The 57671-nt window shown below is 71.8% G+C and carries 34 protein-coding genes (1 of these 34 cut by a window edge); 14 read left to right on the top strand and 20 right to left on the bottom strand.

Going from position 1 to position 57671, the window contains the following annotated elements; all coding sequences use genetic code 11:
* The 5 genes from BM424_RS00445 (at window position 1) to BM424_RS00425 (ending at window position 24863) form a co-directional block, all read left to right on the top strand.
* Window positions 1-15933 (top strand): WXG100-like domain-containing protein, encoded by a 15933-nt coding sequence (locus BM424_RS00445; protein WP_139273974.1) that lies wholly within the window; start codon window positions 1-3, stop codon window positions 15931-15933.
* Window positions 15934-16014: 81 nt separating this feature from the next.
* Entirely contained in the window at window positions 16015-19581 is a 3567-nt protein-coding gene (locus BM424_RS00440) for a hypothetical protein (protein WP_093412832.1), read from the top strand.
* Window positions 19578-20537 (top strand): hypothetical protein, encoded by a 960-nt coding sequence (locus BM424_RS00435; RefSeq protein WP_093412830.1) that lies wholly within the window; start codon window positions 19578-19580, stop codon window positions 20535-20537. The genes BM424_RS00440 and BM424_RS00435 overlap by 4 nt, the downstream gene beginning before the upstream one ends.
* Window positions 20534-23953 carry a right-handed parallel beta-helix repeat-containing protein gene (locus tag BM424_RS00430; RefSeq protein WP_093412828.1) on the top strand — a complete coding sequence of 1140 codons (3420 nt, stop codon included), beginning with the start codon at window positions 20534-20536 and terminating at the stop codon, window positions 23951-23953. Before BM424_RS00435 ends, BM424_RS00430 begins: the two co-directional genes overlap by 4 nt.
* A gap of 37 nt (window positions 23954-23990) precedes the next feature.
* The gene (locus tag BM424_RS00425; RefSeq protein WP_093412826.1) at window positions 23991-24863 is read left to right on the top strand and encodes a macrolide 2'-phosphotransferase; all 873 of its coding nucleotides are present in this window, start codon (window positions 23991-23993) and stop codon (window positions 24861-24863) included.
* A gap of 205 nt (window positions 24864-25068) precedes the next feature.
* Here the strand turns inward: BM424_RS00425 and BM424_RS00420 are convergent, their stop codons facing one another.
* The 12 genes from BM424_RS00420 to BM424_RS00365 all read right to left on the bottom strand — a co-directional run bounded on the left by BM424_RS00420 (window position 25069) and on the right by BM424_RS00365 (window position 37504).
* The gene (locus BM424_RS00420) at window positions 25069-26016 is read right to left on the bottom strand and encodes an alpha/beta fold hydrolase (RefSeq protein ID WP_093412823.1); all 948 of its coding nucleotides are present in this window, start codon (window positions 26014-26016) and stop codon (window positions 25069-25071) included.
* Between the two features lie 61 nt (window positions 26017-26077).
* Window positions 26078-26632 carry a GNAT family N-acetyltransferase gene (locus BM424_RS00415; protein WP_245775515.1) on the bottom strand — a complete coding sequence of 185 codons (555 nt, stop codon included), beginning with the start codon at window positions 26630-26632 and terminating at the stop codon, window positions 26078-26080.
* A gap of 56 nt (window positions 26633-26688) precedes the next feature.
* Window positions 26689-28134: an ABC transporter ATP-binding protein gene (locus tag BM424_RS00410; protein ID WP_093412821.1), complete on the bottom strand. Its 1446-nt coding sequence runs from the start codon at window positions 28132-28134 to the stop codon at window positions 26689-26691.
* Complete coding sequence (locus BM424_RS00405) at window positions 28131-28928, bottom strand: ABC transporter permease (protein WP_093412818.1); 798 nt, start codon at window positions 28926-28928, stop codon at window positions 28131-28133. Before BM424_RS00405 ends, BM424_RS00410 begins: the two co-directional genes overlap by 4 nt.
* Window positions 28925-29860: an ABC transporter permease gene (locus BM424_RS00400; RefSeq protein ID WP_245775514.1), complete on the bottom strand. Its 936-nt coding sequence runs from the start codon at window positions 29858-29860 to the stop codon at window positions 28925-28927. Before BM424_RS00400 ends, BM424_RS00405 begins: the two co-directional genes overlap by 4 nt.
* A complete protein-coding gene (locus BM424_RS00395) occupies window positions 29857-31383 on the bottom strand; it encodes an ABC transporter substrate-binding protein (RefSeq protein WP_093412816.1) in 1527 nt (508 codons plus the stop codon). Before BM424_RS00395 ends, BM424_RS00400 begins: the two co-directional genes overlap by 4 nt.
* 12 nt (window positions 31384-31395) lie before the next feature.
* Window positions 31396-32172, bottom strand: coding sequence for a class I SAM-dependent methyltransferase (locus BM424_RS00390; RefSeq protein ID WP_093412813.1), 777 nt, complete (start codon window positions 32170-32172; stop codon window positions 31396-31398).
* On the bottom strand, window positions 32157-33422 hold the full coding sequence (locus BM424_RS00385) for an MFS transporter (protein ID WP_093412811.1): 1266 nt from the start codon (window positions 33420-33422) through the stop codon (window positions 32157-32159). Before BM424_RS00385 ends, BM424_RS00390 begins: the two co-directional genes overlap by 16 nt.
* Window positions 33419-34426, bottom strand: a complete 1008-nt coding sequence (locus tag BM424_RS00380; RefSeq protein ID WP_093412808.1) for a dipeptide epimerase — start codon at window positions 34424-34426, stop codon at window positions 33419-33421. Before BM424_RS00380 ends, BM424_RS00385 begins: the two co-directional genes overlap by 4 nt.
* Window positions 34423-35472: a PLP-dependent cysteine synthase family protein gene (locus BM424_RS00375; RefSeq protein ID WP_217649596.1), complete on the bottom strand. Its 1050-nt coding sequence runs from the start codon at window positions 35470-35472 to the stop codon at window positions 34423-34425. Before BM424_RS00375 ends, BM424_RS00380 begins: the two co-directional genes overlap by 4 nt.
* The gene (locus BM424_RS00370) at window positions 35469-36248 is read right to left on the bottom strand and encodes a Rossmann-like domain-containing protein (RefSeq protein WP_245775513.1); all 780 of its coding nucleotides are present in this window, start codon (window positions 36246-36248) and stop codon (window positions 35469-35471) included. Before BM424_RS00370 ends, BM424_RS00375 begins: the two co-directional genes overlap by 4 nt.
* Window positions 36245-37504 (bottom strand): ATP-grasp domain-containing protein, encoded by a 1260-nt coding sequence (locus BM424_RS00365; protein WP_093412806.1) that lies wholly within the window; start codon window positions 37502-37504, stop codon window positions 36245-36247. The genes BM424_RS00370 and BM424_RS00365 overlap by 4 nt, the downstream gene beginning before the upstream one ends.
* A gap of 94 nt (window positions 37505-37598) precedes the next feature.
* Here BM424_RS00365 and BM424_RS00360 point away from each other — a divergent pair, with 94 nt between their 5' ends.
* On the top strand, window positions 37599-38996 hold the full coding sequence (locus BM424_RS00360; protein WP_093412803.1) for an alpha/beta hydrolase: 1398 nt from the start codon (window positions 37599-37601) through the stop codon (window positions 38994-38996).
* 71 nt (window positions 38997-39067) lie between these two features.
* Window positions 39068-39694: a maleylpyruvate isomerase family mycothiol-dependent enzyme gene (locus BM424_RS00355; protein ID WP_217649595.1), complete on the top strand. Its 627-nt coding sequence runs from the start codon at window positions 39068-39070 to the stop codon at window positions 39692-39694.
* On the opposite strand, the gene BM424_RS00350 is transcribed toward BM424_RS00355, so the two are convergent.
* Genes BM424_RS00350 through BM424_RS00340 form a run of 3 tightly spaced genes read right to left on the bottom strand, consistent with a single transcriptional unit; the run spans window position 39691 to window position 41981 of the window.
* Window positions 39691-39921 carry a non-oxidative hydroxyarylic acid decarboxylases subunit D gene (locus tag BM424_RS00350; protein WP_093412801.1) on the bottom strand — a complete coding sequence of 77 codons (231 nt, stop codon included), beginning with the start codon at window positions 39919-39921 and terminating at the stop codon, window positions 39691-39693. The two genes, BM424_RS00355 and BM424_RS00350, sit on opposite strands and share 4 nt — an antisense overlap.
* 26 nt (window positions 39922-39947) lie before the next feature.
* Entirely contained in the window at window positions 39948-41372 is a 1425-nt protein-coding gene (locus BM424_RS00345; RefSeq protein ID WP_093412798.1) for a non-oxidative hydroxyarylic acid decarboxylases subunit C, read from the bottom strand.
* A 24-nt stretch (window positions 41373-41396) separates the two neighbouring features.
* Complete coding sequence (locus BM424_RS00340; RefSeq protein WP_093412796.1) at window positions 41397-41981, bottom strand: non-oxidative hydroxyarylic acid decarboxylases subunit B; 585 nt, start codon at window positions 41979-41981, stop codon at window positions 41397-41399.
* 109 nt (window positions 41982-42090) lie between these two features.
* On the opposite strand from BM424_RS00340, the gene BM424_RS00335 reads away from it, so the two are divergent.
* Entirely contained in the window at window positions 42091-42948 is an 858-nt protein-coding gene (locus BM424_RS00335) for a helix-turn-helix domain-containing protein (RefSeq protein ID WP_217649594.1), read from the top strand.
* Here BM424_RS00335 and BM424_RS00330 read toward each other — a convergent pair.
* The gene (locus BM424_RS00330; protein WP_175547881.1) at window positions 42941-44251 is read right to left on the bottom strand and encodes an FAD-binding protein; all 1311 of its coding nucleotides are present in this window, start codon (window positions 44249-44251) and stop codon (window positions 42941-42943) included. The two genes, BM424_RS00335 and BM424_RS00330, sit on opposite strands and share 8 nt — an antisense overlap.
* Window positions 44252-44439: 188 nt before the next feature.
* Here BM424_RS00330 and BM424_RS00325 point away from each other — a divergent pair, with 188 nt between their 5' ends.
* Complete coding sequence (locus BM424_RS00325; protein ID WP_093412790.1) at window positions 44440-46215, top strand: bifunctional metallophosphatase/5'-nucleotidase; 1776 nt, start codon at window positions 44440-44442, stop codon at window positions 46213-46215.
* Between the two features lie 88 nt (window positions 46216-46303).
* On the opposite strand, the gene BM424_RS00320 is transcribed toward BM424_RS00325, so the two are convergent.
* Together BM424_RS00320 and pruA are read right to left on the bottom strand one after the other, a co-directional pair.
* Complete coding sequence (locus BM424_RS00320; RefSeq protein WP_093412788.1) at window positions 46304-47233, bottom strand: proline dehydrogenase family protein; 930 nt, start codon at window positions 47231-47233, stop codon at window positions 46304-46306.
* A gap of 70 nt (window positions 47234-47303) precedes the next feature.
* Window positions 47304-48932: an L-glutamate gamma-semialdehyde dehydrogenase gene (pruA, locus tag BM424_RS00315; RefSeq protein WP_093412785.1), complete on the bottom strand. Its 1629-nt coding sequence runs from the start codon at window positions 48930-48932 to the stop codon at window positions 47304-47306.
* Window positions 48933-49051: 119 nt separating this feature from the next.
* On the opposite strand from pruA, the gene BM424_RS00310 reads away from it, so the two are divergent.
* Window positions 49052-50701 carry a PucR family transcriptional regulator gene (locus tag BM424_RS00310; protein ID WP_093412782.1) on the top strand — a complete coding sequence of 550 codons (1650 nt, stop codon included), beginning with the start codon at window positions 49052-49054 and terminating at the stop codon, window positions 50699-50701.
* 173 nt (window positions 50702-50874) lie between these two features.
* Here BM424_RS00310 and coaA read toward each other — a convergent pair whose 3' ends face one another.
* Window positions 50875-51807 carry a type I pantothenate kinase gene (gene coaA, locus BM424_RS00305; protein ID WP_093412778.1) on the bottom strand — a complete coding sequence of 311 codons (933 nt, stop codon included), beginning with the start codon at window positions 51805-51807 and terminating at the stop codon, window positions 50875-50877.
* Between the two features lie 186 nt (window positions 51808-51993).
* Window positions 51994-53424, bottom strand: coding sequence for an amino acid permease (locus tag BM424_RS00300; protein WP_245775512.1), 1431 nt, complete (start codon window positions 53422-53424; stop codon window positions 51994-51996).
* A 357-nt stretch (window positions 53425-53781) separates the two neighbouring features.
* On the opposite strand from BM424_RS00300, the gene BM424_RS00295 reads away from it, so the two are divergent.
* The 4 genes from BM424_RS00295 to BM424_RS00280 form a co-directional block, all read left to right on the top strand.
* Entirely contained in the window at window positions 53782-54234 is a 453-nt protein-coding gene (locus tag BM424_RS00295) for a universal stress protein (RefSeq protein ID WP_093412773.1), read from the top strand.
* Complete coding sequence (locus BM424_RS00290) at window positions 54215-55180, top strand: adenylate/guanylate cyclase domain-containing protein (RefSeq protein WP_245775511.1); 966 nt, start codon at window positions 54215-54217, stop codon at window positions 55178-55180. The genes BM424_RS00295 and BM424_RS00290 overlap by 20 nt, the downstream gene beginning before the upstream one ends.
* A 236-nt stretch (window positions 55181-55416) precedes the next feature.
* Entirely contained in the window at window positions 55417-56796 is a 1380-nt protein-coding gene (locus tag BM424_RS00285; protein ID WP_093412771.1) for an FAD-binding oxidoreductase, read from the top strand.
* A gap of 43 nt (window positions 56797-56839) precedes the next feature.
* Window positions 56840-57671, top strand: the 5' portion of a protein-coding gene (locus BM424_RS00280; RefSeq protein WP_093412768.1) for an SAM-dependent methyltransferase. The gene runs 401 nt beyond the window's last position; only the first 832 of its 1233 coding nucleotides appear in the window; the start codon lies at window positions 56840-56842; the stop codon falls past the right edge of the window.

Raw genomic sequence — 57671 nt, 5'->3', positions numbered from 1 at the left:
ATGGTTCCGGAAGAGGTCGGCAACCTCTTCATGGTCTTGACCGGCGAGAAGTGGCCGCAGATCAATGAAGATCAACTTCGCAGGCTGTCGGAGTCGTGGCGCAACACCGCCAACCGGCTGCGCAACGACCTGACCCCGGAGCTCGCCGAGGCGATCAAGCTCATCCGCTCCGAGTTCTACGGCAAGGCCGCGATGCGCTTCGCCGACCGGATGGCTCCCTACGTGGAGAGCAACGGCTACATCGAGACGGCCGCCGCCGGGTACGAGCAGATCTCCGCGTTCCTCAAGCAGCTCTCGGTGCAGACCGAGTACGTCAAGCTCGTCAGCCTGCTCTCGCTGGTGGAACTGCTCGCCGAGATCGCTTGGGCCATCGCGATGGCCGGGCCCACCTTCGGCGCCAGCATGACCTGGCTCGCCGGCCGCTACGCCATCGTCCGGTTCCTGCTCAAGAACATCTGGGGCCGGCTGCTCATGCGCGTCATCCAGGCGCAGGTGTTCGGCATCGCCTTCCAGGTCGCCATCGACGCCGCCGCCCAGGGCATCCAGATGGCCAAGGGCAGCCGCGACGACTGGGACGAGGACGCCACCAAGCAGGCCGCCGCCGTCGGCGCCCTGGGCGGGGCGCTGGCCCTGCCGTTCTCTGCGCTCGGCGGCGCGATGGGCAACATGCTCGCCAAGGGCCTGGTCAAGGGCATCGGCGACAAGATCGACAACGACATCCTCAAGGCCGCCGCCGAAGCCGCGTCGAAGAACTTCGCCGAGGACTTCCCGAAGGCGCCGTCGCTGGCGAAGTTCGCCACCCAGGTCTCCGACCACATGAACACCCACATCGCCCGCGACCTCGGTGCCGAGGCGCCCGGCAACTACGCGGGCATGAGCCTCAAGGGCATGTGGGCCGAGAAGTTCGGTCGCGGCCTCGCCGACGCCATCGAGGAGGGACTGCACGAGTTCTTCACCGAGGGCCTCTACGGCGCCATGACCGGGCAGGGCTTCCAGGCCAACCCGTACTCGTTCACCGCGGGCATGTCCGCCGGGCTGTCGGAGAACCTGGGCAGCGTCATCGGCGCCGGCTTCCACGGCAACCTCACGCCCGGCAGCGGGGAGAACCCGTTCCTCGCCGCGCAGCGCGAGAACGAGGGCGGCGACTCCGACACCTCGCCGTTGCTGGACGGCGACGGCGACCTGGACACCTCCAGCATCGACAGCGACGCGCAGAGCGTTTCCGGCGACAGCGTTTCCGGCGACAGCGTGGTCGGTGGTGGAGTGCCGGGCGGCGGCCCGTCGTCGCTGGGGCAGTCGCAGACGCAGGTCCCGGGTCAGGGCGGGGGCCGGGGTGGCGACGCGGCTTCGGTCGGGTCCGATGCCGCGAGCAACCCGTTCGAGTCCGATGCCGATGCGCAGTCCACCGCGGGGTCGCTCGCCGAGTCGCAGACCCAGGTCCCCTCGCAGCCCGGATCCGAGACGGGTTCGGTCGTCGAGTCGCCGGAGACCGTCAGCATCGGCGACCAGGGCCCGGCTGCCGGTTCGCAGGTCCCGTCCGGGCAGGAATCTGGGGCGAACAGCGCTGTTTCGCCGGGTTCCGCCCCCTCGAACCCGGACGTCTCGCCCGGGCTTCCTCCGTCCGGCGAGTCGTCGAACGTTCAGGGGAACGTTCCGTCCACATCGGACTTGACTGTGGTGCCGCCGACGCAGGTCGGTGGTCAGCAGGCCGCGCCCGAGGTGGTCGGCACCGACGGGGGGACGACCGAGGCCGGGACGCAGCCGTCCTTGTCGCCGGTCGGGTCGGTTCAGGCCGATCCGGTGCAGTCCAACGGTTCCCAGGTCGCCGATCCCGCGCAGGGCGGCACCGATTCCGCCGTGCAGGTCGATCCGAGTTCCCAAACAGACGGCACCCGAACGGATATCACGCAGTCGCAGACTGATTTCGGCCAGAATCAGCAGAACTCGTCGAGTGCCACCACGACGGCCACCTCGCAGACTTCGACCGATGTGCAGGCGCAGGGCGACCAGGGGCGCGCTGCGAGCGAGACGACCAGCACCGATGGTGTGACTCGCACCGACGGCGTGACCGGCACCGATGGCGTGACCGGCAGCGATGGTGTGACCGGCGGTGACGGGACGTCCGGGCAGCAGCCGGTGACCGGTCTCGGCCAGACCGGTCAGACGCAGGTTTCGGGTTCCGGATCGACGTCGTCGAACCCCGCGACGACGAACTCGACCGCGCCGCAAGCGCAGTCGTCGTCCCAGACCCAGACGCAATCCCAGTCCCAGTCCTCCCCGAACACGCGCGGCGGCACCAGCAACTCGACCGGTACGTCCTCGCCGTCGGTGACCGAGGTGGCGGCGACCTCGCAGACCTCCGTGCCCCAGGTTCCGGGCACGCCCGCGCCCGAGACGTCGACCGCGACGGTCACCGTCGACGCCGGCGGCAACGTCGTCGACACCGCCCCGGCCCAGGAAACGGGTCAAACCCAGGAGATCGGGCAAACCCAGGAGACCGGGCAGACCCAGGACAGCGGGCAGCAGTCCACGCAGACTCAGCAGTCCACGCAGACTCAGCAGGACTCGACTCAGCAGGACACCGCTGAGACCGGTCGGGACACCGCGGACACGGCGACCGACGCCACCACGACCGACGCTGCCTCCACCGACGGCACGACGACCGACGACCTGTTCGCGCCGCTGGACCAGGACACGCCGCTGGACCTGACGCTCACCGACCCGTCGCAGGTCACCCCGGCTCCGGTGCTGCCGGAGACCGCGCGTGCCGCGGACTCCTTCGCCGCCGACATGACCGCGCGCGTCGACGAGACGCCGCGACCGGCCGAGCTCACCCGCGACGGCGTCATCACCCACAACTCGCGGCTGCTGCCCAGCGACGGGGTGTGGTCGCCGGAGAGCGCCGCGCCGCTGGCCGCCAACGTCGCCGCCAAGATCGACGTGGATCCGGCGGTGCGCGCCGGGCTGCAGGGGCAGTTCCAGCAGCTGGTGAACACCCGGGGCGAGCTCGGGCTGCTGCAGATCCTCTCCAGCGGCCGCAGCTTCCACGTTCCCACCACGTCCGGCACGCACAGCGTGTTCGTGCGGATGGACCCCGACACCGTGGCACCCGCCGCCACGCCCGACTCGGCCGTGCGCGACAGCCCGTCGCAGAGCAGCAAGCACGAGGGCGCGAGCCGCTCCATCTCCAGCCACGCCGTGTCCCGCAAGCTCCGGCAGAACGTCGTGGTCGGCTGGGTGGACTCGGCGATCGAGGTGGCCGCGACCTCGCTGAACCTGCGGGTCATGCCGTTCCTCGGCTGGGGCGAGAGCCGCACCGGCTCGGTCTCGGACAAGACCGGCAACACGCGCGAGCGCACCGCCAAGCTCGGCGGCCACCACAAGGCCTTCGACGTCAACTTCGAGGTCCAGTGGGAGTCCGACGGCCGGAGCGGCAGCTCCCGCTTCGACCCGACGGTCCGGCTGGCCTACCCGGAAACGGTGCTGGAAGCACCCCGCCCGGCCCCCACCCCCGACACGGCACCGGCCACCACGACCCCCGCGGTGCAGGGAACTCAGAACCCGGGAACCCAGAACCAGGCCGCGCCGACGCCGCGCCCCGCCGTGCCGGTGCCCGCCGGGATCCAGCAGCTCATCGCCAACCTCGACGGCTACGCGGGAATCGGGCAGCTCAACCGCTCCGTCATGGACAACCTGCCGGACTGGGCCAAGAACGACGCCACCCTCAGCGGCGGGATCGCCGACAAGGTCGACTCCGCGCAGTTCGTCGAGGAGACCTCCGAAGGCCTGGTCAACGGCATCGACATCAGCCAGCGCACCACCTACCCCAAGTGGTCGCGGATGCCCGGCAAGAACTGGTCGAAGCACCCGCAGGTGTCGGTGAAGGTCGAACCGCAGGTGCGCGGGTTCGAGCGGATCGGCGATCCGCAGCCCATCCGCACCGGCGAGATCCTGCGCAACACCAAGGACACCGGCCGGACCACCGGCATCGGTTCGCGCGCCGTCGGCGGCCTCCGCATCCGCGGCCTGTTCACCTCCGGCGAGGCGAAGATCGACGGGCACGGCAGCCCGCTGCAGATCGGCCCGATCGGCGTGCTGTCGCTGAACTCCAGCCGCCAGGAATCCCAGACCGGCCGCGATTCCGGCACCAACAAGGACAAGTCGCTGGAAGGCGACGGCGCCCAGCGCTACCGGATCGACCTGTCGCTGGCCGCCCAGATCACCGCGCGGCCCGGCGGCAAGGCCGAGGCCGCGCCGGTCACCGTCGACCCCACCGACGGCGCCACCTACGTGTGGGTCCGCAACGAGGACGTGCCCGAGTTCGAGCAGGCGCTCACCGACGCGCTCAACCCCGGCGGCACGGCCACCCCCGCGAACCCGGTGGCCGTGCCCGACGCCGAGCAGCGCGAACGCATCCGCACCGTCATCGACGGCGACGGCATGTTCAGCAACGTGGTGCGGGTGCGCGGCACCGAGGCCGTGCGCGACCAGGCCCGGCAGCACATCCGGCAGCGGCTCACCGAGCTCGGCGCCGACCCGGGCCAGGTCGACTGGAACCAGGTCAACCGCGACCTCAGCGGGCTCGGCCCGTACAAGGTGATGACGAAGTTCGACGACCTGACCGGCGACGGGAAGCCGTTGACCGTCGAGGTCACCGCGGGCGGCCGCAAGTTCTCCTTCGAGCTCACCGGCGACCTCGGCGACGTGACCGGGCGCCGCACCCTCGACAACGACGTGAAGTTCAGCGCCACCCGCAGGCGCGGCAGCGGCTGGAAGACCGGGTTCAAGACCGGCTTCGGCGTCGGCGCGCTGGTGGCCGCGTTGGCCCGCACCACGATCCGCCCCTCCGGTTACGGCGCCAACAACTACGTCGGCGGCATCGCCGGCATCGGCGGCAGCTGGACCCGCGGCAAGTCCAGCGGCTACGGCGACAGCCTCGAATCCGAGCAGCGCATCAAGTACGAGGGCAAGGCCGACCGGGTCACCCGCGACGTCGCCTTCGAGCTCAAGGCCACCGACACCTCGGCGCGCAACCCGTTTGGCCGCACCACCCCGGCCACCTCGATGCAGGTCCCCGGGCAGGCCGACTACCGGGTCGCGAGCTTCCTGCTCGACGCCGACGCCGGGTGGCGCCCGGGCGACCCGGTCCCGGCCGCGGGCCGCGGCCTCGACGACGGCAACCGCGTCGACATGCGCAACACCGCCGTGGTCTCGGTCGCCGACCTCTACGGCAAGGCCAACGAGGCCTTCCACGAGATGCAGCGCGACGCCGCGCGCAGCGCCAAGGAAGGCCGGTTCGAGCGGTTCCGCCGCTGGATCGCGCACGGCGGCAGCACCGACCCCCGGCACAGCGACCCCCAGTACCTCGTCGACGTCGACCCGCAGTGGTGGCGGACCCGGGTGCCCGGCATGTTCCACACCCCGCAGGTCCGCGACGACGGCTCGCACGCCGGGTGGTTCTTCGACCGGATGCAGCGCGGCGCCTTCGAGATGCGGGTGCACAACGAGCGGCCGCTGGGGCCCGTCCCGGGCAACGCGACCTGGGAGACCAGCAACAAGACCGGCATGACGGTCTCCAACGGCACCAGCAGCGGCACCGAGGGCGAGCTCGGCGTCAACTTCTGGGGCGCGATGGCCGACGCCAACGCGGGCGTGTCGATGTCGGCCGGGCGCGGCAACGACGACTCGCTGGGCGGCTCCACCAAGTCCAGCACGCAGGTCCGGACCCCGATGGACCTCTACACCGGCGACCTGGTGCTCACCGTTCGCGCCGACGCCTGGCAGCAGCTGTTCGGCCAGCCCAACCACCGCTGGGACGCGATCAGCCCGTACCCGACCGGGGCGCAGAGCGACAGCGTGGAGATCGTCATCCCGGACGGCCTGCTCTACGTCAAACCGCACACCCCCGCTTCCTCGCACCCCGACGGCCGGCTCACCGAGGACCTGCCGCTGCTGCGCGACCTCGGCAAGGGCCTGGACCGGTCGGTGGTCGTCAACGGCTTCACCCGCGACACCCCGGCCGAGGGCGCGCCGGGGCGGTTGTCCGACGACGCGATCCGCGCGCTCTGGCACGCCGCGCCCGAGCTGTTCCCCGGCTGGACGCCCGATTCCGGCCGCCCGGCACCGCTGTTCGACGCCACCAACGCGCTGCGCGCCCTCGACAACCCCGCCGACGTGCGCGAGATGCTCAACGGCGGCTGGCAGCGGAGCATGTTCCGCTCCCGCTGGTTCGGCTCGCACTACTACACCTTCACCGCCACCGCCGAATCCCAGCCCGGCGCCGAGGTCCTCGACCGCGACGGCGCCCCCGCCGGCGGCTACGCCGAGACCCAGGGCGTGCGCGGGCAGGGCCAGGACTCGTCCCGCGACGTGGCCACCGCGCTGGGCATCATGGCGTGGCCGATCGTGCCCACCACCGCCGCCGGCGACACGATGGCCCCGATGCCGCTCGTCGGCACCGCTCAGGCCAGCAGCGCCGAGCAGGCCAACGAGATCGACACCTTCCAGCAGGAGCGCTCCAACACCGACGGCCACGTGGGCGTGCGCGCCCCCGTGCGGGTCAACTTCACGGTGCACAAGTTCCGCGTCCCGCCGCTGCTGCTGTCGACGTTCACCGAGGGCGCGGCGGGCTCCAGCGCCTACCGGCACCCAGAGCTGCGCGAGGTCACGCTGCCGCCGCAGCTGTCCCGGACGCAGGGCGAGGTCGAGCTGAGCCTGCCCGAGTTCCTGCTCGACCAGCCCACCGGCCGCACCCCCACGACCACCGGCCGCGACATCACCGACGCGGCGCGGCAGACCCCGTCGTTCCAGCTGGCCAAGAGCACCCGGGATCCGGGGCTCACGCAGCAGGTCGTCGACGCCATCGTCGAGGCGCGCGGCCACCGGGATCTGGTGCACCGCTGGTTCGGGGAGGGAACCCCGAACCGCGGCAAGATCGACGCGCTGTTCTCGCCCGACGTTCTCGTGCCCAACATCGGCCCCGACCGGCAGCTGCTCAGCGACGACGGCCACACCAGCACCTTCCGGGTGCACGACCGGTTCCTCGCGGTGGACTACGAGGTGCAGGTCAAGCCCCGGCTGAGCGACCCGCAGCACCTGCACTCCTGGACCGAGGAGCAGCACGACGCCAAGCGCGGCCAGGAGGCCGGATCGTCCTCCGGCGACGGCAACACGCGCGGCGTCGACACCGGGCTGGGCGTGATGACCATCAACGCCCAGAACTGGAGCAACGCCGAGAACTCCGCCTCCCGGGGCGTCACCGGCGGTGAGACGGCGGCCTCCGCGCTGGAGCAGAGCAACAACTCCCGCACCGGGCAGCAGCAGTGGCACCGCTACACCGCGACCCCGCACTACGACGTGGTGATCCGCTCCAAGCCGCACTTCTCGCCGTCCTGGTCCGAGCACCGCAGGGAAGGCGCCGGCGGGTTCACCGGAACCCCGGTGGAGTTCGACGTCCGCGACGGCGAGCACACCGCGTTCGAGACCCCGGCGCCCGCCACCGACCCCGTCACGCCCCCGCCCGACGCGGCCGTGCAGACCGGGGCGCGGAATCCCGACGAGGTGCGGCGGGAGATCCGGGCGCTGGAGGACCAGATCGCCGACCTCACCTCCCAGTACGACCGGGTGGCCGGGAGGATCACCCACATCGCGGACGCCGTGCAGGCGATGGCCGAACCGCACCTGGACGGCGGGCCGCGCCCCGACCCGCGCCAGGTCGAGATCATCCACCGCGCGGCGGTGGAGGTCACCGAGCCCGACGTGCAGCGGCTCGACCGGCTCGGCCGGGAGATCGCCGAGAACACCTTCGAGCTGGAGGACCTGCGCCGCGCGGCGCCCGACGTCGACCCCGGTATCGCGCCCGTGGACGGTCCGGCCCAGGACAACGGGATTCGGCCCGACGAGTCCCGGACCGACTCGGACGGACGGCGTTTCGACCGGTCCGGCAACCTCGTCGAACGCGGTCAGGACGGGCAGTGGCGCAAGCAGCGCTACGTCGCGCTGCCCTGGCTCGACGAGCACACGATGGTGCTGGGCGTGCGGCCCGAGACCAACCCGTACACCGGTCAGCCGAACCACATGGCCGGGTTCCCGGCCGCGCCCGGCGGCAACGCCCAGCAGCGCCACGTCGGCGCCGACGGCGACGTCATCACCCCGACCCTGACCGATCGGATCGGCCAGGACCTGCCCGGCGGCTACCGGGTGACCGGCCACGACGGCACCGCCAGCACGACCCCGGGCAGCGGGAACGGCAAGGCGGACGCGCACTTCGTGCCGGTGGCGCTGGAGCGCACCGGCACCCCGCACGCGACGGCCGCCGACACCCGGGAGGTCGGGCGCAGCGTCGAGATCGACGTCCGCGATCTCGGGGTGACCCGGCAGAACACCGCCCGCGAGATCCTCGCGGCCGTCGCCCACGCCGCCGGTGTCCGGGACTTCGGGTCGCGGCAGGCCGAGGAGTTCTTCGCCGACCCCGCCAGCGCCCAGATCGCCGAGTCCGTCCGCGACCGGCTGCCCGACTCGCCCCCGTCCGCGCCGCAGCCCGCCACCGTCGCCGAACCCGACGGCGACGTGCGGCCGCCGAGGTTCGAGGTGGAGGCGGAGCGCTGGAAGCCGCTGGACAACGCGTTCGTCTTCGGCGACGGGACGGTGCAGCGCGGGCCGGGCAGCGGCATCCGGCAGGAGGTCCGCTACAGTCTCACGCCCGAGCCGGGCCGCTGGAACTTCGAGGCGAAGCTGCACCTGCGGCCCGCGCCCGGGGTCACCGCCGAGGACCTGGCGAACGTGCGCGCCCGCACCGCCGCCGGGCTGGAGCAACTGGTCAACCAGCAGGCGCACCTGCTGCCGGGGCCCGACGTCGAGGCGCACGCCCAGGTCGTGTTCGTCGACGACCCCGCCGAGGCGTTCAGCGTGATCGACGTGGTGCCGGGCAAGCCGGACGACCGGTTGAATCCGATGGATCAGCACCGGTGGGTGGCGGGTGCGTCGCCGTCGGAGTTCACGCATGAGGTGATGCACTTCTTCGGCGTGCGGGACGCCTACCCGCACCCGCGCCAGTTGCTGGACACCGCGGACAGCCCGGTGCCGGGTGATCTGATGGACGTGCGCCAGCCCGGGACCGAGTACCGGGTGCTGGACCGGCACATGCAGCAGATCATGGACGTGGCCTCGCCGCACCTGCCCGGTTCGCTGGTCACCGACGGGGTCATCCCGTCGTCCTCGGGCGCCGTGCTGGACTCGCAGCGCGAGACCGGCACCTCCGACCTCTCACCGGCCCGGCCGCCCAGCGACCGGCCCCACCGCCACCACGGCCACGACTCCGGCTCGTCACGGTCCTCGCACTCCTCGCGCTCGCCGCGTTCGCACCACTCGTCGTCGCAGTCGCGGCCGGTCGTGCTGGACAACCCGCAGTTGCGGGAGAATCCGCCGCGTCCGTCGTGGATGTACCGGGGTGACACGCGCGCACCTGAGGTCGTGTTCCGCGACGGGATGACGTCGTGGGGTCGGGATTACAACCTGGTGTCGCACGTGCACGGTGGCGAGCACGCGCGCAACTCGGGCTACGTGTCGGTCACGCCGAGTGCGACGGCGGCGCACCAGTTCGTCGTCCCGGACGGTGGGAAGCCGATCAGGCACGACGGCCGTTGGTACGTGCCGATGTCGGGGCAGATCTATCAGATCGAGTCGTCGGGCAACATGATCCACATGGCGTCGCAGAACCTCCCGCAGGATCTGCTGGACCGGATGCGGTACCAGACCGAGTGGGATTCGGTGCGTCACGTCGATCGCCGGAACATCCACAGCGCGATGACGGTCAGCGGGCACTTCCACCAGGGACCCGATGGGCGGCGGACCATCCTGCCCGGCACGGTTCCTCGACTGACCAATGTGGACAACCGGGATTACGTCCCCGGGTATCGGGGTTACGACCCGCACGCCGACCGCGACAGCGGGTTCACCCGCGAGACCGACCTCGGCCTGGGCTCGTCGCGACATCGCCGCTCACCGTCCTACGAGGACGACTACCCGGCGCCCCGCAGCTCCTCGTCCTACTACCCGAGGCACTCCAGCTCCTACGACGACTACTACGACCGGCGGCCCGGCCTGCCGCCGAGCGCGGCAACCCCGGCCCCGCAGGCCGGGAACCAAGCCACGGAGGTCACGCTCGACAACCCGCAGCTGCGGACCAACCCGCCGCGACCGCGGTGGATGTACCGGGGCGACACGCGGCCGCCCGCCGAGATCTTCCGCGACGGCATGACGTCCTGGGGCACCGACTACGACCTGGTCGCCCACGTGCACGGCGGCGACCAGGCCAAGAACTCCGGCTACGTGTCGGTGACGCCCAGCGCCATCGCCGCGCACCAGTTCGTCGTCCCCGACGGCCGCGACCCGATCCGGCGCGACGGCAAGTGGTACGTGCCGATGTCCGGGCAGATCTTCCAGATCGAGTCGTCGGGCAACATGATCCACATGGCCTCGCAGAACCTGCCGCAGGCCTTGCTCGACCGGATGAAGTTCCAGACCGAGTGGGACGCCGTCCGCCACGTCGACACCGAGAACATCCACTCGGCGATGACCGTCGAGGGCTACTTCCACCAGGGACCCGACGGCACCCGCACCATCCTGCCCGGCACGACCCCGACCATCACCCACGTCGACAACGCGAACTTCGTGCCCGGGCACCGCGGCTACGACCCGCACGCCGATCCCGCCAGCGGGTTCACCCGCGACAGCGACCTCGGTCTCGCCGAGAACCCGCAGGCCGAGCGCGATCCCGACGTCTCGCCGGGGTTGCCGCCGTCGGACGACGGCCGGTACCCGTCGCGGCGCTCCCACGAGTCGTCCCGCTCGCACCGCTCGTCGCGGTCGCATCACTCGTCGTCGAGCCGGCACGCGCCGTCGTACTCGACCTACACCGCGGTCCCGTCCTCGTCGCAGGCCCCGACCAGTCCGGTCGTCCTCGACAACCCGCAGCTGCGGGAGAATCCGTCGCGTCCGCAGTGGATGTACCGGGGTGATACGCGTCCGCCGGAGGTGGTGTTCCGGGACGGCATGACGTCGTGGGGCCGGGACTACAACCTGGTGTCTCACGTGCACGGTGGTGAGCACGCGCGCAACTCGGGCTACGTGTCGGTGACACCGAGCGCCACCGCGGCCCACCAGTTCGTGGTGCCCGACGGTGGGGAACCCGTGCACTACAACGGCCGTTGGTACGTGCCGATGTCCGGCCAGATCTATCAGATCGAGTCGTCCGGGAACATGATTCACATGGCCTCGCAGAACCTCCCGCGGGAACTGCTGGACCGGATGCGGTACCAGACCGAGTGGGACTCCGTGCGCCATGTCGACCGCCGGAACATCCACAGCGCGATGACGGTCAGCGGGCACTTCCACCAGGGGCCGGATGGTCGCCGCACGATCCTGCCGGGAACGGTGCCTCGACTGACCAACGTCGAGAACCGCGACTACGTCCCCGGTTACCGGGGTTACGACCCGCACGCCGACCCGAGCAGCGGGTTCACCCGCGACACCGACCTCGGCCTCGCGCCGCGCTCGAGCCGGTCCTCGCGCGAGTCGAGCCGCTACGACCGCCGGCCGGGACTGCCCCCGGACCCGACGCCCGCGCCTCGCGGGCAGGGCGACACCGGATCCGTGCGGGTTCCCGGTCCGGTCGCCGACAGCCCCAGGATTCAGGCACCCGCAGGTCCGGTCAGCGCTGCAGCGGTGTCCGCCCAGGTCGACGCCGACGCGCACCGCGTCGTGCTGCTCCCGCCCGACGGTGCTCGCGGCGTGGAGTTCGCCGACAGCGGGACGCGCGTGGCCCGCGACCTCGGCAAGGAGGTCGTCGCGCTGGTCGACAACGGCCGCGGCAAGCTCCAGTGGCGCAGCTTCCAGCCCGACGGCTCCCGGCCACGCGTGGTCCGCGACGACACCCCGACCACCCCTGACGTCACGGTGTCTGACGCGAGCGCGCCCGACGTCCGGCGGGAACCGGCGGACCAGACCCCGGCCGTCGAGACCTCGCGGCCGACGTTCACCGTGGAGGCGGAGCGGTGGAAGCCGCTGGACAACGCGTTCGTCCTCGGTGAGGGGACGGTTCGGCGCGGCCCGGCCAGCGGCATTCGGCAAGTCGTGAGCTACACCCTCACGCCCGAGCCGGGCCGCTGGAACTTCGAGGCGAAGCTGCACCTGCGGCCCGCGCCCGGGGTCACCGCCGAGGACCTGGCGAACGTGCGCGCCCACACCGCGGCCGGTCTCGACCGGCTGCTCAACACGCCCGAGAACGTGCTGCCCGGACCGGACGTTCGCGCGCACGGCGAGGTGACCTTCGTCGACGACCCGGCCCAGGCCGACGGCGTGATCGACGTGGTGCCGGGCAAGCCGGACGACCGGTCGAACCCGATGGATCAGCACCGGTGGGCGGCGGGCGCCTCGCCGTCGGAGTTCACGCACGAGGTGATGCACTTCTTCGGTGTGCGGGACGCCTACCCGCACCCGCGCCAGCTGCTGGACACCGCGGACAGCCCCGTTCCGGGCGATCTGATGGACGTGCGTCAGCCCGGTACCGAGTACCGGGTGCTGGACCGGCACATGCAGCAGATCATGGACGTGGCCTCGCCCCACCTGCCCGGATCGCTGGCGACCGACGGGGTCATCCCGCCGTCCTCGGGCACCACGAGCCCGGCGCAGCGCGGGACCGATCCGGCCGACGTCTCGCCCGGGGTCTCGCCGGACGACCGCTACCGCCGCTCGCACGAGTCCTCGCGATCGCACCGCTCGTCGCGCTCGCACCACTCGTCGTCGAGCAGGCACACCCCGTCGTACTCGACCTACACCGCCGTGCCGTCCTCCTCGTACGCGAGCAGCTCGTCGCAGGCACCGGCCCAGCCCTCGGGCCGCGTGCGGCTCGACAACCCCCAGTTGCGGACGAATCCGCGGCGTCCGCAGTGGATGTACCGGGGCGACACGCGCCCGCCGGAGGTGATCTTCCGCGATGGCATGACGTCCTGGGGCACGGATTACAACCTGGTGGCGCACGTGCACGGCGGCGACGCCGCCCGCAACTCGGGCTATGTGTCGGTCACCCCGAGTTCCGTTGCCGCGCACCAGTTCGTGGTGCCCGACGGTGGCGACCCGATCCATCACGGCGGCCGCTGGTACGTGCCGATGTCGGGGCAGATCTATCAGATCGAGTCGTCGGGCAACATGATTCACATGGCGTCGCAGAACCTCCCGCAGGATCTGCTCGACCGCATGCGGTACCAGACCGAATGGGATGCCGTCCGGCACGTCGATCGCCGGAACATCCACAGCGCCATGACCGTGCACGGCTACTTCCACCAGGGGCCCGACGGGCGGCGCACGATCCTGCCGGGCACGACTCCCGAGCTGACCAACGTCGAGAACCGGCACTACGTCCCCGGTTTCCGGGGTTACGACCCGCACGCCGATCCCTACAGCGGGTTCACCCGCGACACCGACCTCGGGCTCGCCCCGCCTGCTCCCCGGCAGCCGAGCCGCTCGTCGCACGAGTCCAGCCGCTCGGTGCCCACCTCGTACTCGACGACCTCGTACTACTACCCGGCGTCGAGCAGCGGCTCGTACTACTACGACCGGCGGCCGGGCCTGCCGCCCGGCCAGGACGGCACCACCGGTGACGTGTCGAGCCGGGCCACCGACCCCTCGTCCGCGTCCTCGGTGCCCCGCGATCAGCGCTTCGCCGCGATCCTCGACACCTACCGCGAGGCGCGGGCCGCCGTCGCCGCAGGCAGCAACCCGGTCCGCTACCACGCCGAGGGCGTGCCCGGCGGTGCCAGCAGCAGGCCCGACGCCCGCTTCGGCACCGAGATCGAGTTCACCGTCCCCGAGGAGCACTTCGACGTCGCCGTCCAGGAACTCGGCGCGGCCTTCCGCGACGCGGGCCTCGGCGACTGGCGGGACGGCCAGGAACTCGCGTCCGGTCTGGTCAAGAAGGCACCCGACCGCTGGCGGCTGGTCGACGAGGACACCCTGGAGAACGGCATCGAAGCCGTGTCGGAGAAGCTGGGCGGCGACGCCCGCTCCTGGCAGCGCTTCGCGACCGCCGCCGACATCATCCGCTCGGTCGTGGACAAGTACGGCGGCTCCGTCGACGAAGGCGGCGGCCACGTCAACATCAGCTTCGACGGCACCCCCTTCACCCCGCAGGCCGGCGTCGCGCTGGCCGGACTCGCCAAGGCCCGCGAGCAGTCGCTGTACCGCTTGTCGAACTCCACGATGGGCGGCGGGCAGCGCGAACTCCGCGCCGTCGGACCCATGCCCGTCCCACCCCGCGCGGACGCCGTGTCGACCGCGGAGGACGTGCGCGGCCTGAACTCCAGCCGCAACGAGGGGCTCAACTTCGAGCACGTCACCGCGAGCCCGAATGACCGCTGGGAGTTCCGGATGTTCCCCAGCAGCACCGACAAGGGGGAGTGGCAGGCCCGCGTCGAACTCGGCGCGGCGATGGTCGCCGCCGCCCAGGACCCGGCGACCCACGACCGCATCGACGCCCTGCTGTCCGACCCGAGGCTGCTCGGCGACGAGACCGGCGACCGCTCCGAGGAAGCCCAGCTCAACGACCTGCTCGACCTGCTGGACGTGCTGCCGCTGAGCAAGGCCGCCGAGCAGCAGATCGTGGAGCTGTTCGCCGCCACCGAACCCTGGCGGCGCAGCGGCGCCACCGACGACTTCCAGACCCTCGCGGTGCCGACCCGCGACGGACTGCACTACCCGAGCCCCCGCGACGACGTCGCGAACCTCGTCCAGCAGGCTCGCGACGCCCGGCCGAGCCCCGACGAGCAGATCATCCGGTTCACGCCCAGCGAGGACGGCGACGGGGTGAGCCTGTGGGACGGTGCGGACCGGTCGCCGCGCGAGTTCGCCAACCACGTCCGCCTGCACCCCGGTTTCGACGAGGACCGCCGGGTCGTGGTGGAGGCCGATGACGCGGACGTGCGGGCCGTGCAGGACGTGGCCCGGCTGCTCGGCAACGCCGAGATCCGGCCGCGGCAGGGCGGCGACGCGGACCGGGCCGACGTCTCGCCGGGCCTGCCGCCGTCGGATGACGGCCGGTACTCGTCCCGCTCGCGGCACTCGCACGAGTCGTCGCGCTCGCACCACTCGTCCCGGTCGCATCACTCGTCGAGGTCGCACCACTCGTCGTCGAGTCGGCACACCCCGTCGTACTCGACCTACACGGCGGCGCCCTCGTCGAGCTCGTCATCGCAGTCGCGGCCGGTCGTGCTGGACAATCCGCAGTTGCGGGAGAACCCGCCGCGCCCGTCGTGGATGTACCGGGGTGACACGCGCGCACCTGAGGTCGTGTTCCGCGACGGGATGACGTCGTGGGGCCGTGACTACAACCTGGTGTCGCACGTGCACGGTGGCGAGCACGCGCGCAACTCGGGCTACGTGTCGGTGACGCCGAGTGCGACGGCGGCGCACCAGTTCGTGGTGCCGGACGGTGGGGAGCCGATCAGGCACAACGGCCGTTGGTACGTGCCGATGTCGGGCCAGATCTATCAGATCGAGTCGTCGGGCAACATGATTCACATGGCGTCGCAGAACCTCCCGCAGGATCTGCTCGACCGGATGCGGTACCAGACCGAGTGGGATTCGGTGCGTCACGTCGACCGCCGGAACATCCACAGCGCGATGACGGTCAGCGGGCACTTCCACCAGGGACCCGACGGGCGTCGCACGATCCTGCCTGGCACGGTTCCTCGACTGACCAACGTCGAGAACCGTGATTACGTCCCGGGCTACCGGGGTTACGACCCGCACGCCGACCGCGACAGCGGGTTCACCCGCGAGACCGACCTCGGCTTGGGCCGTTCGCCGCGCCGCCGCCGTTCACCCTCCTACGACGACGAGTACTACGACGACCACCCGTCCTCGTCCTCCCGGCGGTGAGGTGTTGCGTCAACCGAGTGAACCTCTTCCCGCTCGCCATCCGTGAAAGTGACGGGGACAGCGGGAGGAGGAAGACGCCACATGGCCTCGTTGGTCGTCGAGCGAACGGGCGCAGGTGTGATCGTGCGCGCGGAGGAAGCACCAGTGCCGACCCCGCCGCCGTTCACCCTCGCCGACGGGCGCACCCAGATCTACGTCGACGAGGCCGCGCTGCCCGTCTTCGACCAGCTCGAGCCCGAGACGCTGGCGCGGCTGCGGGCCGAACTGCGCCCCGACGGGATCGGGCTGCCCGCGATCAGGCTGCTCTCGCCCCGGGCCGGGCTCGCCGCCCCGAACGGGTCCCGGCCGCTGGCGCTGCGCCTGGCCGAGGCACTCGACGTCGAAGTCGTCGCACCCGACGGTGACCTGGTCGTCCTGCCCGGTGGTGAGCTGTTCTCGGCGGGGGAGCAGACCGGCTGGGTCGGGTTCCGCCCCGGAGCGTCGAAATCCCACGACGGCCCCCGATACCCGCTCCCGGAGTGGCAGGACGGGTTGTCGACGAGCCTGCGCACCCGGCCGATCGACCCGCGCATCACCATCACCCCCATCCCCGCCGGCGTGTGGGTGCGCGCCGCCGGGCAGCCGCCGCGCCCGCACAGCGACGTCGGTTTCCGGCTCCCGCTGTCGCGCAACCGGCTGGCCGTCGTCGTCGGAGCACCCGGCGAACCGCTGCCCGCCGCCGAAGCGCTCGCCGCGTTCGTCAGCGGGCTCCCGGCATCGCTCCGCGACACCTTCGGCCTGATCTGCTACGGCCCGGAACCGGTGACCGTGCGCCCCGTCGCCCAGCAGCTCGCCGAGCTGACCGGGCAAGCCGTGCACGGTTGCCACGCCGTGCCCCAGTACCTGCCGGAAGGCGGCCAGACCTGGCTGGTGCCCGACGAGTCCGGCAACCCGAGCTGGCTGCCGTTCGTGCTCGAAAGCACCTACCAGCCCGGTGTTCCACCGACGCCGCGCAACTGGCTGCCCCCGGTGTCCGGGCTGACCGGCGCCGGGACGGGAACGTTCTGGCTGCAGGACGGCTGGCTCGTCGACGTGCTCGCCACCGGTCTGCTCGTGCGACCCGTCCGGGTCCCCGTCGACCCGGTGGCCTCCCGGCTGCCGATCTCGCCCGGCGCGGTCAACCTCGTGGTCAGCTCCGCGGGCGGCCCACCGCCCGAGCGGGTGCTCACGGCCGTGGAACGCCTCGTCGCCGAACTGCCCGCCGCGGCCCGCGAGCGCCTTCGGCTCGTCGCCACCCCGCACGCCGCTCCCGACTACCTGAGCCGGCTGGCGGCCTCGCTCGAGGTCGACGTGCACGTGCTCGGCATCGACGGCCCGGGCCCCGCCGTGGCGCTCGCCCCGAACGCGCCGCTGCGCTCCCACCCCTGGGAAGCGGGCGCCCCCGCGCCCGCCGGTCCGGCCTCCGGGCGGCCCGTCGCGTGGATTCCCGCCCCGCCCAGCGGAGCCACCGCTGCGCCGAGCACAGGCCCGAGCACCGGCCCGAAGCCGGTCGTTCCGCAGCCGGTGCCGCCGGGCGCTCCGGCCGTCGCCGCGCGGCCCGAGACGGCGGTTCCGGCAGCGGGTCCGCACCCCGTCCGGCACCAGGCGACCGAGCCGCTGCGCATCGTCTCGCCGGTCACCGTCGACGCCGAAGGCCGGATGCGGCCCATCGGCGACGGGTGGCAGCCGGGCGAACCAGGAGGACCGGCACCCGCGGTCCCGGCCGCGACCGAGGCGTCCACCGCACCGGCGGTGAGCCCGGAAGCAGGACCCTCGGTGTCCACGGCACCGGCGTCCCCGGGTCCGGGACCCACGCCGCCGGGCCCTGTGTCCTTGGGACCGGCGATCCCGTTGCCGCAGCTGTCGCAACCGCAGTCGACGCAGGTCCCCGAAGTGGCGGCGCAGAACGCGCCGTCATCGCCCGCGACCGAACCGGCCGAGACCGGGTCCGCCCCGGTTGAACCCGCCGGGCAGCCTGCCGCAGAGCAGACCACCGCCGATGCACCCGACAACGCGGTGCCGGAGAACTCGGTGCCGGGGGCGAAACCGGTTGTGGTGAGCGCGGTGTCGGTCCCGGTCACCGCGACGTCGGTGCAGATCCCGGCCGTGGCGTCGAGCACGCCCCTGCCGTCGATGGCGGAGACCGAGCCGGAACCCGCCCCGGAACCGGCTGTCGAGGACACGACGCCGGAACCGGCGACTCCTGAACCGGCCGCACCGGTACCAGCAGGATCGGAACCGGCAGCGCCCGAGCCGCCGAAAACCGCTCCTGCCGCGCCGGTTTCCTCCGGCCCGGCGTCGGCACCGCCTCCGGTGTCTGCGGCACCGGCCCCGTTGCCGGTCGCGGAACCCGTGGCACCACCGATCGCGCCCGCGGCGGCCGCTGCGGCACCGGGTCCGGCGCCGCTCGGTCCGGCCGTGGCGAATCGGCCCACCACTCCGCCCCCGGTTCACGCGCCCGCTCCTGCCGCGGTTGCTCAGCGCACGGCGCCGGGTCAGGTCGTGCCGATGCCGCAGGCGGTTCCGGCGAGTGCTGCGGTTCCGGCGGCTGCGGCGGTGGCCGCGGTGCCGACGGTGAGCGCCGATGCAGCTCCCGCCCACGACGTCCAGACGACGGAGACCGTGTCGGTCGACGCGCGTGCGGAGACCGCCACCGAGCGCCGCTCGTCGGAACCGGATGCGGCGTGGAACGAAACCGCCGTTGCGAGCCCGGTTTCCGCGACCGAAGTGGTCGAGTCGGTGGAGACCGCGTCCGAGGCGCAAGCGGCCGATGAAGACCGCACGGCGTTCGACGCCGTCGCCGAGGAGCAGGGGGAGGCCGAGCGGGCCGGGAGCGATGACCAGGTCGCCGCGGCCGCGTTGAAACCGTTGCTGCTCAAGGACCACACCAGCACCGAGGAGGACCGGCAGCGGTTCAAGAAGTCGCTGGGCTGGAAGTACGACGCCGCCACGCTGTCGGTCACGCGCCTGCTCGCCGAACGCCCCGGCCTGCGCGGCGGGATGCCGGTCGACGACGCGATGCTCACGGAACTCGCGGCCGTGCACGTGTTCGCCACCTCGGACCAGCGCGAACTCGTCGAGGCGATCCGCACCGGTGACACCGAGGCGCACTACCCGTTCATCTCCTGCCTGGCGGGCGGTCTGCGACGGCTCCCGTCGCTGCAGGGGCTGGTCGTGCGCGGTGGTCCCGGGGACGCCGAGACCGTCGCGGACTACGTGGTGGGCAGCGAACTGATCGAGCCCGCGCCGATGCTCGGCGTCTCCGACGACTCCGCGGTGCCCGGGTCGGTGGAGCTGCTGATCTGGTCGGTGACGGCCCGGCGGCTCGGCGGCCTGGCCGCCGACGACAACGCCGCCGACGTGGTGTTCCCGCCCGCGACCTCCTACCGGGTGCTGGCCGTCGAAGCCGACGCCGGACGCGTGCTGCTCACCGAGGTCGGCAAGAAGCAGCGTTCCGAGGAAGCCCGGCAGCGCCACGACGCCCGCGTGCTGGAGCGCCTGACCGAGGCCGTCAAGCACCGCGACGAGCTGCCCGCCACCGGCCGAACCGAACCCGACCGCGACCGGTACTCGGTGCTGCTGGGCGAGCCGGCGAACCCGTTCGCCACCCCCGCGGCGGTCGATCGGTGAGCCCGGAACCCGCCGAGGTGCACCGGCTGCTGCTGCGGCTGGCCGGGCGGATCCCCGACGCCGAGCTCGCGTCGCTGCGCACCTGCCTGGCCGATGACGAGCTCGACGAGATCGCCGGAGCGCTCGTCACCGCCGTCGAGCGCGGGCTGACGCTCACCGAGAGCGAGATCGAGCTGATCACGGCGCTGGCGCAGGACACCGGCGTCGACCCGGCGGCTCTCGCTGAGGCGCCGCGCGCCACCGACCCGCCCCGGTGGCGGTTCGACCGGGAATCCGCGGGGGACGCCGACGAGGCGGCGGTGCGCTCCGCCGAACGCGTCGGAGGTGCGCGGGCGCTGTGGCGCAGCGGCCGGGTGTCGGCCGAGACCACCGAACCGGTCTACCTCGTCGAGACCACCGACGACGCCGACCTGATCGAGCTCACCGCCGAGATCCAGCACGGCATCACCGAAGCGGGCGGGAACCCGCGCGTGGAGGTCCTCGGCGACACCCGGACCGGTTATCACGCAGCGGCTTTGGAGGCCGCCGAGCTGGTCTGGGACCCGGCGCCGCCGGCGCGGCTGGCCCGCGTCTTCGACGGTGCCGACACCGTCGGCAAGCCGTTCTTCCGGCCCGATCACCCGCGCGTGGAGGCCGCGCAGCGGCAACGCCTGCTGGGCTACCTGCGGTCGGGGGCCATCGCGATGGCGACCGAGCGGGTCATGCCCGACGTCATCGACCCGAACCGCACCGTCCCGCTGAACTTCCGCTCCGACGGGACCTGGGTCTGGAACGACGCGGTCTGCTACTACCTCGACCGCTACCACCTGGCGCCGGACCCCGACCTGATCGAGCACGTGATCGCCGCCGACCCCGAACCGCCCGGGCTCGGCAGGCTCGAGGTGCACCGCGCGATCGGCGTGCTCACCGCACCCGCACCACCCGAACCCGAAGACGAGGACCTGGGGCGAGAATGACCAACACACGATCGATGCTGTCGGTCTCGGCGACGGCCCCCGACTCGTTCCGCACCATCGGCGACGCGATCGCCTCGGCCACCACGGGCGACGTCATCTCCATCCAGCCCGGCACCTACACCGAGTCGGTGGTGCTCAGCCGCGAGGTGACGTTGTCGGCGGCGGGCGCGGCCGAAGGCGTGCGCATCGAGTCCACCGGTGACCCGGCGGTCGTGATGGCCACCGAAACCGCTGTGCTGTCCGGGATCGTCATCGGCCACAGCGGATCCGAGACCTCGGCGATCGACGTCTCCACCGGGCGGCTGCGGCTGGAGGAGTGCCGGGTCGAGGCGTCCTCGGCGGCCGCGCTCTACGTGCACGGCCAAGCGGAGGCCAGCGCCAACGGCACGGAGTTCACCAACCCCGGCGGTGCCGGGGTGATCGCCATCGACGGTGCGGAGGGGCACTTCGGCAACTGCACCATCAGCGACGTCAAGGCCGCGGCGGTGGTGATCCGCACCGACGCCGACCCGCAGTTCACCGGGTGCACCATCACCGACACCGAGGGCAGCGCCGTGCTGGCCGCCGAACGCGCCCGGGGCGCGATGCGCGACTCCCGGATCGTGCGGGCCGGCAACCCCGCGGTCGTGGTCGAGGGCGACAGCTCGTTCCGGCTCAGCGGCACCACCATCACCGAGCCCGGCGGCGTCGGCCTGCTGATCGCGTCCCGCTCGACGCCGCTGATCGAGGACTGCGCGATCAGCGCACCGGCGGCCCAGGGCGTGGTGCTGGTGCAGCGGGCCGAGCCCGAGATCCACCGGCTGCGCGTCGAGAAGCCCGCCGGGTACGGCCTGCACGTGCTGGAGGACTCGCGCGGCGAGTTCATCGAGTGCGCGGTCGTGGACTCCCGCGACGCCGGGGTGTGGATCGCCGGGGCGACGCCGACGTTCTCCGGGCTGGAGGTGACCGGGGCCGGGGCCGCCGGGGTGGTCGTGGCCGACAAGAGCACCGGCACCTTCCGGGAGCTGACCGTGCGGCGCCCGGCGGGGGCGGGCATCGAGGTGCGCGGCGCCACGGTCGCGGTCACCGGCGGTGCCGTGGCCGAGACGACCGGCGACGCGGTGCTGCTGGCCGACAAGGCCGGCATCGAGATCGACGACGTGGCGATCTCCGCGGTCGGCGGGGCCGGGGTGCGCGTCGCCGAGCGGAGCTCGGCCGACCTGCGCGGCGTCACCGTCGCGGGCAGCGCGGCCACGGCGGTGCTGGTGACCGACGGGCAGGCGGTGCTGCGCGGCTGCGACCTCTCGGACGCCGGCGAGCACGGCGTGAAGGCCTCCGGGACGTCGTCGGTGGCTCTGGAGCAGACCCGTATCCGCGGGTGCGAGGTCAACGGCGTGGAATGGGCCGCCGGAGCCTCCGGTGTGCTCGACCGCTGCGAGATCTCCGGCAACGCGGCCGACGGCATCGTCGTCGGCTCCACCGAGTCGATCAGCGTCCGCGACACCGTCACCAAGGACAACGGCGGCGCGGGCGTGCGGTTGCAGGTCCGGCGCGACAACGTCCGCTTCAGCGGCATCACCAGCGCCCGCAACGGGGACCCGGAGAGCGATTCCGGCGACGCCGCCCCCGAGCCCGACGACACGCAGCGCTTCGGCAGCTCGCGCAGCGCGGACGAGACGCCGGCGCACGAACCGGAGCACGAATCCGCGCGCGAACCGGGCCGCGACTCCGCGACCACCACGGGCAAGCGCAGTTCGGAGGGCAGGCTCGGTGAACTCCTCGACGAGCTCGACGCCCTGGTCGGCCTGACCGACGTCAAGCGCGAGGTGGAGGTCCTGACCCGCCTGGAGCAGATGGCGGAGAAGCGCGCCGCGGTCGGGTTGCCGATGCCGCCGATGAGCAGGCACCTGGTGTTCGCGGGGTCGCCCGGTACCGGCAAGACGACGGTGGCCCGGCTCTACGGCCAGATCCTCAAGGAACTAGGGGTGCTGCGCACCGGCCAGCTCGTCGAGGTGGGGCGCGCCGATCTGGTGGCCAGCGTCGTCGGCGGGACCGCGCTGAAGACCACCGAGTGCTTCGAGAAGGCCCTCGGCGGCGTGCTGTTCATCGACGAGGCCTACACCCTGTCCGGCGGGGGAGGCGGTGGCGCCGACTTCGGTCAGGAGGCGGTGGACACCCTGGTCAAGCTGATGGAGGACCACCGCGAGGACGTGGTGGTCATCGTCGCCGGGTACACGATGGAGATGCGCAAGTTCCTGGCCACCAACCCCGGTCTGGGCTCCCGGTTCTCGCGGACCATCGAGTTCGCCGACTACAGCAACGACGAGCTGGTCACCATCGTCGAGGGCATGTGCCGCGCCAACGACTACCGCCTGGAGTTCGAGACCCGCGAGGCCGTGCTCGGCTACTTCGCGAAGTACCCGCGCGACGAGGCGTTCGGCAACGGCCGCACGGCCCGCAAGGTCTTCGAGGAGATGATCGGCCGCCAGGCCTACCGGCTCGCCGACGATCCCGACCTCAACCCGGTGGCCATGACCCGGCTGCTGCCGGAGGACATCGGGGCGCTGCCGGGCAGCGGCGTGGGTGCCGGTGCGGCCAGCGCCGACACCGCCAAGGTGGAGAGCCTGCTCAACAAGCTGCACCACATGGTCGGCCTGGCCGAGGTCAAGTCGGAGGTCGGCAACATGGTCGACCTGCTGGCCTCGGCCAAGCAGCGGCAGGCCGCCGGGCTCCCGGTTCCGTCGCTGAGCAGGCACCTGATCTTCGGCGGTCCGCCCGGCACCGGCAAGACCACGATCGCCCGCCTCTACGGCGAGATCCTGGCGGCGCTGGGCATCCTGCAGCGCGGTCAGGTCGTCGAGGTCGGTCGCGGCGACCTGGTGGGCGAGTACGTCGGCCACACCGCGCACCGCACCACCGAGGCCTTCGACCGCGCGCGGGGCGGGGTGCTGTTCATCGACGAGGCCTACACGCTGTCCTCGCAGCGCGGGTCCGGTTCGGACTTCGGCCAGGAGGCCATCGACACCCTGGTCAAGCTGATGGAGGACCACCGCGACGAGGTCGTGGTGGTGGCGGCCGGCTACGAGGGGCAGATGGAGGAGTTCCTGGCCGCGAACCCGGGCCTGTCCTCGCGCTTCTCACAGCGGGTGCGCTTCGCCGACTACAGCAACGACGAACTGGTCACCATCGTCACCCAGCACGCGGCCGCCGCGGGCTACGAGTGCACCGGACCGACGGTCGCGGCGCTGCGGGCGCACTTCGTGTCCACCCCGCGCGGGCCGTCGTTCGGCAACGGCCGGTACGCCCGCCAGGTCATGGACGCCGCGGTCACCCGCCACGCCAAGAGGCTGCGCCGCACCGCCTCGCCCACGCTGGAGGACCTCTGCCTCCTGCTGCCCGACGACGTCCCCTCCGCAGGCGAGGTCGCCAGCGGCTGAGCCGAATTCGACTGGACACCTCGGCTAGCGTCGAGATGTGCTGGAGGAGCTCGGGGAGCGGCACGGCCTTCGGGTGCGCGTGCTGGAGGTCGACGAGACCGGATGGGACTTCCGGGTCGGTCACGCCGTCGACGCGGAAGGCACGCGCTGGGTCCTGCGCGTGCCCCGGCGCCGCGAGGTCCGCGACCTGATCGAGGGCGAACGCCGGTTGCTCGATCACCTGCGCCCGCGGTTGCCCGTGGCGGTGCCGGACTGGGAGATCTGCACCCCGGAGCTCATCGCCTACCGCAGGCTCCCGGGCCGACCGCTGGGGCCGGAGCACCCGAGGACCCTGGAGTACCAGTGGTGGCGGCAACCGGCGGAGGACTACTTCGACGACCTGGGCGCGGTGATCGCTGAGCTGCACCGCACCCAGGTCGACGCCGTCGCGCGTCTGGGCGTGCCGGTCTCGGGTCATCGCGACCTCCGGGAGGAGGCCGACGATCACCTGGGGCGGGCGGAGAACGTGCTGGTGGTGCCCGGGGAGAAGGTGGCGCGCTGGCGGTCCTGGATCCACGACGATGCGTACTGGTCAGGGGCCGCGGATCTGCGCCTGGTCCACGCGGATCTGCACCCGGGGCATACGCTGGTGGACGAATCCGGCCGTCTGACAGGGGTTCTGGACTTCACCGACGCCGCGGTCGACGACCCGGCGCTGGATTTCACGGCCGCGCACAACGCGTTCGGCGAGCGCGGCCTGTCGCGGCTCGTCGCGGCGTACGCGCAGGCCGGTGGGCGGGTGAGAGCTGAATTCGTGTCGCATGTTCGGCTCCTCTCGGAGTTTCGCTTCTCGGTATCGCTGGGTGTGTACGCGGTCGAGACCGGGCGAGGTGGATTCCTGGACATCGCGCAGCGGCGCCTTCTCGGGTGAGCACCTGTGTTTTCCCACTCTGGAGTTGTCAAAGAGCAAGCCGCCGAACGGATCCCCGCTCGTCGAACTGATGTTTCAATTCTGCCTCCGGGCGTTCGAAAACGCTAGCGAAGGGCGATCGCTGGATGGGGTGGATGATTCGGTCACGCTCCGAAACCGGTTGGCGGTGGCCGAGGTTCGCCGGTCCACCGAGGAGTGACGCTCGTCAGGTGCCGCTGGATCGGTGCGCGCTCGTGCCGCCGTCGCGCAGTCGCGCGACCCAGCGACGCTGGTCGTGGTGCGCCGGTGCGGTCGAGCCGAGGAAGTCGCGCAGCAGCGCGACGTAGCGCTCCGGCTCGGACAGGTGCGGGAAGTGCCCCGCGTCGTCGAAGATCTCCACCCGGCTCCACGGCATCGCCTCGTGCGCGAGCGCGGCGTGGGAGGAGGGGATGACGTGGTCGTGCGCGCCCCACACCAGCAGCGTCGGTAGGCCCTCGGTGAGGTAGCAGCGGTCCAGCATGGTCACCGCCTGCCCGCCCGCGTCGGCGACCGCGCGCAGCGTGCGCAGGAACGACGCCCGCGCGGTCGGCGTGCGCATGGCCGTGTAGCAGTCCAGGAAGAACTCGTAGTCGTCGCCCAGGCCGAGATTCCCCAGGCCGAGGCCGGCCGACCGGCTCTGCAGCGGCGCGGCCAGCGGTGCCAGCCACCGCAGCGGAGCGCCGGTGAACAGCGGCAGCGTGAGCTCGGCGCCGGGGATCGCCAGCATCCGCAGCAGCGGGTGCACCTCCGGGCCCACCCCGCCCGGGCAGGTCAGCACCAGGCGCTCGCACCGCTCCGGGAACTGGTAGGCGAACTGCATCGCCACGCCGCCGCCCAGCGAGTGGCCGATCACGGTCGCGCTGTCGAACCCGAGCGCCGTCAGCAGGTCCCGCATCCCGTTGGCGTAGGCGGCCACCGAGTAGTCGGCGCGGGGCTTGTCGGACTCGCCGTGCCCGAGCAGGTCGGGGGCGATCACCGTGTGCTGCTCGGCGAGCGGCGCGAGGACGTCGCGCCAGGTCCGCGAGCTGTCGCCGATGCCGTGCACGAGCAGCAGCGCCGGCCCGCTCCCGGCCATCCGGAAGGCCCTGCGGTGGCCGTGGATCGTCCGGTGCCGGACCTCGATCTCCGCTGACATGCCCTCATTGGGGCATCCGGAGGTTTCAAGGCTGGTTCAGCCGCGTTTCGGCCGATGGCGGTCACACGATCGGGATCGGGATCTCGAAGTGCACGGCCGGGCTGTGAGCGGGGTCGGTGCGGCCGTCGTGGATCTCCTTGGCGACGCTGCGCCAGAACGGTTCGGCGCCGTCGACGGCCGCGTTGGTGTGCAGGTAGATCGTCTCGTAGCCGGGCGTGAGCGCGACGAACCGGCAGGCCATGTCCACCAGCTCCCTGGCCAGGCCGTGGCGCCGGTGCTCGCGGCGGACGTAGACGCGGAAGATCTGGGCGGTCGTGCCCGACGGGTAGCGCTCGGCGAGCCACGGGGCGTGCGGCGGGCTCTGCGGGCCGTCGGAGCGGACCGCGGTGGTGGCCACGACCTCGTCGTCGAGGGCGGCGACGAACAGCGCCTGCCTGGGGTCGTCGAAGTAGGCGGTGTCCATGTCGATGACGTCGCCGTGCCAGCGGGCGTTGTAGCCGTGGCCGAACTCCAGGTAGAAGGTGTCGAGCATGACCGACCTGGCTCCCGCCGCGTCGGCCCGGGTGGCCTCCCGGACCACGTAGCGGCCGACCTGTCGCTGTCCGAACCGGTCCACGGTGACCTCCCTCATCGAGAAACGACTTTTGAAAATCATATTCAATTAGCCGTTCGCTATGTCTCCCGACCTGCACTTCCGGCGTCGAGCAGCGCTCTGGTGATCGCGTGCTCCGGGGAGGTGAGGACGTCCGATGCCGGACCCCGCTCGACCACGCGGCCCTCGTCGAGCACCAGCACCCGGTGCGCGAGCCCGGCGACCCCGGCCAGGTCGTGGGTGATGACCAGCAGCGCGCAGCCGGTGTTGTGCTGCAGCTTGGCCAGCACGTCCAGCAGGTCCGCGCGTCGCCTCGCGTCCAGGCCGGAGGTGATCTCGTCGCAGATCAGGACCTCGGGCTCGGCGAGCACCGCGCGGGCCAGCGCGGCCCGCTGCAGCTCACCGCCGGACAGGCCCGCCGGGGTTCGCCGCGCCGTCGCCTCGGGGATCCCGAGCTGCGCCAGCTCCTCGGCCGCGCGCGCCCGCGCCCGGTCGCGAGGCAGCGACCGCAGCCGCTCCGCCGTGCGCGCCACCTGGTCCAGGACCGGTGCGAACTCGCTGAACGAGGCCCGCGCGTCCTGGAACACGTACTGCACGCGGGCCAGCTGCGAGCGGGACCGGCGCCGCAGCACCGGCGACAGCGGCTCGTCACCCAGCCGGACCTCACCCGAGCGGTACCGGTGGAGACCGGCGAGGCAGCGGGCGAGGGTGGTCTTGCCGCTGCCCGAGCGCCCCAGCACCGCGAGCCGCTCACCGGGCGCGACCTGCAAGGACACGTCGTGCAGGGTGTCGGTTCCGCGATGGCCCGCGGTGAGGTCCCGCACCGACAGGACCGGCTCGGCGTCCTGCGGCGGTGCCGGTGCGACCGGGAGGGCCTCGCTGATCGACTCCACATCGGACGGACGCACCCGGCCGTCCTCGACCACCAGCACCCGGTGCGCGAGAGCGCGGACGAGGTCGAGGTCGTGGGTCAGCAGCAGGATCGCCACGCCCTGCTCGGCCACGGCCCGGAACTCGGAGGCCAGCCGCGCCCGCGTGACCGGGTCCTGCCCGGTGGTCGGCTCGTCGGCGATGAGCAGCGCCGGGTCGCCGATGAGCGCCTGGGCCAGCACGACGCGCTGCTGCTGGCCGCCGGAGAGCTGGTGCGGGAACCGGCGCAGGTACCGCTCGCCGTCGGGCACCTGCGCACGCCGCAGGGACTCCAGGACCCGTTGCCGGACCTGGGTTTTCGGCACGTGCAGGCGGGCGACCTCGGCCAGGGCGGACCCGACGCGGCGGACGGGGTTGAGCGCCGCCGCCGGTTGCTGCGGGATGAAGCCGACCCGCCCGTCGACCGCCACGTCGCCGGAGAGCACCGCACCGGGCGGCGTCTCGCCGAGCAGGGCGAGCGCCGTGGTGGTCTTGCCGCTGCCGGACTCGCCGACCAGGGCGGTGATCTCCCCGCCGGTCAGGCGGAACGAGACGTCGCTGATCAGATCGCGGTCGCCGACGGTCACGGTCAGCCCCCGCACCTCGACCCCGGTCATCGGGCCTCCAGGAAGGTCGTGTCGGACCGCCGCAGCCAGCGGTCGAACAGCAGGTTCGCGCCGACCGACAGGGCGATGATCAGCAGCGCGGGCAGCACGACCGCCCACGGCTGCAGGAACAGACCGGTGCGGTTGCGGTCGACCATCGCCGCCCAGTCGGCGGCCTGCGGCGAGATGCCCACCCCGAGGAAGCTCGCCGAGGCCACCAGGTAGATCGCGCCGGTGAACCGGGTGCCCAGGTCGGCGGCCAAGGTGCGGCGCATCGCCCGCGCCACGTAGCCCACCGCGATGCGCGCCCGGTGCTCGCCCTGCAGCCGCATCGCCTCCACCGCGGGTCGCGCCGACAGCGACAGGGCCGCCGCCCGCGTGATGCGCACGACGTCCGGCAGGTTGATCAGCACCACCACCGCCACCAGCACCCGCGGATCGCCCGGGGCCAGGGCCGCGAGCAGCAGCAACATCAGCATCGACGGGATCGCCAGCAGCAGGTCCAGCGGCCGCATCAGCACCTCGTCGAGGAACCTGCTTCGGGTCGTGCCCGCCAGCAGACCGAGCGGAACAGCGAGCAGGTAGGTGCAGGCGGTGGCCGACACGGCGGCGAGCACCAGCGACCGGCCGCCGCGCAGCACCTCGTCGAGCACGTCCCGGCCGACGAAGTCGGTGCCGAACAGGTGCCCGTCGCCGAGCAGGAACGCCACGTCCTTGGCGGGGTCGTCGGCGGCGAACAGCGGCCCCAGCAGCGCCACCAGGACCGGGACGGCCACCAGCGCGCCGGGGATGAGCAACCTCGTCATCGGTGGGCCTCCGCGGTCGGGGACAGGACGCGGGCGGCGACGTCGGCACCCAGGTTGACCAGCACCGTGGTGGTCGCGAACACCAGCGCCAGCCCCTGCAGCACGGGCAGGTCCCGAGCCGAGACCGCCTCCAGCAGAGCGGTTCCCAGGCCCGGCACCACGAAGATCGCCTCGACCACGATCACGCCGCCGATCAGCCAGTCCGCCGTGCGCGCCAGCTGCTGCACCGCGGGCGCGGCCGCGTTGGGCAGGGCGTGGGCGAACCGGACGCGCGCGGGCGAGAGCCCCAGGCGCCGCGCGTGCTGGACGTAGGGCGAGCGCTGCGCCTCGATCATCCCGGCGCGCACCAGCCTGCTCAGCGAGCAGATCGGCCGCAGCAGGAGCACCACGACCGGCAGCACCAGCAGGCCGGGGCTCAGCGGCGACGTGCCGACGGCGGTCGGCGGGAACCAGCCGAGCTGCACCGCGAAGACCGTCACGAGCAGGATCGCCATCGCGAACTCCGGTGCCGCGTAGAGACCGAGGGTGGTGCTGGTGATCAGCCGGTCCAGCCGGCCGCCCTCCCGGTGCGCCGCCAGCATCCCCAGCCCGGTCGCCAACGGGACGAGCAGCGCCAGCGCGACGAGGGCCAGCACCAGCGTCGGCCCGGCCGCGGAACCGATGATCTCCGCGACGCCGCGCGGACCGGTCAGCGAGGTGCCGAGATCGCCGTGCACCGCCGAGACCAGCCACTCGCCGAACCGCTGCCACGCGGGCCGGTCCAGGCCGAGCTGCTCGCGCAGCGAGGCGATGACCGCGGGATCCGGGTTGTCCCCGGCGAGGGTGACCGCGGCGTCCCCGGGAAGCGCCTCGGTGAGCAGGAAGACGCCCACCACCACGAGGAAGACCTGGACGACGCCGAGCAGGAGGCGGCGCAGCAGGTAGCCGGTCACGCCAGCCAGACCCGGTCGAAGCGCGCCCAGTCGAGGGTGTTGGGCGGTGCCTGCTCGTCGACGCCGCCGACGCGGGGAGACGAGGCCACGATCCAGTCGGAGACGCCCCACCAGGCGAAACCGCCCTCGTGGAACAGCTGCTCCTGCATCCGCCGGTAGAGCGCGGCGCGCCGTGTCTCGTCCGGGGTGGACTGCGCCTCGTCGTAGAGCGCGTCGAACTCGGGTCGCCGCCACGCGGTGTTGTTGGTGGTGGAGCCGCTCAACAGCCGTTGCGAGAAGTGCGAGTCCAGCGGCATCCCGCCGGAGCGGTAACTGGCGAGCACCCCGTTCTTGTTGATGTCGGACCAGTAGGTGTCCTTGTTGCCCAGGCGCACGGTGAGGTTCAGCCCGACCTGGCGCGCCTGGTCGCTGATGGCCATCGCCGCTTCCTTCAAACCGGTGGAGGCGTCGGAGGTGTCGAAGTCGATGGTCATGCCCTCGGCCCCGGCCTGCTTCACCAGCGCCCGCGCGCGTGCCAGGTCCTGGCGGCGTTGCGGCAGTTCGGCGTAGTAGCGGTAGCCCTTGCCGTAGACGTCGTTGCCGACCTGGCCGGAGCCCTGCAGCACCGAGCGCAGCAGCTCCTCCCGGTCGATGAGGTGGAACATGGCTTGCCGCAGCTCGATCCGGTCGAACGGTGGGCGGTCGACCTTCATCGCCAGGCCGTGGAAGTTGGCCAGCGGCAACCGGTGCACCTGGATCCGCCCGCCGGCCTCGTAGGTGCGGGCGCTGGTGAGGGTGAGGTCGTGGGCGTAGTCGACCTGCTCGCCCAGCAGCGCGTTCACCCTGGCGGCCTCGTCGTTGGTCACCACGATCTGCAGTTCGTCGACCAGCGGCGGGCCGTCGAAGTAGTCGGGGTTGCGCGCGGCGAGGAAGGACCGGCCGGGTTCGAAGGAGACGAACTTGAACGGCCCCGAGCCGATCGGCTCGCTGAAGTCGGTGGTTCCCTCGGGGATGATGTAGGCGCCGAGCGTGGCCAGCGCGTTGGGGAACTCGGCGTAGGGGCGCTTGAGCCGGAACTCGACGGTGCGGTCGTCGATCGCGCGGCTGCCGGGCAGGTCGATCACCGACAGCGTCGACTTGGCGCGGCGGCTGCCGCCGGGTTCGGTGATGCGCGCGTAGCTGGCCAGCACGTCGCTCGCGCGCACCGGCCGCCCGTCGTGGAAGGTGGCCTGCCGCAGCGTGATCCGCCAGGTCCGCAGGTCGGCGGAGGGCTCCCAGCGCTCAGCCAGCCGAGGCTGCGGCGACATGTCCGAGCCGTAGTCGGCGAGCTTGTCGAAGAGGGCCTTGGCGCGGGCGATCTCGATGTAGAGGTCGGTCTCGTGCGGGTCCAGGACCTCGGCGGCGCCACCGCCGGAGAAGGCCGCGCGTAACCGCCCGCCGGGTTTCGGAGGTCCGACGGTGCCGGTGGCGCCGGGTGCGCAGCCGGTGAGCAGGACGGCGCCCGCGGTCAGGCCCAGGAATCCGCGGCGGTTCAGGTTCTGCATGGCGATCTCCTCTTAGCGTCGGCGTGCGACCAGGTGCAGGCGGTCCCCGGACATCCCCGTGCCCAGCTCCGCGTCGGCGTGCCAGGGAGCGTCGGTGCGGGGGCCGGGTTCGTCGAACAGGGCCAGGACCTCGAAACCGCAGGTGGTGGCGAAGTGGCGGAGTTCCTGCGGGAACAGCAGCCGCCACGCGGAGCGCTGGACGAGCTCGGAGCCGTCGTGCCGCCACACGCGCTCGCGCCGCAGCAGCTGCTCGGCGTGGTCGATCCACAGCCGGGTGCGGGACCGGTAGGTCGCTCCCTCGTGGTCGAGCTCGCGCTCGGTGACGCCGTCGAGCAGCTCGGTGCTGCCGAGGAAGAACGCGCCGTTGCGGGCTTCGGCGATCAGCAGCCCGCCGGGGCGCAGGTGGTCGTGGCACCGCCGCAGGAAGGAGACGAGCTCCTCGTTGCCGTGGCAGTACAGCAGCGCGCTGTCCAGGCAGGTGATCACGTCGAACTCGCGGTGCAGCGAGAACTCCCGCATGTCGGCGACGGTGAACTCCGCGTCGGGGCAGTGCCGTCGGGCGTGGGCGACCATCTCGGCGGAGGTGTCGATCCCGGTCACCCGGTGGCCGCGGCGGACCCAGAACCGCGCGTCGCGGCCGGTCCCGCAGCCCACGTCGAGGAGATCGCGCGGCCGCTCGGGCCCGGCGAACCGGGTGACGAGGTTGTCGACGAAGGTGCCGGCGGCGTGGTGCGGGTCGGGGAACCAGGCCTCGTAGATCTCGGGGTTGTCGGTCAGGAAGTTGCGCATGACGGTTCCTCGGGTCGAGGGCCGATGCCGCTGCGCCGGTGGACGGCGACGACGGCCAGGGCGGAGGCGAGTCCGATGAGGACGCACAGTGCGGAGGGCAGCCACGGCAGGCCCGGGACCGCGAGGTCGCCCGCCCAGCCGATCAGGGCGTTGCCCGCGGCGGCGGTCAGGCCGGAGGCCAGGTAGAACACGCCGAAGTAGGTGCCGGACAGGGCGGCCCCGCCGTACGAGGGGATCAGCTCGTAGACGAACGGCTGGGCCAGCATCACCCCCACCGACAGGCCGAACGCGGTGACCAGCACCGGCGCCAGGCGCAGCAGCGCCTCCGGCGCGGAGGCCGGGGGAGTGCCGGGCATCAGGGCCGCCGCCAGCGAGGTCGCCGCGAACGAGCCGCCCATCAGAGCGAGCCCGGTGGCGATCGAGCGGCCCCGGCTCCACCGCGAGGAGAACCGCGCGGTGATGCGCACCTGCAGCAGCAGGCTCGCCGCCGTGGACACCAGGAAGATCGCCGACACCGACGCGGGCGAACCGGTGAAGCGCTCGGCGTGCATCGGCAGCACCAGGTACAGCTGGTTCTGCAGGGCGAACATGCCGGTCAGCGCCCCGGTGAAGGCCAGGAACCGGCGGTCGGCCAGCACCCCGCGCCAGTCGGCCAGCACCGAGGTCTGCGAGCGCTCGACGCGCCGCACCGGCAGCACGACGACCTGCGCGACGGTCAGCAGCGCGAAGATCACCGCGGCGATCACCGCCGACAGCCGGAAGTCCACCAGCAGCAGCGCGCTGCCCAGCAGCGGGCCCAGCAGCATCCCGGTGTTGGCGAACACGTTGAACAGCGAGAACGCCTCGGCGCGCCGGTCACCCGCCTCCTGCGCGAGGTAGGCGCGCACCGCCGGGTTGAACAGCGCCCCGGCCAGGCCGCTGAGCACCGAGGCGCCCAGCAGCACCGGCAGCGAGGTGCCGAACGCGAACAGGCCGAAACCCGCTGCGCGCAGCGCGCATCCGGCGATGATGACGCCGCGCGCCCCGAGCCGGTCGGCGGCCGAACCACCGAGCAGGAACAGGCCCTGCTGGCTGAGGTTGCGCACGCCGAGGATCACCCCGACCAGCGCCGCCGACAGCCCCAGGTCGTGCCCGAGGTACCCGGCGAGGTACGGGATGAGCAGGTAGAAGCCGGTGTTCACGCCGAGCTGGTTGACCAGCAGCACCTGCACGGCAAGCGGGTACGTGCGGATGAGCTTCCAGGTCCTCAAACCGGTCTGACCCCCAGCCCCACGGGACCGTCGATGCGCAGCAGGCCGTCCTCGCCGCCGATGCCGGTCCACGGGTCGCGGGCCAGCAGCAGGTGGCCGTCGAGGTCGACCCACCGGGCCTGCCCGGCCAGGTGCACGGCCGGGGCGATGCCCAGCGAGCTGGCGACCTGGCAGCCCAGCATCACGTCGACGCCGAACTCCCGCGCGACGTCGACGAGCTCGCGCGCCGCGCGGAGACCGCCGCACTCGGGGAGCTTGATGTTGATGCCGTGCACCCCGGAGCCGAGCGCGCGCACGTCCTCGGCGGTGCGCGCGTCCTCGTCGGCGATGACCGGGACCGGCGAGTCGGCCGCCACGGCGGCCAGCACGTCGGGAGTGCCGGGGGCGATGGGCTGCTCGACCGCGTCGACGCCGAGCCCGGCCGCGGTGCGAAGCAGGTCGGGGGCCTGCTCGGGGGTCCAGGCGCCGTTGGGGTCCAGCAGCAGCCGCACGTCCGGGAGCGCGTGGCGAATCGCGGCGACGCGGTCCAGTTCCGGCGGCTCGGCGCCCACCTTCACCTTGAGCAGCCGGAATCCGCGCGAGGTGAGGTCGCAGGCGTCGGCCACGGCGCGGTGCGTCGAGGTGATGCCGATGGTGCGCGCGGTGGGCACCGGCCGGTGCGGAGTCGTCCCGAGCAGCTCGTGGACCGCGACGCCGCGCGAGCGGGCGAGCAGGTCGTGCAGCGCGGCGTCCACGGCGCAGCGCACTCCGGGCGCCGCCGCGATGCCGGTCACCAGCGCCTCGGCCGGTTCCAGCGGTGCCAGCACCTCTCGTGCCGCCGCCAGCTCGCACTCGATGCGCTCCACGTCGAGTCCGTAGTGGACGCTGGTCACGGCCTCGCCGTGACCGACCACGCCGTCGTGCTCGACGGTGACCGTCACCGCCGCGCGTTCGGCCATCACCGATCGCGAGATCCGCAGCGGCTCGCGCAGCGCGAGACCGCCGACCCGCCACTCCAGCCTCATGCGGGGACCTCCAGCCGCACCATCGGGTCGTGGACGGCCCGGCAGCGCGTCCAGCCGGTGGCCTCCACCTCCGGGTCGGCGACCTCCACCGGGCGGGCGGCGGTGGCGGTGTCGAGGAGCCCGCGCGCTCGGCAGTAGTCGTCGTCGAAGACCGTGCTCAGGTAGCGGTGCGGGCCGTCGGGGAAGACCGTCACCACGTTCGCGCCCGGCTCCACGCGCGAGGCCCACGCGGCGACCAGCGACACCGCACCGGTGCTCCAGCCGCCGGTGATGAAGGAATCGCGCGCCAAGGTGCGGCAGGCGGCGACCGCTTCGGCGGGACCGACCCAGTGCACCTCGTCGAACTGCTCGTAGGCGACGTTGCGCGGGTGGATGCTGCTGCCCAGTCCGCGCATCACGCGCGGTCGCGCGGGCCGGCCGAAGATCGTCGAGCCGACGGTGTCGACGCCGATCAGCCGGGCCGTCGGCCAGCGCCTGCGCACCGCCCGGATCGCCCCGGCGCTGTGCCCGCCGGAACCGACGCTGCACACCAGGACGTCGACGCGATCCAGCTGCCGGGCGATCTCCGCGCCCATCTCGTCGTAGCCTGCCGGGTTGTCGGGGTTGTTGTACTGATCCGGCCAGTAGGCGCCGGGCAGCTCGCGGCAGATCCGCTGCACCCGGTCCAGCCGGGCCTGCTGCCAGCCGCCGACCGGGTGCGGCCGGTCGACGACGTCGAGCCCGGCCCCGTGCGCGCGCAGCAGCGCGCGCATCCCGGGTTCCAGCTCGTCGTCGACGACCAGCACGATCGGGTGTCCCAGCGCGTTGCCCGCGAAAGCCAGTCCCACGCCCAGGGTTCCGCTCGTGGACTCCACGACCGGAGCGCCCGGTCGCAGCTCGCCGCGCTGCCGGGCGCCGCGCAGCATGGACAGCGCGGCGCGCGCTTTCATGCCCCCGGCGCTCAGGCACTCCAGCTTCGCCCAGAAACCCGGGTGGGGGCGCGGCAGCGGCGCCGACACCCGGGCGAGCGGCGTCTCCCGCACCAGGTCCAGCAGGTCGGGATTCACGAGTTGACCTCCGTGTAGCGGTAGAGCACGCTCTCCCCGCCGTCGAGCCAGAAGAACGGGTAGGGCTCGGCCGACACCGCGGTGACGCCGTCGCCGAGGAAGCGCGGCAGGATGCCGCTGCCGGTCTGGGCGAAGAACACCAGCGGTTTCCCGGTGTCGCGCGCGTGGTCGAGCAGGGTCTGGAAGGTGCCGTTGCCCAGCACCATCCCGGAGGCCAGCACCGCGTCGCAGTCGCCCAGCGCGGCTTCGGCGTCGGTGACCACGGGCTCGTCCCACTCGGTGCGGCCGCCCTTGTAATCGCAGGCCACGTAGCCGGTTCCGCGTTCGCGCAGCCGCTGCAGCAGCGAGTTGACGACGCCGACCACCAGCACCCGCCGCACCCCGGTGGGCAGCAGGTCGACGACGTGCTGCGAGCGGTGCAGCGATTTGCGCAGCGAGTCACCGCGTTCCAGCCGCACCCGCTCGCCGTGCTCGTGGTGCGGGCGCCGGTCCTGCAGGTGGGCGTCGAGCGCGGCGACCCGCACCGCGCTCAGCGGGTGGCGCAGTACGTCGCGCACGGGCCGCCCGACGCAGTCGAGCACCACCTCCTCGCCGACCTCGCCGGGTTCCACGGCGCAGGACCCGACCGCGTCGCCGACGCGCAGGCTGAGCACGTGGTTGCGGTAGGAGCGCCGGCGCGAGGCGTGCCGAACTCCTTGCTGGGTCAGGAAACCCACGCTGATCTCGGCGTCGGCTCCGGGCAGCTCGGCCTCGATTAGGTCCTCCAGCGCCGTCACGCGGCGTCCTCCGCGTAGCGCACGTCCAGTCCGGAGACGAGCAGCTCGGCGTGCGGGCGCGCCGCACCGGGCCGGTCGCTGGTCACCATGACGTGACCCAGGTAGTTGTTGTTGCTGGTCGCAGGACCGGCTCGGTGGCCGGCGGGCTTGAGCCGCCACTCCGCCACCGCGGGGTCGCGCAGCGTCTCGGCGCCCTGGATCTCGGCGATCGGGCCGGTGCGCGGCGGCAGCAGGAACGAGATCGCCGCGCTGGCGGCACCGGTGTCGACCCGGGTGAGGTCGGGTTCCCGACCGAGCGCGACCTGCGCGTAGACGGCGGCGAGGTCGATGCCGGTGACGCGGCGGATCAGCTCGGTGATCTGGTTGCCCGCCGGTCGCGGGTTGACCTCGACGATCTTCGGGCCGTCGGAGGTCAGCTTGATCTCGGTGTGGCAGACGGTGTTGTCCAGCCCCAGCGCCTCGATCGCGGCCACGGCCGTGCCGGTCACCGCCTGCTCGGTGTCCGCGTCGAGGGCGGCCGGGAACATGTGGCCGGTTTCGACGAACCACGGTGCGCCGGCGACGCTCTTGTCGGTCACGCCGACGACCGTGGTCCGCCCGCCGAAGGTGACGGTCTCCACGCTCACCTCGGCTCCGGTCAGCAGCTCCTCCAGCAGCACCACGGGACTGCGCTGCTGGCCACGAGCGTTGACCGGAAACCCTTGCAGTTCTTCGAAAGCCGCGCGCAGCTGCGCGACGTCGTCGACCCGGCGCACGAACATCCCCGCGCACAGGTCCACCGGCTTGAGCACCAGCGGGAAGCCCATGGCCGCGGCGGCCTCTTCCAGGCCGCGCAGCGATTCGGCCAGGGCGAAGGCCGGTCCGGCGACTCCGGCGTCGCGCAGCGTTCGCCGGGTCCGGTCCTTGGCGCAGGCGCGCTGGACGGCTTCGGGCGCCGGGCCGGGAAGTCCCAGCCGCTGCGCGGCGGTGGCCGCGATCGGCAGGTAGTAGTCGCAGGACGTGGCGATCCCGTCGAAGCCGAGCACGGGCTGCAGGCGCTCCAGGTGCGGCAGCAGGACGTCGACGTCGTTGGTCTCGCAGGTGAGCACGTTGTCCGCGCCGAGCAGCGGATGCGGACCGGGCCCGGGCGCGGAGCGCAGGTAGTGCTGGAGATCCCTGGTGATGAAGCTGAAGCGGTGACCCTCCTCGTGGATCGCTCTGGGGAGCAAGGTGCTCATCGCTCCGACCCAGCTCTCCACCAACAGCAGGTGACCCACCACGACTCCTCCCGGCGATTGCGTGCAACGCTCGGCGATGATAATCATTTTCAACAACGATGACAACACGCCGTAGGGATGTGAACCCGACTTGATGAGAGCGCTTCGCTCGGCGGTGGCCCTGACGCTGCTGGCCCCCGCACTCACCGCAGCCCCCGCGGCCGCCGACCCCCTGGAGTTCGGTCCGTGCCCCTTCGACGGTGCCGAGTGCGCGGAGCTGTCCGCACCGCTGGGAGACGGGGACCGCTCGATCCCGATCGCGATCTCGCGGGTGCGGGCGACCGGAACCCCGGCCGAGTACCGCGGAGCGCTGCTGGTCAACCCCGGAGGGCCGGGCGGCTCGGGGCTGGAGTACGCGGTCAGCAAGGGCGAGAAGCTGCCGGAGTCGGTGCGCCGCGGCTACGACATCATCGGCTTCGACCCGCGCGGCGTCGGGCGCAGCGCGCCCCTGGACTGCGGCGAGCTCGGTGGGCTCTTCGACCACCCCGCGCCCGAACCGGTTCCGGCCGGTGAGGAGGCGGAAAGCCGGTACCTGGGCCGATTACGCGCGATGGCCGACGACTGCCTGCGGCACAACCCGGACGCGTCGCGGATGAGCACGATGAGCACCGCGCGCGACCTGGACCGGATCCGCGCGGCTCTCGGCGAGCCGAAGCTGAACTACCTCGGCGTCTCCTACGGCACCTACCTCGGCGCCGCCTACGCCGCCCAGTTCCCCGATCGAGTCGGACGCGTGGTGCTCGACAGCGCGGTCGGTCCCGACCGCTGGCACGACTTCGACGTCCGGCAGGCCTTCGCGATGCTCGACCAGCGCGACGTCCTCTTCGAATGGGTCGCCGCTCACCCGGAATTCGGCCTCGGCGACACCGAGGAGCAGGTGCGCCGGAACTACTCGGCCGCGCGTGCGAACCTCTCCGGCGACTTCGGCCCGGCGGAGTTCGACAACCTGGTCTACAAGACCCTCTCCCGCACCGAGCGCTGGGAGCCCTTCGCCCGCGATCTGGCCGCTCACCTGCACGAGGGCACCCCGCTGAGCCCGGCGTTGCCCGAGTCCGACCCGGAATCCCGCAACTACGAGGCCGCCCTGCGCACCGTCAAGTGCGCCGACAGCGGCCGTCCCGACGAACGCGAGGTCCTCGGTTCGATCCGCGCGCTGCGGGCCGCCGACCCGGAACCGGTCCTCACCGGACTCGAAGCCGCCACCTGCGCCTACTGGCCGAAACCCCGGGAAACAGCCCGGTTCGGCCACCCGTCGATGCCGCCGGTCCTGCTCACCCAGGCCGACCACGACCCGACCACGCCGCTCGACGGCGCCCGCCGGATGCAGGCCCGGCTGCCCGGTTCGCGGATGGTGCTCCTGCACGAGTCCTACTCGCACGGCGTGTTCGCCAGCCAGCGCAACTCCTGCGTGGACGACGCGGCGGCGCACTACCTGCTCACCGGCGCGCTTCCGGCCGGGGACGTCGACTGCCGAGGGCCCGGCCTGCCGTGAACCCGCCCGAACCGGACACCCTCGGACCCCGGTCGTGAGAGGATGCGGTCCGCCGGAGTCTGGAGGGCACGATGAGCCGCGCCGAGACCATGGAGCTGGCCGTCGCCGAACGCGGCGACCTCGCCGACTACCTCGCCACGCTCACCCGCGGGCAGTGGGAGGAGCCGACGCTGTGCGCGGGCTGGCGGGTCCGCGACGTGGTCGCCCACGTGATCAGCTACGACGACCTGAGCTGGCCGGGCGTGCTCAAGCGGGCCGTCCGCGCGGGGTTCCGGCCCGGTGCGATCAACGAGGGCCTGGTCGCCGAGTCCCGGTCCCGCAGCACCGGCGAACTGCTCGACCGGTTGCGCGCGAACCTGCGTCCCACCGGCCCGATCACGGTCAACGGCGGCATGATCCCGCTGGTGGACGCCACGATCCACCACCAGGACATCCGCCGCCCGCTCGGGCAGCCGCGCGAGATCCCGCCGGAACGGCTCCGAGTGGTGCTCGACCTGGCGATGAAAGCGCCGCCGGTCGGCGCCAAGAAGCGCGCCGCCGGGCTCCGCCTGGTCGCCACCGACCTCGACTGGAGCCGCGGCGACGGCCCGGAGGTGCGCGGACCGGCCGAAGCGCTGCTGATGACGCTCGCAGGCCGGTCCGCAGCCTTCACCGAACTCGACGGCGAAGGCAGAAGCGTCCTCGCGGGGAGGCTCTAGCTCCGCAGCGGCGGGATGGTCGGGACCTCGGAGGCGTTCGCGATGGCCTCCGGGGTGAGGCGGAACTGCTCGGGGTAGTGCTCGCGGCTGGTGCGGCGGGCCGGTTCGGTGGTGCGCCACATGTACAGGCAGCGCGGGCACTGCAGCACCTCCCAGGCGTCCGGCACCGGTGAGGTCGTCACCGTGCGGATCTCCGGGTCGGCGCAGCGGGGGCAGAGGGTCTGCATCGGAATTCCTTTCCGCGCGGGAAGTCTCAGCGTTGGGCGATCAGGGAGCGCAGGCGGTCGGCCCACTCGGCGGTCTCCGGGAGGTCCTTGGTGGGGGTGCCGAAGTTGCCGCGCACGTCGGGCTTCACCGGAGTGGTCGCGTCGATGATCATCTTGCTGGTGACGCCCGCCGGCTGGGAGGCCGGAGCCAGCTCCACCACCGACAGGTTCGGGATCACCACCACGTCCTCGGACGGGTTGACCTTCGCCGACTGCGCCCACATGACCTGCGGCAGGTCGAACGGGTCCACGTCCTCGTCGACCAGGATCACCTGGCTGACGTAGCCCAGGCCGTGCGGTGTGGTCATCGCGCGCATCCCCACCGCCTTGGCGAAACCGCCGTAGCGCTTGGCCGTCGAGATGATCACCAGCAGGCCGTGCGTGTACATCGCGTTGACGGCCTTGACCTCGGGGAACTCCGCGCGCAGCTGCTTGAGCAGCGGCACGCACGTGTTCGGTCCCACGAGGTAGTCGCACTCGGTCCAGGGCATCCCCAGGTACAGCGACTCGAAGATCGGGCGGGTGCGGTAGGAGATCCGCTCGATGCGCACCACCGGCATCCGCCTGCCGCCCGAGTAGTGCCCGGTGAACTCGCCGAACGGGCCCTCGATCTGCCGCACCCGCGACTCGATGTGGCCCTCGATGACGACCTCCGAGCCCCACGGCACGTCGAAACCGGTCAGCGGCGCGGTCGCGATCGGCATCGGCTCACCGCGCAGCGCACCGGCCATCTCGTACTCGGACTGGTCGTAGGCCATCGGCATGCCCGCCACGATCGGCACCACCGGGTCGTTGCCCAGGGTGATCGCCACCGGCAGGTCCTCGCCGAGCTCCTCGGCCTTGCGCAGGTGCTGGGCGATGTCGTGCATCGGAACCGGTTGCAGCGCCAGGCGATCCGTGCCGATCACCTCGATCCGGTAGATGCCCAGGTTCTGCTTGTCGAAGTTCTCCGGCTCGTCCGGGTCGCGCGAGACGACCGCGGCCTTGTCCAGGTAGAACCCGCCGTCACCGTCGTTGAGCCGGAACAGCGGCAGCACGTCGAAGAGGTTCACCTCGTCGCCGGAGACGCTGTTCTCCTGCCACGGCGGGTCCTCGCGGCGGACCGGGGTGACGGGGAAGTCGTCCCAGCGGCGCGCGAACTCCTCGACCTGCTCGCGGGTCGAGGTCTCCTTCGGCAGGCCCAGCGCCAGCGCGTGGTTGCGCCAGGAACCGTGCACGTTCATCGCGATCCGCGCGTCGGTGAAGCCGGTGACGTTGTCGAACCACAGCGCCGGGGCGCCTTCGCCGATGCGGCCCGCGGCGTTGGCCGCCGCCGCCAGATCAGGTTCGGGGGACACCTCCTCGCCGATCCGCAGCAGCTGCCCCTCCTTCTCGAGAGCGTCCAGGAACGACCGCAGGTCGTCGTAGGCCATCGTTGTACTTCTCCTTCGTGGGGCTCAGGAAACCTTGAGCTTGGCGGCGCGCAGGCCCTCCCAGCGCTGCGCCGCCGGGGCGGGCAGGTCGAGCTGGTCGAGGACGCGGGCGGTGATGTGCTCGACGAAGTCGTCGATCGAGGTCGGGTTGTTGTAGAAGGCCGGCATGGGCGGCACGATCCGCACGCCCATCCGCGAGAGCGCGAGCATGTTCTCCAGGTGGATCTCGCTCAGCGGCGTCTCGCGCGGCACGATCACCAGCGGACGGCGTTCCTTGATCGTCACGTCCGCCGCGCGCGCCACCAGGCCGTCGGCGTAGCCGGCGCGGATGCCGGCGAGGGTCTTCATCGAGCACGGCACGATCACCATGCCGTCGGTGCGGTAGGAACCCGACGAGATGCTCGCGCCCTGGTCGTCGGGGTTGTAGACGACGTCGGCGAGCGCGCCGATCTCCTTGATGCTCAGCCCGGTCTCCAGCTCCGCGGTGGCCCGCGCCCAGCGGCTCAGCACCAGGTGGGTCTCCACCTCGGGCAGCTCCCGCAGCTGCTCCAGCAGCCGCACACCGAGCGGCGCCCCGGTCGCTCCGGTCATCCCCACGACGAGTCGCACGCTTCTCCTTTTCGGTCACTTCTCGCTGATGACTCCACGCTAAGTCCCGATCCCGCAGGTGAGCGGGTATGCTGGCGACACATGATGGGCAGAATCGGACAGCGGTGAGATGACCGAGATCACCGACGTGGCCTACCGGCCGGGGTTGAACGCCCCGATCGGCATGGACGTCATCGACTTCGCCGAGCTGCGCTCGCGGGCGCGGCGCCGCGAGATCGACCTGGGCGGCCCGCAGCGCCCCGACTTCCACCACCTGATCCACGTCCACGCCGACGCCGATCCGCTGCGGCACACCGTCGACTTCACCGAGCACGTCATCCCGCCCGGCGGCTGGTTGTGGGTGCGCCCCGGCCAGGTCCACCAGTACGGCGCGCTGACCCGCTCGCGCGGCACGATCGTCATCTGGCGCCCCGGTTTCGTCCCCGTCGACCCGCCCCCGCCGGAGACGCCGGTGCTGCCCGCGGGCGCGCGGCGCAACGCCGTGGACCTGGCGCTGCGCCACCTGGTCTGCGACTACGCCGACCTGGGGTCGATGACCCTGGAGGCGCACAACCGGTCACTGCGCAGGCTGCTGGAGGTGCTGCTGCTCAGGCTGGCCCACGCGGGTTCCGCGCCGCCGCCGAGCATCCCGTCGGGAGGACCGTTCGAGCGGTTCCGGGACGCCGTGGAACGCGACTTCACCCGCACCCACCGCGTCGCCGACTACGCCGCCGGCCTCGGCTACAGCACGCGCACCCTCACCCGCGCCACCCTGTCGGCCACCGGCCGCTCGGCCAAGGCCTACCTCGACGACCGGATCATCCTGGAGGCCAAGCGCCTGCTCGTGCACACCGACCGCTCCTCGGCCGACGTCGCCCGCCACCTCGGGTTCACGGCACCGGGCGACTTCAGCAAGTTCTTCCGCAAGCACGACGGCCGGAGCCCGCTGGCGTTCCGGGCCGAGGCCCGCGGCCTCGAGCTCACCTGAAGCACGGGTCGTCGGCGGCCATCCGCTCCGGCTGGGGGAGGACCAGCTCGTGGGCGTGCGGTTCGAGGTCCGTGCCGATCGGGTAGAGCGTGCCGCCCATCGACTCGGCGCGGCGCCGCCAGCGCTGGTTGCGGCGGAGCCGGTCGGGCAGCCAGAACGGGTCGGTCTGGCCCACCCCGTCGGAGAGCACGTCGAACAGCCACACCACGTCGTCGTCGGGAACCCGCAGACCGGGGCGGGTGAACGAGGAGCGGCGGTGCGGGAACAGCAGGCCGATGCTGGTCTCGCTGAGGTCGAGCTCGGTGATCTCGGGCATGGTGGCCGCCAGGAACCCGTCCAGCGCGCGGTCCGGCAGGAAGTAGTCCGCCCACACCTTGTGCACCCGGTTCCACCCGGCCGTCACGAACGGGTCGTAGCGGTTGTCGGTGCTGATCGCGAACTCCCAGTAGGAGATGTCCCAGGTCTGCGGGGCCAGGTCGAGACCGCGCACGAGGTGCGCGTCGTCCGGCGGCAGGTCCGGGTGGTGGTAGGCGGTGAAGCGCAGCTGGTAGCGGTCGCGGTGCGGCGCGTACCAGCGGATCAGCACGTCGTCGACCTCGTCGCGGTCGACCAGGACCCGCGCGGTGTCCACCGCTGCCTGCAACGACGAGAAGTTCGCGTCGTAGACCCGGGCCCGCGGCGGCACCGGGGTCAGCGCCAGCCGGGCGCGGGTGATGATGCCCGCGCGGCCGAGCCCGCCGAGCACGGCCCGGAACAGCGAGCCGTTGCGCTGCGGCGTGCACCAGCGCACCGCGCCCGTCGGCGTCACCACCTCGACGGCCCGCACCCGGTCGATGATCGCGCCCTCGGCGGGCACGCTGGAGATCCCGCCGACGCTGAGCACGCCACCGGTGCTCAGCTGTAGGTACCCGGTCGGCCCGGAGGTCATGCGGAGCCCGCGCAGCCACGCGTGCCAGACGACGTCGCGCAGCAGCACCCCGGCCTCGACGTCGGCGTGCTCGTCGGTGACGGCGTGGATGAGGTTGAGGCTGCGCATGTCGACCTGCACCCCGCCCGACGGGCACAGCGCCTGCCCGCCGGTGGTGTGCAGGGTGCCATGGGCGCGCAGCGGGACGCCGTTGCGCGCGCACCAGGCGGCGGTGACGGCGACGTCGGCGGTGGAGCGGGGGCGCAGGATCGCGGCCGGCCTGCGGTCGACGATGTTGCCCAGGTCGGAGGCGTGCAGGTCGTCGCCGTCGGTGACCAGTTCGCCCCCGCCGGGGAGCCCCGGGAAGGTGGAGAGATCCGTCGTGCCCGAATGCATGTCCGATCGCTCCCCCACGGTGAACGAAGTCCGCCGGTGCCCCGTCCAAATCGGAGTCCATCCTGCGGAAGCGGGCTTTCCCGGCGCTTTCTCACCTGGTGCGGAGCACCGGAGCGCGGCGGCGAGGACGTGACGGATTCCAGACATTCACCTGTTCGTTCTGGTTCAGGACATTCGGGCGGGGGAGGATGCCGCTGTCGTCCTCCCGGCGGTCGGGGAGCGCCGGGGCGCTGGAGCGGAAGGAAAAGGGTGTGAAGACAGCTCGGTTCGGCCGTCTGACGGCACTGGGGGCGGCCGCGCTGGCCGCGGCGGCCGCGGTGACGGCTCCCGTCGCCGCCGGAACCCCGGGGAGCGCGGGAGACCCCGCGACGACCCAGGTCCGGCTCATCACGTTCAACGACCTGCACGGCAACCTCGAACCGCCGGCCGGTTCGTCCGGTTCGGTCACCCTGCCCGACGGCAGCAGCGTCGAGGCGGGCGGTGCGCAGTACCTGGCCACGCACGTCAAGCGGCTGCGCGAGCAGGTGCCGGACTCGCTGGTGCTCTCGGCCGGGGACAACGTGGGCGCCTCGCCGGTCAACAGCGCCCTGTTCCACGACGAGCCCACCATCGCGTTCCTCAACCAGCTCGGCGTGACCACCTCCGTCGTCGGCAACCACGAGTTCGACGAGGGCTTCGAGGAGCTGCGGCGGATGTCCGACGGCGGGTGCCACCCCGTCGACGGCTGCCAGTTCCGGGAGTCGTTCCCCGGCGCGGACTTCGAGCAGCTGGGCGCCAACGTCACCTTCGACGACGGGCGTCCCGCGCTCAAGCCCTTCGACGTGCGGACCGTCGGCGGCACGCGCGTGGGCATCATCGGCGCGACGCTGGAAGACCTGCCGTCGGTGGTGGCGCCCGGCGCCATCGAGGGCCTGAAGTTCGGCGACGAGGTCGAGGCCATCAACCGCACCTCGCGGGTGCTCGACGGCATGGGCGTGAAGGCGCAGGTCGTGCTGCTGCACCAGGGGGACGCGACCGAGGGCGGTGGACCCGACGACTGCGACCTCACCCCGGGCGGCCCGGCCGCCGCGATCGCCCAGGCGGCCTCGCCGAACGTCGACGTGATCTTCAGCGGGCACAGCCACTCGCAGTACAGCTGCACCATCGACGACCCGGCCGGCAACCCGCGCCCGGTGCTGCAGGGCGCCTCCTACGGGCGGCTGCTGTCGGTCGCCGACCTCACGATCGACCGGGCCACCCAGGACGTCGTGCGCGGGGAGAGCCGGGCGCGCAACGAGATCGTCACCCGCGACGTGCCCGCCGACCCGGACGCCCAGGCGCTGATCGACGAGGCCGCGACCAAGGCGGCCCCCATCGCCAACCGCCCGGTCGGCAGCATCACCGCCGACCTCCCGCGCGCCGGTGCCCCGTCCGGCGAGTCGCCGCTGGGCGACGTCATCGCCGACGCGCAGTTCGAGGCCACCGCGGCCAACTCGCCGCAGGTCGCCATCACCAACCCCGGTGGCATCCGCGCCGACCTGCTGTTCCCCGGTTCGCCGAACGGGGAGGGCGACGGGGTGGTCACCTACGGCGAGGCGTTCGCGGTGCAGCCCTTCGGCAACATCATGCAGACCATGACGCTCACCGGTGCCCAGCTCAAGGCCGTCCTGGAGCAGCAGTGGACCCCGGAGGAGACCAACGTCCTGCAGGTCTCGGCCGGGCTGCGCTACAGCTACTCGGCGAGCGCCCCGATCGGCTCGAAGGTCACCGAGATCAGCATCAACGGACAACCGGTCGACCCGAACGCGCCGTACCGGATCTCGGTGAACAACTTCCTCGCCGGAGGCGGCGACGGCTTCACCGAGTTCACCAAGGGCACCGACATCGCCGGCGGCCCGGTCGACCTCGACGCCTTCCTCGCCTACCTCGACGCCCACCCGGGCATCGCCCCACCCCCGGCCGACCGCATCACAACCCTCCCCTGATCGGAGGTCCTCCTGTCGAAAACCCCGGTTTTCACGCGACGAAAACCGGGGTTTTTGACGCGACGAAAACCGGGGTTTTCGACCGGGGTCAGCCCTGGGTGGCGAGGGAGCGGAGGAAGAAGGCGAGGTTGGCGGGGCGTTCGGCGAGGCGGCGCATGAAGTAGCCGTACCACTCGTCGCCGTAGGCCGCGTAGACGCGGATCCTGCCGCCCTCGGCGGCGATGCGGCGCTGCTCGTCCGGGCGGATGCCGTAGAGCATCTGGTACTCGAAGTCCGCCGCCGAGCGGCCGTGGCGGGCCGCGAGATCACCGGCGATGGCGATCATCCGGGGGTCGTGCGAGGCGACCATCGGGTAGCCCTCGCCGCCCATCAGCACCTTCAGGCACCGGACGTAGGAGCGGTCCACTTCGGACTTGTCCTGGAACGCCACCGACTCCGGTTCGGCGTAGGCGCCCTTGCACAACCGGACCCGCGACCCGGCGTGCGCCAGGTCCCGGCAGTCCTGCTCGGTGCGCCGCAGATAGGCCTGCAGCACCGCGCCCACCCACGGGAAGTCCACGCGCAGGTCGCGCAGGATGCCCAGGGTCGAGTCGGTGGTGGTGTGGTCCTCCATGTCCAGCGTGACCGTCGTGCCCGCCGCACCGGCGGCCTCGCAGATCAGCCGGGCGTTGTCCAGCGCGATCTTCTCGCCGTCCTTCGGCAGGAACTGGCCCACCGCGGACAGCTTCACCGACACCTCGGCCCGCTCGGCCAGGCCCTGCTCGGCGAGCACGCCGAGGACCTGCCGGTAGTCCCGGACCGTGGCGTCGGCCTGGCCGGCTTCGAGGGTGTCCTCGCCGAGCCGGTCGAGCGTCACGAACATGCCGTGCCCGCTCAGCTCCCGGGTCGCCGCCACGGCGTCCTCGGGGGTGGTGCCGGGCACGAAGCGCCGCACCACGGGTTTGGTCAGCGGGTTGGCCTCCACCAGGCGCCGCACCGACGGCGAGCGTCCTGCGGCCAGCAATGCACTGCGCAACACCGAGTTCTCCCCACGCTCAAGCTGTTTCAGCACCAACCGGGGCGCCCCGGCGAGGGGCGCCCCGTTCCGGTCAACCCATGTGCGGGTAGGTGTGGTCGGTGGGCGCGTCCCAGGTCTCCTTGATGGCCCGGGGGCTGGTCCAGCGCTGGATGTTGAGCAGCGAACCGGCCTTGTCGTTGGTGCCGGAGGCCCGGCTGCCGCCGAAGGGCTGGCGGGACACGATGGAACCGGTGGGCTTGTCGTTGACGTAGAAGTTGCCCGCGGCGCCGCGCAGCTTGCGGTGCGCCTCGTCGATGGCGGAGCGGTCGGTGGCGAACACCGCACCGGTCAGCGCGTAGGGGCTGGAGGAGTCGACGACGTCGAGGATCGAGGAGTAGTCGGCGTCCTCGTAGACGTGCACCGCGATGATCGGCCCGAAGTACTCGGTGCTGAACACCTCGTCGGACGGGTCGCTGCACACCAGGACGGTGGGCTCGACGAAGTAGCCGACCGAGTCGTCGTAGCCGCCGCCTGCCAGCACCTCGATGGTGTCGGTGGCCTTCGCGCGGTCGAGCGCCGCCTTGTGCTTGGCGAACGCGCGGGCGTCGATGACGGCGCCGCCGAAGTAGGAGAAGTCGGTGACGTCGCCGAAGCGGATGGTGCGCGCCAGGTCGGCCAGCTCCTCGCGCAGCCCGCCCTCCCAGATGGAGCGCGGCACGTAGGCGCGGGACGCCGCCGAGCACTTCTGGCCCTGGAACTCGAAGGCGCCGCGGGCGAACGCGGTGGCCAGCGGGGCCGGGTCGGCGGAGGGGTGCACGACGATGAAGTCCTTGCCGCCGGTCTCGCCCACGATGCGCGGGTAGCTGCGGTAGGAGTCGAGGTGCTCGCCGATGGTGCGCCACAGCTTCTTGAACGTGGCGGTGGAGCCGGTGAAGTGCAGACCCGCGAAACCGGGGTCGGTGAGCGCGACGTCGCTGACGGCCTGGCCGTCGCCGGTGACCAGGTTGATCACGCCGGGCGGCAGGCCGGCGGCCTCGAACAGCCGCATGGTGAAGTGCGCGGCGAACTGCTGCGACGGCGTCGGCTTCCACACCACGGTGTTGCCCATGAGCGCGGGCGCGGTGGGCAGGTTGCCCGCGATGGCGGTGAAGTTGAACGGGGTGATCGCGGTGACGAACCCGTCCAGCGGCCGGTAGTCCATCCGGTTCCACTCGCCGGGCACCGAGCGGGGCTGCTCGGCGATGATCTGGCGGGCGTAGTGCACGTTGAACCGCAGGAAGTCGATGAACTCGCAGGCGGCGTCGATCTCGGCCTGCTGCACCGACTTGGACTGGCCGAGGATGGTGGCGCCGTTGATGGTGTCCCGCCACGGCCCGGCCAGCAGGTCGGCGGCGCGCAGGATGACCGCGGCGCGCTCGTCGAAGGAGGTCGCGGCCCAGCCGGGGGCAGCGGCCTTGGCGGCGGCCACGGCGTCGGCGACGTCCTGACCCGTGGCCTGGGCGGCGGTGCCGAGCACGTGGGCGTGGTCGTGCGGCTGCACGACGTCGAAGCGGTCGCCGCCGGCCATGCGCTGCTCGCCGCCGATGGTCTGGGTGAGCTCGATGCGCTCGGACTCCAGCTCGGCCACGCGCTTCTGCAGCGATTCGCGTTCCGGCGAGCCGGGCGCGTAGCCCTTGACCGGCTCGTTGTACGGCACCGGTACCGAGGTGATCGCGTCCATGCCTTGTCGCCTCCTCAAGACGCCGAGTGGGTGTGTTGATTGGAGATTAGGGTCCTGCCCACGCCTGGAGCTTGTGCAGTTGGCTATCGTTGAAGGTGTCGGTTTGTGGGATCGGACAAATGCCGCGTGATGTCGAGTCGGTCGGAGTGGCCGAGGTCGGGGTGCCGCTGCGGCAGCTGCTGACCGCCGTCGGCGACCCGCTGGTGGACGTGCTCGCCGCGCCGCGCGGCCTGGACGTCGAGGTGCGCGACGTGGTCATTGTCGACCCCGAGGAGGAGTCCGGCAGCGCTCGCGACGGCGACTTCGTGCTGGTCATCGGCGCGCGCGGCCGGGCGGCGGCGCCGCTGGTGCGGGCCGCCGCGCGGGACGGAGCCCCGGCGGTGGCGGTCAAGGTCGGCTCGGAATCGGAGGCGCGGGCGCTGCGCGACACCGCGATCGCCGGTGGCGTCGCGCTGCTGGGCGTGCGGCCGGAGGTCCGCTGGGAGCGGCTGGAGGCCTACGCGCACAACGCGATCGACAACGCCCGGCTCACCAGTGACGCCGACGTCGGCGAGGCGCTCGGCGACCTGTTCTCGCTGGCGCAGACGGTGGCGGCGATGACCGACGGCATCGTCAGCATCGAGGACACCGCCAGCCGCGTGCTGGCCTACTCGCGCTCCGACGACGAGGTCGACGAGCTGCGGCGGCTGTCCATCCTGGGCCGCCAAGGGCCCGAGCAGTACCTGGCGATGCTCCGCGAGTGGGGCGTCTACCAGCGGCTTCGCGCCGGTGAGGACGTGGTGCGCATCGACGAGCGGCCGGATCTGGGCATCCGGCGGCGGATGGCGGTGGGCATCCACGCGGGCAGCCAGCCGCTCGGGTCGATCTGGGTGCAGGAGGGGCGCAGGCCGCTGTCGGAGCGCTCCGAACGCGCGCTGCTGGGCGCCGCCCGCCTCGCCGCGCTGCAGCTCATCCGGCAGCGCTCGGAGGCCACCGCCGGGCCGAGACTGCGGGAGAACCTGCTGGCAGGGCTGCTGGAGGGGCGGGTCGACGCGCGCTCGGTCGCCGACAACATCGGCGCCGACTCCGACCGGCCCGCCGTGGTCGCGGTGTTCACGCTGCGGCCGACCGGCAGCGTGGACCGCTCGGAGCTGGAGCTGCAGCGTGCCGAGATGACCGGCCTGATCTCGGTGCACGCCTCGGCCTACCGGCGCAGCGCGCTGGTGACGACGATCGGGTCGCGGGTGTACGTGCTGCTGCCGGAGCTGCCGGAGCGCTCGGCGGCCCAGTCGGCGCTGTCGCTGACCCGCGAGATCGTGGCCGCCGCCCGGCAGCACCTGACCTCGCGCGTGCAGGTCGGGGTGGGGTCGGCGGTGCCGACGCTGGACGAGGTCGCCGAGTCCCGCACCGAGGCCGACCGGGTGCTCGACGCGCTGGTGCACGATCTCGACGCCGAGGTCGCGACGATCTCCGACGTGCGCGCGCAGGTGGTGATCAGCGAGATCCTCACGGTCCTGCAGGGCAACGAGCGCTACCGGGACGCCCGGCTCACCGCGCTGCACGACCACGACGCCGAGCACACCACGGACCTGGCCCGCAGCCTGCTGACGTACCTGGAGCACTTCGGCGACGTCAAGGCCGCCAGCTCAGCGCTGCACGTGCACCCCAACACCCTGCGCTACCGGGTCCGGCGCGCCACCGACCTCACCGGCATCGACCTCGCCGACCCCACCGAGCGCCTCAACACCCACCTCCAACTCCTGCTCACCAAGCGCACCCGCCACCGCTGACACCGGGACTGCGCCGGGCGATGCGGTTGGGCCGGGCAGTGGGACAGTTTTAGCCATAATTGTCCGGACATAACGGACATTGATCATGGGTGATTATGGCTAAAACTGCCCCACTGCCCTGACACGCCCTTCGGGCTCGAATGTCGCGCGGAATTCGAATCGCCGGGGCGGGGTCAGAGCTTGCGGAGGCGGACCCGGTTGATGGAGTGGTCGATGTCCTTGCGCAGGACCAGGGTGGCCCGGGGGCGCGTGGGCAGGATGTTGTCGACCAGGTTGGGTTCGTTGATGGTGCGCCAGAGGTGGTCGGCCTCGGTCCGGGCCTCGTCGTCGGAGAGCTCCGCGAAGTGGTGGAAGTGCGACTCCGGGTCGGCGAAGGCCGTGCTGCGCAGCGCCAGGAACCGGTCGGTGTACCAGCGGGCGATGTGCTCGGTGCGGGCGTCGACGTAGATCGAGAAGTCGAACAGGTCCGAGACGGTGAGGCTCGGGCCGGGCTGCAGCACGTTGAGGCCCTCGACGATGAGGATGTCGGGCTGGCGCACCACGTGCCGCTCGCCGGGCAGGATGTCGTAGGCCACGTGCGAGTACACCGGGGCCGAGACCTCGGGCGCCCCGGACTTGACCTCGGTGACGAAGCGCAGCAGCGCCCGCCGGTCGTAGCTCTCCGGGAAGCCCTTGCGGTGCATCAGCCCGCGCCGCACCAGCTCGGCCTTGGAGTGCAGGAACCCGTCGGTGGTCACCAGGTCCACGCGCGGGTGGTCGGGCCAGCGGGCCAGCAGGGTGCGCAGGATGCGGGCGGTGGTGGACTTGCCGACCGCGACGCTGCCGGCGAGCCCGATGACGAAGGGCACCTTGGTGCCACCGGCCTCCTCGCCGAGGAACGTGGTGGTGCTCTCGTGCAGCCGCTGGCGGGCGGCGACCTGCAGGCTGATCAGCCGCGACAGCGGCAGGTAGACGTCGGCGACCTCGTCGAGGTCCACCGGTTCGCCGAGGCCGCGCAGCGCGACCAGCTCGTCTTCGCTCAGCGGGAGGGGGAGCGAATCGCGCAGTTCCCGCCATTGCGCGCGGTTCAGCTCCACGTACGGGCTCAGTTCGCGAACGCGCGTCACATGCACCCCTCAGCATCGAGGCCCGGTCCTACTCCCGGCAGCACCGGGGAGACCGGTGAAGCCCGCGAAAACAGTAGGCGTCCGGTGCTCGATAACGCTGTGATCCAGTGCACGCTGAGACGCAGCAGACACGACTCAACCGATCAACACCGGACCGGCGGGGTCCGCCGGCCCGGTGCCGGGCGATCAGGAGTTCAGCTTCGACTTCCGGTAGCCGTAGGCGAAGTAGACGATCAGGCCGATCGCGAACCAGACCGCGAACCGCAGCCAGGTCAGCGGCTCCAGGAACGTCACCAGCCAGATCGAGAAGGCGATGCCGATGATCGGCACCACCGGCATGCCCGGCGTCTTGAACTCGCGCGGCAGGTCGGGCCGCTTGTAGCGGAGCACGATCACCGCGGCGCACACGATCACGAACGCCAGCAGGATGCCGATGTTGGTCAGCTCCGCGGCCTCGCCGATCGGCAGCACACCGGCGATGACGGCCGAGGCGATGCCGATCAGCCAGGTGAAGCGGGTGGGCACCTTGCGCACCGGGTGGGTCTTGCCGAACCACGCGGGCAGCAGGCCGTCGCGGCTCATCGAGTAGCCCACCCGCGTCACGCCGAGCATGAAGGTGAACATCACGGTGAGGATGCCCAGGATCGCGCCGACGCCGATGATCGCGCCGAGCATCGGCAGGCCCACGTCGGCGAAGGCGGAGGCGAACGCGCTGTCGCCGTTGATCTGCTGGAACGGGATCATGCCGGTCAGCACCAGGCAGGCCAGCACGTAGAGCACCATCGAGATGCCCAGCGAGTACAGGATCGCCTTGGGCATGTGCTTCTGGGCTTCCTTGGACTCCTCGGCGGCGGTGCTCATCGCGTCGTAGCCGAAGACCGCGAAGAACACGGTGGCGGCACCGGTGATGGCGCCGCTCGCGCCGAACGGGAAGAACGGCGTGTAGTTGCCGGTGTTGATGTAGAACGCGCCGACGCCGATGACCAGCAGCACCACGCCGACCTTGAGGTAGACCAGGAAGGTCTCGAACCGGGCGGCGCTCTTCATCCCCAGGTTCAGCATGAACGCGATGAACAGGCACAGCACCATCGCGAACAGGTTCACCACGTAGCTGCCGGGCGCAACGCCGTCGTCGCTCTCGGTGCCGGGCGCGCCCAGCATCCACGTCGGCAGGTCGATGCCGAGGTAGCCGAGCAGCTCGTTGAAGTAGCCGGAGATGCTGATCGCGACCACCGCGACGATCGCGGTGTACTCCAGCAGCAGGTCCCAGCCGATCAGCCAGCCGACGATCTCGCCGAGCACCGCGTAGCCGTAGGTGTAGGCCGACCCGGCCTTGGGGATCATGCCGGCGAACTCGGCGTAGGAGAACGCGGCGGCGGCGCTGGCGATGCCGGCGAGCAGGAACGAGATCAGCACGGCGGGCCCGGCCTTCTCGTTGGCGACGGCGCCGGCGAGTGAGAAGATGCCGGCGCCGATGATGCCGCCGACGCCGATGGCGGTGAGCTGCCACAGGCCGAGCGATTTGCTCAGGCCCGTCTCCTCGCCGTCGGACGAGATGGTCTCGATGGGTTTGCGGCGAAGGACTCCCCGCCCGGGCTGCAGGCCAGGTGCTGACACGGTCGGCTCCATTGGTCGAATCACAGGTCGCGGCGAAACGTACGCGCCGAGATCGAGTGTCGCGCTGTGCGCTCGGACGACACTTCCCGCCTCGCGTTGTCCCATCCCACAACGCCCCAGGTGATCCACACCTCCCGCCGGAACCCGCACCACCCGCCGCGCGAAAACCGCAACATTCGCGCGACGAAAACCGCAACATTCGTCGCGTGAAAACCGGGGTTTTCGACGGGAGGAAAACCGGGGTTTTCGACCGGGGCGGTGCGGAGGTGGGCACGGGGCGTGACCGCAGCGGCGCGCGATCGTTAGTGTTCTCACCCGGAGCGTCGAAATGTCGGTCCCTGAGGAAGTGGGAGAGCGATGTCCAGTTACCGCACCGTCGTCGTGGGAACGGACGGCTCCGCGCCTTCGCTGCGCGCGGTCAGCCGGGCCGCCGAGGTCGCCGCTGCCGCCTCGGCGCGGCTGGTGATCGTCTGCGCCTACTACCCGACCGACCCGAAGGAGCTGGAGCGCGCCGCCGACCAGCTCGGCGACGAGGCCTTCCAGGTCATGGGCTCGGCCCCGGCGCAGGACACGGTGCAGACCGCCTCGGACACCGCCCGCGAGGCCGGTGCCGGCGAGGTCGAGACCGTCGTCTCGGTCGGCGAGCCGGTCTCGGTCCTGGTGGAAGCCGCCGACAAGCACAGCGCCGATCTGCTGGTGGTCGGCAGCCGCGGGCTCAACACCCTCAAGGGGCGGATCCTCGGCTCGGTGCCCTCCGAAGTGTCCCGCCGAGCTGATTGCGACGTGCTCGTTGTCCGAACATCGCGATGACCGGATCCGGCGGATCGAGGAGATCCTCCTCGGTTCGCCGCCCCTCTACACCAAGGACGAGGTCGCCGAGGCCGCCGGTGTGCCGCTGGAGCGCGCCGAGCAGCTGTGGCAGGCGATGGGATTCGCCCACGTCGACGCCGACTCGGTGATCTTCACCGACGCCGACGTGGCGGCCCTGCGCGCCCTGGTGTCGCTGGTGTCGGCGGACGTGATCCCCGACGAGCTCGAATCGGCGGTGGCCCGCTCGCTGGCGCAGACCATGTCGCGGCTGGCCGAGTGGCAGACCGGGCTGTTCAAGTCGCTGCTGGGCGAGGCCTTCGCCACCGACGCGGACACCACCTCGGAGGTGGCGGCCGCGATCGTGCCGGTGATGGAGAAGATGCAGGACTACGTGTGGCGGCGGCACCTGGCCGCCACCGTGTCCCGCGAGCTCGACGAGCGCGACCCGGGCATCGACGAGCGCGTCCAGGTGGTGGGTTTCGCCGACCTGGTCGGCTACACGCGGCTCATCCGCGACTTCACCGAGCTGGAGCTGACCCGGCTGATCGACGGCTTCGAGTCGCTGGCGGGCGGGGTGGTGGCGCAGAACCACGGCCGGATCATCAAGACCGTCGGCGACGAGGTGCTGTTCGTGGCCGATTCCCCGGAGGAGGGCGCGGAGATCGCGCTGTCGCTCAACGAGGAGATCGCCAAGAACGATCTGCTGCCGCCGCTGCGGATCGGTCTCGCGCGCGGTCCGGTGCTGGCCCGCTTCGGCGACGTCTACGGCTCGACGGTCAACATCGCCAGCAGGCTGACCTCGGTGGCCCGCCCGGCTTCGGTGCTCATCGACCGGGAGCTGGCCGCCGCGCTGCGCGGACACGAGAGCTACAAGCTGATTTCGGTGGGCCCGACGAAGGTGCAGAGCTTCCGCGGTTTGCGGGCTTGGGCCTTGCAGCGGCGCTAGTTCACGACTACTCCGATCACGTCAAATGTGATCGAAATATCGTTGAACTTGCATGTATCACGCAAGCACCGGTGATCAGCGGGCTTTCGTGGTCTCAACCAGCGGTTTTGCGATCACCGAAGATCGCGGAACCACCCGATGCCGCTGGGTTTTGGGCTGTTCGTCGGCTTGCGGGCGGGTTCGGCACCCTCTGCGAAGGGGGTGCTTGACTCCGGTTCCGGCATTACGGTCGAGGTATGGCGGATCGGGTAACGCCGATGATCGGCGAGCATTCCGACGACGTGGCCGAACTGGTCGCGCAGTACGCACAACTGCCGGCCGGAGCACCGGTCCGGCTCGCCAAACCCACCTCGAACCTCTTCCGGTTCCGCGACCCGTCGCAGTCGCCGGGGCTGGACGTCGGCCGGTTCACCAAGGTCTTCGACGTCGACGCCGAAGCCGGAACCGCGCAGGTCCAGGGCATGGCGACCTACGAGCAGATCGTGGACGCGCTGCTGCCGACCGGGCACATCCCGAAGGTGGTGCCGCAGCTCAAGACCATCACGCTGGGCGGCGCGGTGGCCGGGCTGGGCATCGAGTCGACCTCCTACCGCAACGGCTTGCCGCACGAGTCGGTGCGCGAGATGGAGGTCCTCACCGGTGACGGGTCGGTGGTGGTGGCCCGCCGCGACAACGAGCACGCGGAGCTGTTCCGCGGCTTCCCGAACTCCTACGGGACGCTGGGGTACACGCTGCGGCTGGAGATCGAGCTGGAGCGGGTCAAGCCCTTCGTCAAGCTCCGGCACGTCCCGTTCGGCACCGCCGAGGAGTGCGCCGAGGCGATCGCCCGGATCTGCGCCGACGGCGAATTCGACGGCGAGACGGTCGATTTCGTCGACGGCACGGTGTTCACGCCGAGCGAGCACTACCTCACGCTCGGGTCCTACGTGGACTCGGCGCCGTTCACCAGCGACTACACCGGGACTCAGATCTACTACCGCTCGCTGCAGCAGCGCCGCACCGACTACCTGAGCATCCGCGACTACCTGTGGCGCTGGGACACCGACTGGTTCTGGTGCTCGCGCGCCATCGGCGTGCAGCACCCGCTGGTCCGCCGGTTCTGGCCCGCGCAGTACAAGCGCTCGGACGTCTACCGGCGCATCGTCGCCTGGGACCGCAAGCACTCGGTGACCGACCGGCTCGCGGTGCTGCGCGGCAAGGGGCTCAACGAGCCGGTGATCCAGGACGTGGAGATCCCCGTCGACCGGTTGCCGGAGTTCCTGGAGTTCTTCCACCGCGACATCGGCATCTCGCCGATCTGGCTGTGCCCGGTGCGGTTGAGCGACACCCGCGGCTGGCCGCTGTACCCGATGGACGCCGACACGCTCTACGTCAACGTCGGGTTCTGGGCGACCGTGCCGCTGCGGCCGGGGGAGGCGCCCGGCAGGCACAACCGCGCGATCGAGCGCAAGGTCACCGAGCTCGACGGGCACAAGTCGCTGTACTCCAACTCCTACTTCGAGGAGGACGAGTTCTGGCGGCTGTACAACCGCCCGGTCTACCAGCGGCTGAAGGACACCTACGACCCGAAGGGCCGGTTGCCGGGGCTGTACGAGAAGTGCGTACGCGAGCGCTGACTCGCGGGGGAACGACACATCAAACTGGAGAGGAGACCCTCTGATGGGATGGGCAGGGGTGTTCGAGCGGATTCTCGGCGACGATCTGTCGATCGAAATCCGCGCTTTCGACGGCAGCCGGGCAGGCACCGCCGGATCCGATGTGTGCGTGGAAGTCCGCTCGCCGCTGGCGTTGTCGCACCTGGCCACCGCTCCCGGTGAGCTCGGGCTCGCCCGCGCCTACGTCAGCGGGGCCCTCGAGGTGCACGGGGACATGTACACCGCGCTGGCGGCGTTCCCGACGGTGACGCTCAACGACGTCCCGCCGGAACTGCGCCGGGAGCTGGCGTTCAAGCTCGCCGGGTACCGGTTCTGGTGGCCGGTGCGGGTTCCCGAGGTCGAGCACCGGTCCTCGCGCGGGTGGCGGCACTCCAAGCGCCGCGACAGCCAGTCGATCTCGTACCACTACGACGTGTCCAACCGCTTCTACGAGTACGTGCTGGGCCCGTCGATGGCCTACACCTGCGCGGTCTACCCCGAGCAGGACGCGACCCTGGAGCAGGCGCAGTTCACCAAGCACGACCTGGTGGCCCGCAAGCTCGACCTGAAGAAGGGCCAGCGGCTGCTCGACGTCGGCTGCGGCTGGGGCGGGATGGTCATGCACGCCGCCGAGCACTACGGGGTGCGGGCGCTGGGCGTGACGCTGTCGCGGCAGCAGGCGCAGTGGGCGCAGAAGGCCATCGCCGAGCGCGGCCTGGCCGACCTCGCCGAGGTGCGCCACATGGACTACCGCGACGTGCAGGAGAGCGGGTTCGACGCGGTCAGCTCGATCGGTCTCACCGAGCACATCGGTGTCAAGCAGCTGCCGCACTACTTCTCGTTCCTGCAGGACAAGC

The sequence above is a fragment of the Saccharopolyspora flava genome (assembly GCF_900116135.1).
Lineage (GTDB): Bacteria > Actinomycetota > Actinomycetes > Mycobacteriales > Pseudonocardiaceae > Saccharopolyspora > Saccharopolyspora flava.
Note: the sequence above shows the minus strand (reverse complement) of the source record. Positions and strands in the feature narration are given on the sequence as shown.

What these genes read in the sequence shown, in the direction of transcription:
- BM424_RS00445 (WP_139273974.1), top strand. Translation starts at nt 1, where the DNA reads ATGGTTCCGGAAGAGGTCGGCAACCTCTTCATGGTCTTGACCGGCGAG.
- BM424_RS00295 (WP_093412773.1), top strand. Translation starts at nt 53,782, where the DNA reads ATGTCCAGTTACCGCACCGTCGTCGTGGGAACGGACGGCTCCGCGCCT.
- BM424_RS00430 (WP_093412828.1), top strand. Translation starts at nt 20,534, where the DNA reads ATGACCAACACACGATCGATGCTGTCGGTCTCGGCGACGGCCCCCGAC.
- BM424_RS00310 (WP_093412782.1), top strand. Translation starts at nt 49,052, where the DNA reads ATGCCGCGTGATGTCGAGTCGGTCGGAGTGGCCGAGGTCGGGGTGCCG.
- BM424_RS00345 (WP_093412798.1), bottom strand. Translation starts at nt 41,372, where the DNA reads ATGGCCTACGACGACCTGCGGTCGTTCCTGGACGCTCTCGAGAAGGAG.
- pruA (WP_093412785.1), bottom strand. Translation starts at nt 48,932, where the DNA reads ATGGACGCGATCACCTCGGTACCGGTGCCGTACAACGAGCCGGTCAAG.
- BM424_RS00335 (WP_217649594.1), top strand. Translation starts at nt 42,091, where the DNA reads ATGACCGAGATCACCGACGTGGCCTACCGGCCGGGGTTGAACGCCCCG.
- BM424_RS00440 (WP_093412832.1), top strand. Translation starts at nt 16,015, where the DNA reads ATGGCCTCGTTGGTCGTCGAGCGAACGGGCGCAGGTGTGATCGTGCGC.
- BM424_RS00380 (WP_093412808.1), bottom strand. Translation starts at nt 34,426, where the DNA reads ATGAGGCTGGAGTGGCGGGTCGGCGGTCTCGCGCTGCGCGAGCCGCTG.
- BM424_RS00355 (WP_217649595.1), top strand. Translation starts at nt 39,068, where the DNA reads ATGAGCCGCGCCGAGACCATGGAGCTGGCCGTCGCCGAACGCGGCGAC.
- BM424_RS00390 (WP_093412813.1), bottom strand. Translation starts at nt 32,172, where the DNA reads ATGCGCAACTTCCTGACCGACAACCCCGAGATCTACGAGGCCTGGTTC.
- BM424_RS00350 (WP_093412801.1), bottom strand. Translation starts at nt 39,921, where the DNA reads ATGCAGACCCTCTGCCCCCGCTGCGCCGACCCGGAGATCCGCACGGTG.
- BM424_RS00330 (WP_175547881.1), bottom strand. Translation starts at nt 44,251, where the DNA reads ATGCATTCGGGCACGACGGATCTCTCCACCTTCCCGGGGCTCCCCGGC.
- BM424_RS00360 (WP_093412803.1), top strand. Translation starts at nt 37,599, where the DNA reads ATGAGAGCGCTTCGCTCGGCGGTGGCCCTGACGCTGCTGGCCCCCGCA.
- BM424_RS00420 (WP_093412823.1), bottom strand. Translation starts at nt 26,016, where the DNA reads ATGTCAGCGGAGATCGAGGTCCGGCACCGGACGATCCACGGCCACCGC.
- BM424_RS00405 (WP_093412818.1), bottom strand. Translation starts at nt 28,928, where the DNA reads ATGACGAGGTTGCTCATCCCCGGCGCGCTGGTGGCCGTCCCGGTCCTG.
- BM424_RS00395 (WP_093412816.1), bottom strand. Translation starts at nt 31,383, where the DNA reads ATGCAGAACCTGAACCGCCGCGGATTCCTGGGCCTGACCGCGGGCGCC.
- BM424_RS00325 (WP_093412790.1), top strand. Translation starts at nt 44,440, where the DNA reads ATGCCGCTGTCGTCCTCCCGGCGGTCGGGGAGCGCCGGGGCGCTGGAG.
- BM424_RS00285 (WP_093412771.1), top strand. Translation starts at nt 55,417, where the DNA reads ATGGCGGATCGGGTAACGCCGATGATCGGCGAGCATTCCGACGACGTG.
- BM424_RS00410 (WP_093412821.1), bottom strand. Translation starts at nt 28,134, where the DNA reads ATGACCGGGGTCGAGGTGCGGGGGCTGACCGTGACCGTCGGCGACCGC.